This window comes from Nocardia halotolerans, from assembly GCF_042650145.1.
GTDB lineage: Bacteria > Actinomycetota > Actinomycetes > Mycobacteriales > Mycobacteriaceae > Nocardia > Nocardia halotolerans.
In genome coordinates this window covers 55,826-113,496 of sequence record NZ_JBHSDL010000009.1, presented here as the reverse complement: position 1 = coordinate 113,496, position 57,671 = coordinate 55,826, and the positions used below count along the sequence as shown (strand labels likewise).

Annotated in this window: 52 protein-coding genes (2 of these 52 running past the window's edge); 28 read left to right on the top strand and 24 right to left on the bottom strand. The window is 69.8% G+C overall.

Translation table 11 applies throughout. The features are described 5' to 3' along the window. The 12 genes from murG to ACFO5K_RS09710 form a co-directional block, all read right to left on the bottom strand. Positions 1-1,029, bottom strand: the 5' portion of a protein-coding gene (gene murG, locus ACFO5K_RS09765) for an undecaprenyldiphospho-muramoylpentapeptide beta-N-acetylglucosaminyltransferase (RefSeq protein ID WP_378559298.1). Its footprint begins 108 nt before the window's first position; 1,029 of the gene's 1,137 nt are visible here — the first part of the coding sequence; it begins with the start codon at positions 1,027-1,029; its stop codon lies off the left edge, out of view. Continuing rightward, positions 1,026-2,387 (bottom strand): putative lipid II flippase FtsW, encoded by a 1,362-nt coding sequence (gene ftsW, locus ACFO5K_RS09760; protein ID WP_378559360.1) that lies wholly within the window; start codon positions 2,385-2,387, stop codon positions 1,026-1,028. Before ftsW ends, murG begins: the two co-directional genes overlap by 4 nt. 153 nt (positions 2,388-2,540) lie before the next feature. Next, a complete protein-coding gene (gene murD / locus ACFO5K_RS09755; protein ID WP_378559357.1) occupies positions 2,541-3,977 on the bottom strand; it encodes a UDP-N-acetylmuramoyl-L-alanine--D-glutamate ligase in 1,437 nt (478 codons plus the stop codon). A gap of 50 nt (positions 3,978-4,027) precedes the next feature. Continuing rightward, the gene (gene mraY / locus ACFO5K_RS09750; RefSeq protein WP_378559295.1) at positions 4,028-5,104 is read right to left on the bottom strand and encodes a phospho-N-acetylmuramoyl-pentapeptide-transferase; all 1,077 of its coding nucleotides are present in this window, start codon (positions 5,102-5,104) and stop codon (positions 4,028-4,030) included. Next, a complete protein-coding gene (locus tag ACFO5K_RS09745) occupies positions 5,101-6,600 on the bottom strand; it encodes a UDP-N-acetylmuramoyl-tripeptide--D-alanyl-D-alanine ligase (protein WP_378559292.1) in 1,500 nt (499 codons plus the stop codon). Before ACFO5K_RS09745 ends, mraY begins: the two co-directional genes overlap by 4 nt. Beyond that, a complete protein-coding gene (locus ACFO5K_RS09740) occupies positions 6,597-8,192 on the bottom strand; it encodes a UDP-N-acetylmuramoyl-L-alanyl-D-glutamate--2,6-diaminopimelate ligase (protein ID WP_378559289.1) in 1,596 nt (531 codons plus the stop codon). Before ACFO5K_RS09740 ends, ACFO5K_RS09745 begins: the two co-directional genes overlap by 4 nt. Positions 8,193-8,296: 104 nt before the next feature. Next, positions 8,297-10,180: a peptidoglycan D,D-transpeptidase FtsI family protein gene (locus ACFO5K_RS09735; RefSeq protein WP_378559286.1), complete on the bottom strand. Its 1,884-nt coding sequence runs from the start codon at positions 10,178-10,180 to the stop codon at positions 8,297-8,299. Further along, positions 10,177-11,061 carry a hypothetical protein gene (locus ACFO5K_RS09730; protein ID WP_378559283.1) on the bottom strand — a complete coding sequence of 295 codons (885 nt, stop codon included), beginning with the start codon at positions 11,059-11,061 and terminating at the stop codon, positions 10,177-10,179. The genes ACFO5K_RS09735 and ACFO5K_RS09730 overlap by 4 nt, the downstream gene beginning before the upstream one ends. After that, entirely contained in the window at positions 11,058-12,056 is a 999-nt protein-coding gene (gene rsmH / locus ACFO5K_RS09725) for a 16S rRNA (cytosine(1402)-N(4))-methyltransferase RsmH (protein ID WP_378559280.1), read from the bottom strand. Before rsmH ends, ACFO5K_RS09730 begins: the two co-directional genes overlap by 4 nt. A 198-nt stretch (positions 12,057-12,254) precedes the next feature. After that, entirely contained in the window at positions 12,255-12,686 is a 432-nt protein-coding gene (gene mraZ / locus ACFO5K_RS09720; protein ID WP_378559277.1) for a division/cell wall cluster transcriptional repressor MraZ, read from the bottom strand. A 400-nt stretch (positions 12,687-13,086) separates the two neighbouring features. Next, positions 13,087-13,518, bottom strand: a complete 432-nt coding sequence (locus tag ACFO5K_RS09715; RefSeq protein ID WP_378559274.1) for a DUF3040 domain-containing protein — start codon at positions 13,516-13,518, stop codon at positions 13,087-13,089. Positions 13,519-13,643: 125 nt separating this feature from the next. Beyond that, entirely contained in the window at positions 13,644-14,093 is a 450-nt protein-coding gene (locus ACFO5K_RS09710) for an SAV_6107 family HEPN domain-containing protein (RefSeq protein ID WP_378559272.1), read from the bottom strand. A 125-nt stretch (positions 14,094-14,218) separates the two neighbouring features. On the opposite strand from ACFO5K_RS09710, the gene ACFO5K_RS09705 reads away from it, so the two are divergent. The 5 genes from ACFO5K_RS09705 (at position 14,219) to ACFO5K_RS09685 (ending at position 19,335) form a co-directional block, all read left to right on the top strand. Continuing rightward, positions 14,219-14,854 carry a GNAT family N-acetyltransferase gene (locus ACFO5K_RS09705; protein ID WP_378559269.1) on the top strand — a complete coding sequence of 212 codons (636 nt, stop codon included), beginning with the start codon at positions 14,219-14,221 and terminating at the stop codon, positions 14,852-14,854. Further along, complete coding sequence (locus ACFO5K_RS09700; protein ID WP_378559266.1) at positions 14,851-16,428, top strand: phytoene desaturase family protein; 1,578 nt, start codon at positions 14,851-14,853, stop codon at positions 16,426-16,428. Before ACFO5K_RS09705 ends, ACFO5K_RS09700 begins: the two co-directional genes overlap by 4 nt. Next, positions 16,425-17,315, top strand: a complete 891-nt coding sequence (locus ACFO5K_RS09695) for a carotenoid biosynthesis protein (RefSeq protein WP_378559263.1) — start codon at positions 16,425-16,427, stop codon at positions 17,313-17,315. The genes ACFO5K_RS09700 and ACFO5K_RS09695 overlap by 4 nt, the downstream gene beginning before the upstream one ends. 96 nt (positions 17,316-17,411) lie before the next feature. After that, positions 17,412-18,161 carry an LppM family (lipo)protein gene (locus ACFO5K_RS09690; RefSeq protein ID WP_378559354.1) on the top strand — a complete coding sequence of 250 codons (750 nt, stop codon included), beginning with the start codon at positions 17,412-17,414 and terminating at the stop codon, positions 18,159-18,161. A gap of 1 nt (position 18,162) precedes the next feature. Beyond that, positions 18,163-19,335 carry a glycosyltransferase gene (locus ACFO5K_RS09685; protein WP_378559260.1) on the top strand — a complete coding sequence of 391 codons (1,173 nt, stop codon included), beginning with the start codon at positions 18,163-18,165 and terminating at the stop codon, positions 19,333-19,335. A 15-nt stretch (positions 19,336-19,350) separates the two neighbouring features. Here the strand turns inward: ACFO5K_RS09685 and ACFO5K_RS09680 are convergent, their stop codons facing one another. Then, positions 19,351-20,064, bottom strand: a complete 714-nt coding sequence (locus ACFO5K_RS09680) for a hypothetical protein (protein ID WP_378559351.1) — start codon at positions 20,062-20,064, stop codon at positions 19,351-19,353. A 213-nt stretch (positions 20,065-20,277) separates the two neighbouring features. Beyond that, positions 20,278-20,757 carry a MarR family winged helix-turn-helix transcriptional regulator gene (locus tag ACFO5K_RS09675; RefSeq protein ID WP_378559257.1) on the bottom strand — a complete coding sequence of 160 codons (480 nt, stop codon included), beginning with the start codon at positions 20,755-20,757 and terminating at the stop codon, positions 20,278-20,280. An 87-nt stretch (positions 20,758-20,844) separates the two neighbouring features. On the opposite strand from ACFO5K_RS09675, the gene ACFO5K_RS09670 reads away from it, so the two are divergent. Together ACFO5K_RS09670 and ACFO5K_RS09665 are read left to right on the top strand one after the other, a co-directional pair. Further along, positions 20,845-22,431 carry a DHA2 family efflux MFS transporter permease subunit gene (locus ACFO5K_RS09670; protein ID WP_378559254.1) on the top strand — a complete coding sequence of 529 codons (1,587 nt, stop codon included), beginning with the start codon at positions 20,845-20,847 and terminating at the stop codon, positions 22,429-22,431. Positions 22,432-22,567: 136 nt separating this feature from the next. Beyond that, complete coding sequence (locus tag ACFO5K_RS09665; RefSeq protein ID WP_378559251.1) at positions 22,568-23,146, top strand: DUF2867 domain-containing protein; 579 nt, start codon at positions 22,568-22,570, stop codon at positions 23,144-23,146. 225 nt (positions 23,147-23,371) lie between these two features. Here ACFO5K_RS09665 and ACFO5K_RS09660 read toward each other — a convergent pair whose 3' ends face one another. After that, positions 23,372-24,373, bottom strand: coding sequence for a methylenetetrahydrofolate reductase (locus ACFO5K_RS09660; RefSeq protein ID WP_378559248.1), 1,002 nt, complete (start codon positions 24,371-24,373; stop codon positions 23,372-23,374). Positions 24,374-24,845: 472 nt separating this feature from the next. Between ACFO5K_RS09660 and ACFO5K_RS09655 the strand changes: the two genes are divergently transcribed. The 4 genes from ACFO5K_RS09655 (at position 24,846) to ACFO5K_RS09640 (ending at position 30,543) form a co-directional block, all read left to right on the top strand. Then, positions 24,846-26,000 carry a polyprenyl synthetase family protein gene (locus tag ACFO5K_RS09655; RefSeq protein ID WP_378559245.1) on the top strand — a complete coding sequence of 385 codons (1,155 nt, stop codon included), beginning with the start codon at positions 24,846-24,848 and terminating at the stop codon, positions 25,998-26,000. A gap of 7 nt (positions 26,001-26,007) precedes the next feature. Then, the gene (gene crtI, locus ACFO5K_RS09650) at positions 26,008-27,741 is read left to right on the top strand and encodes a phytoene desaturase family protein (protein ID WP_378559242.1); all 1,734 of its coding nucleotides are present in this window, start codon (positions 26,008-26,010) and stop codon (positions 27,739-27,741) included. A gap of 101 nt (positions 27,742-27,842) precedes the next feature. Beyond that, positions 27,843-29,504, top strand: a complete 1,662-nt coding sequence (locus ACFO5K_RS09645; RefSeq protein ID WP_378559239.1) for an alpha-(1->6)-mannopyranosyltransferase A — start codon at positions 27,843-27,845, stop codon at positions 29,502-29,504. A gap of 40 nt (positions 29,505-29,544) precedes the next feature. Next, a complete protein-coding gene (locus ACFO5K_RS09640) occupies positions 29,545-30,543 on the top strand; it encodes a phytoene/squalene synthase family protein (RefSeq protein WP_378559236.1) in 999 nt (332 codons plus the stop codon). A 182-nt stretch (positions 30,544-30,725) separates the two neighbouring features. Here ACFO5K_RS09640 and ACFO5K_RS09635 read toward each other — a convergent pair whose 3' ends face one another. Continuing rightward, on the bottom strand, positions 30,726-31,094 hold the full coding sequence (locus ACFO5K_RS09635; protein WP_378559233.1) for an Rv2175c family DNA-binding protein: 369 nt from the start codon (positions 31,092-31,094) through the stop codon (positions 30,726-30,728). 125 nt (positions 31,095-31,219) lie between these two features. Here ACFO5K_RS09635 and pknB point away from each other — a divergent pair, with 125 nt between their 5' ends. Further along, positions 31,220-33,151: a Stk1 family PASTA domain-containing Ser/Thr kinase gene (pknB, locus tag ACFO5K_RS09630; protein ID WP_378559348.1), complete on the top strand. Its 1,932-nt coding sequence runs from the start codon at positions 31,220-31,222 to the stop codon at positions 33,149-33,151. An 800-nt stretch (positions 33,152-33,951) separates the two neighbouring features. Here the strand turns inward: pknB and ACFO5K_RS09625 are convergent. Continuing rightward, positions 33,952-35,337: a class II 3-deoxy-7-phosphoheptulonate synthase gene (locus ACFO5K_RS09625; RefSeq protein WP_378559231.1), complete on the bottom strand. Its 1,386-nt coding sequence runs from the start codon at positions 35,335-35,337 to the stop codon at positions 33,952-33,954. 236 nt (positions 35,338-35,573) lie between these two features. On the opposite strand from ACFO5K_RS09625, the gene ACFO5K_RS09620 reads away from it, so the two are divergent. Then, a complete protein-coding gene (locus ACFO5K_RS09620) occupies positions 35,574-36,071 on the top strand; it encodes a polyadenylate-specific 3'-exoribonuclease AS (RefSeq protein ID WP_378559346.1) in 498 nt (165 codons plus the stop codon). Positions 36,072-36,134: 63 nt separating this feature from the next. On the opposite strand, the gene qcrB is transcribed toward ACFO5K_RS09620, so the two are convergent. The 4 genes from qcrB to ctaE all read right to left on the bottom strand — a co-directional run bounded on the left by qcrB (position 36,135) and on the right by ctaE (position 40,523). Further along, positions 36,135-37,766, bottom strand: coding sequence for a cytochrome bc1 complex cytochrome b subunit (gene qcrB, locus ACFO5K_RS09615; RefSeq protein WP_378559229.1), 1,632 nt, complete (start codon positions 37,764-37,766; stop codon positions 36,135-36,137). Next, positions 37,763-38,902: a cytochrome bc1 complex Rieske iron-sulfur subunit gene (gene qcrA, locus ACFO5K_RS09610; RefSeq protein WP_378559227.1), complete on the bottom strand. Its 1,140-nt coding sequence runs from the start codon at positions 38,900-38,902 to the stop codon at positions 37,763-37,765. Before qcrA ends, qcrB begins: the two co-directional genes overlap by 4 nt. Positions 38,903-38,975: 73 nt before the next feature. After that, positions 38,976-39,854, bottom strand: coding sequence for a cytochrome bc1 complex diheme cytochrome c subunit (qcrC, locus tag ACFO5K_RS09605; RefSeq protein WP_378559225.1), 879 nt, complete (start codon positions 39,852-39,854; stop codon positions 38,976-38,978). A 57-nt stretch (positions 39,855-39,911) separates the two neighbouring features. Continuing rightward, the gene (gene ctaE, locus ACFO5K_RS09600; protein WP_378559222.1) at positions 39,912-40,523 is read right to left on the bottom strand and encodes an aa3-type cytochrome oxidase subunit III; all 612 of its coding nucleotides are present in this window, start codon (positions 40,521-40,523) and stop codon (positions 39,912-39,914) included. Positions 40,524-40,702: 179 nt separating this feature from the next. Here ctaE and ACFO5K_RS09595 point away from each other — a divergent pair, with 179 nt between their 5' ends. Beyond that, entirely contained in the window at positions 40,703-41,125 is a 423-nt protein-coding gene (locus ACFO5K_RS09595) for a hypothetical protein (RefSeq protein WP_378559219.1), read from the top strand. Positions 41,126-41,236: 111 nt separating this feature from the next. Continuing rightward, positions 41,237-42,355 (top strand): anthranilate phosphoribosyltransferase, encoded by a 1,119-nt coding sequence (gene trpD / locus ACFO5K_RS09590; protein WP_378559217.1) that lies wholly within the window; start codon positions 41,237-41,239, stop codon positions 42,353-42,355. A gap of 25 nt (positions 42,356-42,380) precedes the next feature. Here the strand turns inward: trpD and ACFO5K_RS09585 are convergent, their stop codons facing one another. The 3 genes from ACFO5K_RS09585 to ACFO5K_RS09575 all read right to left on the bottom strand — a co-directional run bounded on the left by ACFO5K_RS09585 (position 42,381) and on the right by ACFO5K_RS09575 (position 45,076). Next, entirely contained in the window at positions 42,381-42,656 is a 276-nt protein-coding gene (locus tag ACFO5K_RS09585; protein WP_378559214.1) for an Lrp/AsnC family transcriptional regulator, read from the bottom strand. A gap of 4 nt (positions 42,657-42,660) precedes the next feature. Further along, positions 42,661-43,191 carry a phosphoribosylanthranilate isomerase gene (gene trpF, locus ACFO5K_RS09580; protein WP_378559212.1) on the bottom strand — a complete coding sequence of 177 codons (531 nt, stop codon included), beginning with the start codon at positions 43,189-43,191 and terminating at the stop codon, positions 42,661-42,663. A 118-nt stretch (positions 43,192-43,309) separates the two neighbouring features. Next, the gene (locus ACFO5K_RS09575) at positions 43,310-45,076 is read right to left on the bottom strand and encodes a DEDD exonuclease domain-containing protein (protein WP_378559209.1); all 1,767 of its coding nucleotides are present in this window, start codon (positions 45,074-45,076) and stop codon (positions 43,310-43,312) included. A 735-nt stretch (positions 45,077-45,811) separates the two neighbouring features. Here ACFO5K_RS09575 and ACFO5K_RS09570 point away from each other — a divergent pair. The 13 genes from ACFO5K_RS09570 to ACFO5K_RS09510 form a co-directional block, all read left to right on the top strand. After that, positions 45,812-46,384 carry a C40 family peptidase gene (locus ACFO5K_RS09570; protein ID WP_378559206.1) on the top strand — a complete coding sequence of 191 codons (573 nt, stop codon included), beginning with the start codon at positions 45,812-45,814 and terminating at the stop codon, positions 46,382-46,384. A gap of 182 nt (positions 46,385-46,566) precedes the next feature. Next, positions 46,567-47,631, top strand: a complete 1,065-nt coding sequence (locus ACFO5K_RS09565; RefSeq protein ID WP_378559203.1) for an NlpC/P60 family protein — start codon at positions 46,567-46,569, stop codon at positions 47,629-47,631. A 6-nt stretch (positions 47,632-47,637) separates the two neighbouring features. Beyond that, positions 47,638-48,654, top strand: a complete 1,017-nt coding sequence (locus tag ACFO5K_RS09560) for a hypothetical protein (protein WP_378559200.1) — start codon at positions 47,638-47,640, stop codon at positions 48,652-48,654. Between the two features lie 39 nt (positions 48,655-48,693). After that, entirely contained in the window at positions 48,694-49,821 is a 1,128-nt protein-coding gene (locus ACFO5K_RS09555) for a glycosyltransferase family 4 protein (RefSeq protein WP_378559197.1), read from the top strand. 43 nt (positions 49,822-49,864) lie between these two features. Then, the gene (locus tag ACFO5K_RS09550) at positions 49,865-50,248 is read left to right on the top strand and encodes a polyketide cyclase / dehydrase and lipid transport (RefSeq protein WP_378559195.1); all 384 of its coding nucleotides are present in this window, start codon (positions 49,865-49,867) and stop codon (positions 50,246-50,248) included. 69 nt (positions 50,249-50,317) lie between these two features. Continuing rightward, positions 50,318-50,758: an SRPBCC family protein gene (locus tag ACFO5K_RS09545; protein ID WP_378559192.1), complete on the top strand. Its 441-nt coding sequence runs from the start codon at positions 50,318-50,320 to the stop codon at positions 50,756-50,758. Continuing rightward, positions 50,755-52,035 (top strand): ArsA family ATPase, encoded by a 1,281-nt coding sequence (locus tag ACFO5K_RS09540; protein WP_378559343.1) that lies wholly within the window; start codon positions 50,755-50,757, stop codon positions 52,033-52,035. The genes ACFO5K_RS09545 and ACFO5K_RS09540 overlap by 4 nt, the downstream gene beginning before the upstream one ends. Further along, positions 52,025-52,912, top strand: a complete 888-nt coding sequence (locus tag ACFO5K_RS09535; RefSeq protein WP_378559189.1) for a hypothetical protein — start codon at positions 52,025-52,027, stop codon at positions 52,910-52,912. The genes ACFO5K_RS09540 and ACFO5K_RS09535 overlap by 11 nt, the downstream gene beginning before the upstream one ends. Beyond that, positions 52,909-53,904: an ROK family protein gene (locus ACFO5K_RS09530; RefSeq protein WP_378559186.1), complete on the top strand. Its 996-nt coding sequence runs from the start codon at positions 52,909-52,911 to the stop codon at positions 53,902-53,904. The genes ACFO5K_RS09535 and ACFO5K_RS09530 overlap by 4 nt, the downstream gene beginning before the upstream one ends. Positions 53,905-54,021: 117 nt before the next feature. Continuing rightward, positions 54,022-54,750, top strand: a complete 729-nt coding sequence (locus ACFO5K_RS09525) for a lysophospholipid acyltransferase family protein (protein ID WP_378559183.1) — start codon at positions 54,022-54,024, stop codon at positions 54,748-54,750. Between the two features lie 53 nt (positions 54,751-54,803). Then, positions 54,804-55,577 carry a sporulation protein gene (locus tag ACFO5K_RS09520; RefSeq protein ID WP_378559180.1) on the top strand — a complete coding sequence of 258 codons (774 nt, stop codon included), beginning with the start codon at positions 54,804-54,806 and terminating at the stop codon, positions 55,575-55,577. Positions 55,578-55,691: 114 nt separating this feature from the next. Further along, positions 55,692-57,071 carry an ABC1 kinase family protein gene (locus ACFO5K_RS09515; RefSeq protein ID WP_378559177.1) on the top strand — a complete coding sequence of 460 codons (1,380 nt, stop codon included), beginning with the start codon at positions 55,692-55,694 and terminating at the stop codon, positions 57,069-57,071. 122 nt (positions 57,072-57,193) lie between these two features. Next, on the top strand, positions 57,194-57,671 hold the 5' portion of the coding sequence (locus ACFO5K_RS09510; protein ID WP_378559174.1) for an alkaline phosphatase D family protein. It continues 1,073 nt past the right edge of the window; 478 of the gene's 1,551 nt are visible here — the first part of the coding sequence; the start codon lies at positions 57,194-57,196; the stop codon falls past the right edge of the window.

The following is a 57,671-nucleotide window of genomic DNA, read 5'->3' as shown; positions in this document are numbered from 1 at the left end:
CAGCGGAATCACCTCATCGATCACGTATTTCGGAGTCAGCTCGGCGTCGGGAACAATTCTGCCACCACCTTGGGCAACCACCGGGCGGGCGTTGAATTCCTGTTCACCGTTGCCGTGTGGCAGCGGTACATAGAACGCGGGCAGTCCGACGGCCGACACCTCGGCGACGGTCATCGCGCCCGAGCGGCAGACCACCGCGTCGGCGGCGGCATAGGCCAGATCCATCCGCGACAGATACGGCACCGCAACATATTCCGCGGCGGGCGCGCCGGCTTCGCGGTCCAGCGTCGCGGTGTCGAGGTCCAGGGTGTTCTTGGGGCCGTGCGCGTGCAGCACCGAGATCCCGGCGGCGCCGAGCTGGGCCGCGGCGCCGGCGACGGCCTCGTTGAGGCTGCGCGCGCCCTGGGAACCGCCGAAGACCAGCAGCACGGGCCCCTCGGCGGGCAGCCCGAAGTGCTCTCGGGCCTGGGCTCGCAAAGCGGGACGGTCGAGTTCGGTGATCGAGGCGCGCACCGGGATGCCGACCACCTCGGCCCCGGCCAGCCCCGAATCGGGCACCGCGGCAAGCACCTTCGCGGCCAGGCGCGCGCCGACCTTGTTCGCGATGCCTGCCTTGGCATTGGCCTCGTGCACGATCACCGGCACGGCGCGCCGGCGACCGAACAAGCCGCCACGTGCGGCCAGATAGGCGGGCAGCGCGACATAACCGCCGAAACCGATGATCACATCGGCGTGCACCTCGTCGATCACCGCTCTGGTGGCACGCACCGAGGAACGCACGCGACCGGGCAGGCGCAGCAGGTCGGTGGAAGGTTTGCGGGGCAACGGCACCGGAGGGATCAGCTCGAGCTGGTACCCACGGTCGGGCACCAGCTTCGTCTCGAGTCCACGCTCGGTACCCAGAGCGGTCACCCGGATCGAATCATCGAGTCTGCGCAACGCGTCGGCCACCGCCAGCGCGGGTTCGATGTGGCCTGCGGTACCCCCGCCTGCGACGATCACCGACAACCCGGATCGCGGGTAACTCACCTGGATCTACCTCGTTCTTTCGCGTGTGGCATCGGATAGGTCGGTTCCCATGCTCGGGTCGACCGTAGCGAACTGGTGCCGCGGCTCTCCGGCGCGCGTCGTCTACGCTCGGCCGGCGGCTGGCGGCGGGGGGCCTGACGTGGGCGTTCGCTCTTGGCGCGCGGCGCGGCCTTGCGCGGGGCGCTCGGCGGGGTGTACACCTCGGGCACCGGCAGCCGCAGCAACCGGCTGAGCCTGCCGTCCTGACCGGCTTTGAGCGCCGCCACCGCCTCGGGTTCGTGCCGGGCGGCGCTGGCGATGATGCCGAACATGAACAGCGTGATCGCCAGCGAGGAACCACCGGCCGAGACCAGCGGCAGCTGCAACCCGGTCACCGGCAGCAGGCCGACGACGTAGCCGATGTTGATCAGCGCCTGGGCGGTGATCCAGGTGGTGGCGGTGGCGGTGAGCAGGCGCAGGAACGGGTCCACCGAGCGCAGGGCGATCCGGATGCCGGTGTAGACGAACAGCGCCAGCAGCGCCAGCACCGCCATACAGCCGAAGAAGCCGAGTTCCTCACCGATGATGGCGAAGATGAAGTCGTTGTGCGAGTTGGGCAGATAACTCCACTTCGCCCGGCTCTGCCCGAGCCCGCGCCCCAGGATCCCGCCGTCGGCGAGCGAATACTTGGCCTGCAACGCCTGGTAATTGGCGCCGAGGGGATCGTCACCGGGGTTGAAGAAGGCACGCACGCGGTCGGATCGGTACCCGGCCGACAGGGCGAGTATCGCCGCGGCCACGAGACCGGTCACCGTGATCCCGACGAACAACCGCACCGGCAATCCGCCGAACCACAGCAGCGCCATCAGCACGATGCCGAGCGCGATCGTGGTCGACAGATTGGGTTCGAGCACCACCAGCAGGCACACCAGCAGCCCGGCGGGGACCAGCGGCACCAGGATGTCCTTGAGCTGGGCGCCGCGGCGCGAAGCCAGCAGGTGCGCACCCCACACGATCAGGGTCACCTTGACCACTTCGGACGGCTGGATCGACACCGGGCCGATGTCGAACCAGCGCCGCGCACCACCGTGCACCGCGCCGATACCGGGAATGAGCACCAGCACGAGCGCGAGCACCGAGAGACTGAAAACCGGGAACGACCACTGCCGCAACAACCGCAACGGCAACCGCAGGGCGATGTAGAACCCGAGGGCACCGAGCGCGGCGAACATGGCCTGCTGGATGAACAGCGAGTACGCCGAGCCACCGCCGGCGTAGGCCTCCACGCTCGACGCGGACAGCACCATCACCAGGCCCAGCACCGTGAGCAGGGTCGCGATGGTGACGATCAGGTGAAACGATGCGAGCGGCCGGGCCAGCCACGCGCCGAACCGTTCCCCCGCCCAGTTCGGCGGCCCCGGCCGCTTGCGGCGCGGGCGCGCGCTCGTACCGGCCCGGCGGTCGGCCACACTGCCCCGGCTACCCACGCTGCCCCCTGGTGGGCCATAACGGTTCGTCCGGGCGCGCGTTCGTCACAGTGCCCGCCCGATGTCACCGTCTTCCAGTGCCGTCACCGCGTCCACGAAGCAGCGTCCGCGATGGGTGTAGTCGTCGTACATGTCCAGGGAGGCGGCCGCCGGCGCGAGCAGGACGGTGTCTCCGGCGCGGGCCAGACCCGCCGCGGCGCGCACCGCGCGGCCCATGACCGCCTCGGCACGCTGGGATCTCGACGACTCCATGTCTGCATCGTCTCCCGCATCCAGCGCGATGACCGGGACTTCGGGCGCGTGTCGCGCCAATGCGGCGGCGATCACCGGCGCGTCGGCACCGAAGAGCACCGCGCCCACCAGCCGGTCGCCGATCTCTTCGACGAGGTCATCGATGCTGGCGCCCTTGAGCAGACCACCCGCCACCCACACCACCTGCGGGTGCGCCATGATCGACGCGCGCGCGGCATGCGGGTTGGTGGCCTTGGAGTCGTCGACGAACTCGACGCCGCCCAGTTCCCGCACGAACGCGGTGCGGTGCGGGCCCACCTTGTGTTCGGCCAGGCCCTCCTTCACGAACTGCGGTGCCACATCGATGGCCCTGGTCAGGGCGGCGGCGGCGAGGGCGTCGGCGATACCGGCCGGGCCCTGCGGGCTGATGTCGGAGGTCTCGGCCAGGATCGCGGCCTTGGTGAACGCGCGATCGAGCAGCTTGCCGTCGACCACGCCCAGTTCACCGTCGGCGGGCACCCCCACCCGGAATCCGACCGTGCGCCGCGCCTTGGCCTTGCGGGCCAGCGACCCGGCGACCGGGTCGTCGAGTCCCACCACGCCGACCCGGCCGGTGAGCGCGCGTGCCTTGGCGGCGGCATAGGCGTCGAGGCCGCCGTGCCAGTCCAGGTGGTCCTCGGCGACATTGAGCACCACACCCGCCTCGGGCCGCACCGAGGGCGCCCAGTGCAGCTGGAACGACGACAGCTCCACCGCGAGCACCTGCGGGCCCGGATTGCGGCGCAGCGCGTCCAGGATCGGCAGACCGATGTTGCCGCAGGCCACACTGGAGATGCCGGCGGCGCGCAGGATGGAGTGCGTCATCTGGGTGGTGGTGGTCTTACCGTTGGTGCCGGTGACCACCAGCCACTTGCGGACCGGACCGTAGATGCGGGCCTGGTCGACCCACCAGGCGAATTCGACGTCACCCCAGACCGGGACGCCCTCGGTGACCGCCGACACCAGCACCGGCGAATCCGGGCGCCAGCCCGGACTGGTGATCACCAGCGCGAACCGGCTCAGATCGGCGTTCTCGAGTTCCACGGCGGTGGCGACCTCGAGGCCCAGTTCGGCGGCCTCGGCCAGTGCCTTGGCGCCGTTGTCGGTGATCACGGGGTGGGCGCCGATATCGCGCAGCGGTTCGATCAGCGAGCGTCCGGAGACACCCCAGCCGGCGACGAGAACGTGCCGACCACGGAGGAATTCGAGCATGGGGCCCGGCGAGCGCAGGGCGCGGGGCGAGTGTTCGACCATGTGTGTACTCACCCGACCTGTGACAGATATTCGCTGTAGAACAACCCGAGACCCACGGCGGCGGCGATACCCGCCAATATCCAGAACCGGATGATCACCGTCGTCTCGGCCCATTTGCTCAGTTCGAAGTGGTGATGGAACGGTGCCATCTTGAACAACCGGTTGCGGGTGGTGCGGTAGACCGCCACCTGCAGCACCACCGAGGCCGCCTCGGCCACGAACAGCGCGCCGATGACGACCATCAGCAGTTCGGTGCGGGTGGTGATGGACAGACCGGCCAGCATGCCGCCCAGGGCCAGCGAGCCGGTGTCGCCCATGAAGATCTTGGCCGGCGCGGCGTTCCACCACAGGAAGCCGATGCACGCCGCGGCCGCGGCCGCGCAGACCAGCGCCAGATCCAGCGGGTCACGCACGTTGTAGCAGCCCGGTCCGGGACTGGTGGCGCAGGCATTGCGGTACTGCCAGAAGGTGATGATCACGTAGGCGCCGAGCACCAGGCTCATCGAACCGGCGGCCAGACCGTCCAGACCGTCGGTGAGGTTGACCGCGTTGGACCAGGCCACCACGAGCAGACAGACCATGATCACGAAGATGATCGCGCCCATCGAGACCGTTGACCAGTCCCGCACATAGGAAATGTGCTGGCTGCCAGGGGTGAGCCCGTGCTCACCGCGGAACTGCAGCACCAGCACCGCGAAGATCACCGCGGCACTGATCTGGCCGATGTACTTGCCCGCGGCCGAGAGTCCGAGATTGCGCTGCTTGCGCAGTTTGATGAAGTCGTCGAGGAATCCGACGACACCGAGCGCGGTGGTGAGCCCGAGCACGAGTAGGCCCGAGGCCGTCGGTCCCTCCGCGTCGTAGCCGATACCGATCAGGTGCGAACCGAGATACCCGGCCCACATGCCGATCAGGATCGCGACCCCGCCCATGGTGGGGGTACCGCGCTTGGCCTGATGACTGGCCGGGCCGTCGACCCGGATCTCCTGGCCGAAGCCCTGTTTGGCGAACACCCGGATCAGGAACGGCGTCAACAGGATCGACACCGCCAGTGCGATCCCTGCCGCGAAAAGAATCTGCCTCATCCAGCTGCCTCCGTGCTACCTTCCCCTGCCCTGGTCAGGTGCTCGGCGACGGCCCACAGACCGACCGCTTTCGATGCCTTGACCAGTACCACATCGCCGGCGGCGATTTCGTCGTCGAGCAGCGCGATGGCCGCGTCGATATCGGGTACGAGGATCGACTCCTCGCCCCAAGAGCCTTCCATTACCGCTCCCTGGTGCATGCCCCGGGAGGGTCGTCCGGTGCCGACCACGATCAATCGGTCGACATCGAGGCGCACGGCCAGTCGGCCGATCGCGTCGTGTTCGATCACCGAGGTGTCGCCGAGTTCGCCCATCTCACCGAGCACCGCCCAGCTGCGCCGGGGTTCGGTACCCGCCTTGGCGAGGGTGACCAGCGCTTTGAGCGCGGCCCGCACCGAATCGGGGTTGGCGTTGTAGGAATCGTTGATGACGGTGATCCCGTCGGCGGTGGTGCGCACGTCCATCCGGCGCACCGAGGCCGCGGTGGCCCCCGACAGCGCCTGGGCGACGGTGGCCAGGTCGGCACCACATTCCAGCGCCACAGCGGCGGCGGCGAGCGCGTTGCCCACCTGGTGTTCGCCGTGTACGGCCAGTCGCACCGGCACCGATTCGCCACCCGCGTGCAGGGTGAACCGGGCGCGCGCCTGTTCGTCGGTGGTGACGTCGGTGGCGCGGATATCGGCGTCACCGGACAGGCCGACCGTCAGCACGCGCGCCTCGGTGCGCGTGGCCATGGCGGCCACGTTGGGGTCGTCGGCGTTGAGCACCGCCAGCCCGTCGGCCGGCAGCGCCTCGACCAGTTCGCCCTTGGCGACGGCGATGGCCTCGCGGCTGCCGAATTCGCCCAGGTGCGCGGTCCCGACATTGAGCACCACGCCGATGCGCGGCGGCGCGATGCGGGCCAGCGCCGCGATGTGGCCGCGACCGCGCGCCGAGAGTTCGAGCGCGAGGAACTTGGTGTCGGCGCCGGCGCGCAACGCCGTCCACGGGTGCCCGAGCTCGTTGTTGAACGAACCCGGGGGCGCCACGACGGGACCCAGCGGCGCCAGCACGGCGGCCAGCAGGTCCTTGGTGGAGGTCTTGCCGGAGGACCCGGTGACGCCGACGACGGTGAGACCCGTGCGCTCGGCGAGCCGCTGGGTGCTCACCCGCGCCAGGTCGGCCAGCGCGGCCAGCACCGCCGCACCCGAACCGTCACCGTCGTGGCTGAGCGCGACCGAGCTCGCCGGCACGGAACCGGCGTCGGGGGCGACGACGATCGCGGGCACGCCGACCGGGCGGGCCGCCAGCACGGCGACCGCCCCGGCGGCCACCGCGGTCGCCGCGTAGTCGTGTCCATCGGAGTTCGCGCCCGGCAGCGCGAGGAACAGATCACCGGAGCCGACTCGGCGCGAATCGAATTCGACCGAACCGGTCACCAGTACCTGGGGGTCGGGCACGTCGTGCAGCTCGCCGCCGACGACCTCCGCGATCTCCCGCAGTGTCATCTCGATCATGAAACCGTCAAGTCCTCCGAGTCCGTCTGCGGACTGTGTTGTGCCTGCCGGGCATCCAGCGCCGCCGCGACCACCTCGCGGTCGTCGAAGGGATGCTTGACGCCCTGGATCTCCTGACCCGCCTCGTGGCCCTTGCCCGCGATGAGCACCACGTCGCCGGAACGCGCCCAGGCGAGGGCGGCGGCAATGGCCGCCGCACGGTCACCGATCTCGCGGATCTCGCCGCGATCGGTGGCCGGGAGTTCGTGCGCACCGGCCACCACGGCGGACCTGATGGCCGCCGGATCCTCGGTGCGGGGGTTGTCGTCGGTGACGATCACCAGGTCGGCGCCACGAGCCGCCGCGGCACCCATCAGCGGGCGCTTGGCCGCGTCGCGGTCGCCACCGGCGCCCAGCACCACGGCCAGCCTGCCGTGCCCGGCTTCGGTGAGGTGCCCGCGCAGGGTGGTGACCACCGATTCGATCGCGGCGGGCTTGTGCGCGTAGTCGACGACGGCCAGGAAGTCCTGACCGCGTTCGACCCGCTGCATCCGGCCCGGCACGTCGACCGTGGCCAGCGCGGGCGCGGCGACGCCGGGTTCGACACCGGCCGCGGCGCAGGTGGCGACCGCGAGCAGGGCGTTGGCCACGTTGTAACGACCGGGCAGCCGCAGGCGCACGGCCAGCTCGCCGTCGGGGCCCGCGGCGGTGAACGCCTGCTCGCCGCCGGTGGCCCGCACCGGACCCTCGACCTGCCAGGAGGCGTCGGCACCGGAAGTGGACACGGTGATCGGCGCGGTCAGGTCACCGGCCAGGCGGGTGCCCCATTCGTCATCGACGCAGACCACCGCGGTACGCGCGGCCACCGGCGAGTCCGCGTCGAACAACCGGCGTTTCGCGGCGAAATAGTCTTCGAAATCGGCGTGGAAGTCGAGATGGTCCTGCGACAGGTTGGTGAACGCGCCCACCGCGAACCGCACACCGTCGACGCGGCCCAGTGCCAGCGCGTGACTCGACACCTCCATCACGACCGCCTGCACGCCCTGCTCGACCATCGTGGCGAACATCGCGTGCAACTGCGGTGCCTCGGGGGTGGTGAGCGCGCTGGGCACCCGCTGACCGCCGATGCGGGTCTCGATGGTGCCGATCAGCCCGGTCGACAGGCCCGCCGCGGCGAGCCCGGCCTCCACCAGGTACGAGGTGGTGGTCTTGCCGGAGGTGCCGGTGATGCCGACGATGCGCAGCCGGTCGCTCGGATGGCCGTAGATCTCGGCCGAGAGTTCACCCAGCACGGCGCGCGGCTGTTCGCGCACCAGCACGGGCACCGCGACCCGGCCGATCGCGTCGGCACCCGCGGCGTCGGTGAACACGGCCACCGCGCCGCGTTCGATCGCGTCGGCGGCGAACCGGGCGCCGTGGGCGTGCGTGCCGGGCAGTGCGGCGAACAGGTCACCGGGGCGCACGGCGTTGGATCGTTGCTCGATGCCGGTGACCGGCATCTCGGGCGATACCGGTGTCACCGTCGTGGCACCGGTGAGGTCGAGCAGGGCCTGCAGCGGCGTCGACGGCGGCGTGGTGGGCCGGAGCGCGTGCGGGCTGGACTGCGCGGGCACAGGGCTCCTCTCTGAGAGTGATCGAGCGCGTGGGCAAGACGACGAGTCAGGTTACCGACGCGCGGTGTCGGACGGACAACGCGGGTTGCGCCAAAGCGCGCGAATCAGAGCCCGGCCTCCAGCACGAGCGTCGGCGGCTCCGGCGACGGTGGTACCCGGTCGCGCTGCAACGCCCAGGAGGCGATGCTGTGGAACAGCGGAGCCACCGAGCCACCGCCGCTGCCGTCGGAGCTGCGGACCGGGGCGTCGAGCATCATCCCGATCACGTAGCGAGGGTTGTCGGCGGGCGCCATCCCGGCGAAGGTGATGTAGTGCGAGGAGGTCGAATAGCACCCGCACGCGGGGTCGACCTTCTGCGCGGTGCCCGTTTTGCCCGCCACCTGGTAGCCCTCGATCGCGGCCGGTGTGCCGGTGCCCATCTGCACGCCCATCGGGTCGTCCTGCACGGTCGCCTGGAACACCGTGCGCAGCGTCTGAGCGGTCTGCGGGCTCACCACCCGCACGCCGTCGGGCTGCAGTTCCTCGGTGCGGGTGCCGTCGGGGTCGATCTTGGCCTTCACGATGCGCGGCGGGATGCGCAGGCCGTCGTTGGCGATGGCCTGGTACATGGCTGTCATCTGCAGCGTCGTCATCGAAAGGCCCTGGCCGATCGGCAGGTTGGCGAAGGTGCCGCCGGACCACTGATCGCGGGCCGGCACCTGGCCGGGGCTCTCGCCGGGCAGGCCGACACCGGTGCGTTCACCGAGGCCGAAACGGTCGAGCATGTCGGCGAAGCGGTCCTCGCCCACGCGTTGCGCGAGCATGAGAGTGCCGACGTTGGACGACTTCCCGAAGATGCCGGTGGTCGTGTAGGGCGCGAGACCGTGCTGCCAGGCATCGTTGACGGTGACACCCGACATCCGGATCGAGCCGGGCACCTGCAGCACCTCTTCGGGCGTGGTGAGCCCGTATTCGATGGCGGCGGCCGCGGTCACGATCTTGTTCACCGAACCGGGTTCGAAGGGTTCCGACACCGAGGGGTTGCTCATCTTCGCCGAGGCCCAGTGCTGGGGCCCCAGTGCGGGATTGAAGGTGTTGTCGTTGGCCATGGCCAGCACCTGGCCGGTCTTGGCGTCGAGCACCACCGCCGACGCCGAGGCCGCGCCGGAGCGCTGTTTGGCCTGCTGCACCTGCTGCTGCACGTAGTACTGCATGTCCTCGTCGAGGGTGAGTTCCACGCCGTAGCCGTTCACCGCGGGCTGCAGGTCGCGATAGCTGCCGGGGATCACCGCCCCGTCGGAACCGCGGTCATAGGTGCGTGAGCCGTCGGTGCCCGCGAGTACCGAGTCCAGCGCCGACTCCAGCCCGATCTGGCCGTGCCCGTCCCAGCCGGTGGCCCCGACCACGTTCGCCGCGAGCGCACCGCCGGGGTATTCACGCAGGTCCTGACGCTCGGAACCGACTTCCGGGAACTTGTCGACGATCTCCGCGGCCACCCGCGGATCCACATTGCGGGCCAGATAGTGGAAGGGCTTGTCGCTGCGCAACTTGTCGAGCAGCTCCTTCTCGGTGGGCGCGTCCGCCCCGAGCTTGTCGTGCACGAACTTCGCGATGTCGCGCAGCCGCTGCTCCGGGTCCGGAGCGCCGGGCTTGGTGTCCTTCGCGTCGGCGAGCTGCTTGCGCACCCGGACCGGTTGGAAGGTCAGCGCTTTCGCGGTGATGGTGAAGGCGAGCCGGTTGCCGTGCCGGTCGGTGATCGGGCCGCGCACGGCGGCCTCGGTCTCCTTGGTGGTGCGCTGGGAGGCGGCTTGGGCCGACAGCACGGGCGCGGCGATGCTCTGGATGTAGAGCAGCTGCAACGCCACCACGGCAAGAGTCGACAGCAGCACGACCCGGCCGACGCCCAGGCGCAGGCGGATCGGCCGGTCCGGTGCGAGCGAGCCCGATCGGCGGGCCCTCGACGAGACCGGCCCGCGTCGCTGCTGCGACGCGGGCCCGCGTTTGTTCATCGGCCGCCCTCGGGAGCGACGATCTGCGGTGTCTCACTCGGCGGACCCGCGGGGGCGGGCTCGACATCCGGGCCGGGTAGTGGCGTTTCGGCCGGGGCGAACGGATTGCCCTGCGGGCTCGCCGAGATGTCGATGCGGTCGGGAACCGTGACCGGCGCGGCCGGAACGGGTTCGGCCTGGGCGGGATCGGCCGGCGCGGGCTGCGGCGAACCCTGCGGCGGATTCGCTTCCGGGGTCCCCGGCCGGTCGTTCGGCGCGGCGAGCACATTCGGTTCGTCGCCGGCGGGCGCGGCCGGATCCGCGGCGGCGGCACCCGGCCGCACCGGCACCACCCGCTCGCCCTGTCCCTGCCCGGGCGCACCAGGTTCGGGGGTGGGGGTGGGTGAACCGTTCAGCGGCGGTGCGGGGGCGCCCTGTGCGGGCGTCGGGGTACCGATGACGGTGACCGCACCGTCGGGTCCGAGCACCAGGCGGGCGGGATCCGTCGCGGGGATCATGCCCAGTTCCCTGGCGCGCGCGGCCAGTTCGGGTGCGGAGTCGGCGGCGGCGACCTCACGTTGCAGTGCGGCCCGCTCGTCGGCGAGGGTGCGGTTGACCGCCCGGGCATCACCGAGCAGGTAGCTGTCCTCGGCGGCCCGGGTGGTGAGCAACAGGGTCAGCGCCAGACCGCAGCCGAGCAGTCCGATGATCGCGGCGACGAACGGGATGCGCCCGGCCATGGTCGAGGAGGGTTGCGGCAACTCGATGCCGTCGAGCAACTGCTCCCTGGTGCGCTTGCGCGCGTAGGCCCGCTGTGCGGCACCGGACTTCACTCGTTCGGCCGCCTGCACCCGCCGGGCGGTCCGCCCTGGTACGGCAACAGTGCTCGTGCGCACGCTCATCGTGTCCCCTCCTGTGTCCTCCCCGACCTCTCCGCGATGCGTTCGGCCGCACGCATCCGCACCGGAGCGGACCGTGGGTTGGCCTCGATCTCGGACTCGGTCGCTTTTTCCGCCCCTCGGGTCAGCATCTGGAATTCCGGTCCCATGCCGGGCAGTTCGACCGGCAGATCCATCGGTGACCGAGAAATGATCCGTGGTGCGAATTCCTGCTTCACCAGCCGATCTTCGAGCGACTGGTACGACATCACGCAGATCCGCCCACCCATGTGCAGAGCGTCGAGCGCCGCGGGCAACGCCGCGCGCAGCGAATCGAGCTCGCCGTTGACCTCCACCCGCAGCGCCTGGAAGGTGCGCTTGGCCGGATGCCCGCCGGTGCGCCGGGCCGCGGCGGGAATGCTCGCGTAGAGCACCTCCACCAGTTCGGCACTGGTCGCGAACGGCTTCACCGCACGCCTGCGCAGCACCTCCGAGGCGATCTTGCCCGCGAACCGTTCGTCGCCATAGGTTTTCAGCACCCGCGCCAGGTCTCCGTGGCTGTAGGTGTTGAGTACGTCGGCGGCGGTGGGCCCGGTCGTGGGGTCCATCCGCATGTCCAGCGGAGCGTCGACGGAGTAGGCGAAGCCGCGATCGGCCTCGTCCAGCTGCATCGAGGACACCCCGAGGTCCATGAGAATCGCGGCCACGGAGCCGATCTCGGCCAGTCCCGCCTCGGCCAGCGCGTCGGGGATCCCGTCGTAGCGGGTGTGCACCAACGTGATCCGGTCGGCGTAGGGCGCCAGGCGCTCACCGGCCAGCTTCAGCGCGGTGGTGTCGCGGTCGAGCCCGACCAGGTGCGCGTTCGGATAGGTGCGCAGGAAGTGTTCGGCATGCCCGCCCAGACCCAGGGTCGCGTCGAGATAGACCGCGCCCGGTTCGCTCAGCGCGGGGCCGAGCAGTTCGTCGGCTCGCTGGAGCAGGACCGGCACATGACGGGGGTTCTCGGCGTCATGGTTCACCTCGACCTCCCGGGATACTGCCTCGCGTCGCAGACGGGTCGTCTTGCCACAGAGTGCTTTTCGAATGGGTTGATGCTCGGATGAGCTCGCTGTGCGAATGCGTCGAGGTCTCTGACCGGGGCACGGCACCTGGCGTCGGGGAAGTACGTCAGGGTCCACGCCCGGGCAGAGGCCTCGCAGCACTCGCGTGCTGTGGGGTCAGAAGATCCCGCCCAGCGACTCGTCTCTGGCTTGCGCGTAATCCTCCTCGTGCTCGGCGAGGTAGGACTCCCACGCCTGCTTGTCCCATATCTCGAGGAAGTCGACCGAACCGATCACCACGCAGTCACGCGTGAGGTCGGCGTACCGTCGATGGTCCGGCGACAGCATGATCCGGCCCTGTGCGTCCGGACGTTGTTCATCGGTGCCCGCCGCGAGCGCGCGAACGAAAGCCCTTGCCTGCGGGTTGCTTCGAGACGCCGCCGCGGCCCGCCGGGCGAGCGCGGTGAACTCGTCTTTCGGATACACGGCCAGGCTGTGGTCTTGGCCCTTCGTGACCATCAACCCTCCCGCCAGATCGTCTCGAAATTTCGCAGGCAATGTCAGTCGCCCTTTGTCGTCCAGCCGGGGGGTGTAGGTACCGAGAAACATCCCGGCCACCTCCCTACTGGATCACCTCGCCGTGCGGCCTCTCCTGTAGTGCGCGACCCACATTACCCCACTTTCCCCCACTTTCAATCGAAACCCTGGGTGATCCTGCTCCCCGCCAACACAATTCCGCAGGTCATTCCAGCTATCACTGAGATTCGGGCCTATCGCGTGTTCGGAAGACTCGCGCGGGTCGTTCACCGGGTACCGGGTCAATGTTCAGCAAACTTCGCAGGTGCGGTGCGTGACGACGCCGATGACCGACCGCGGCGCGGGGCGCGGTGGGGAACCGTGGGGAAAGTGGGGGCAGCACCCTGGGCACGCGAAAAGCGGCGCCGCACCCGATTCGGGTGCGGCGCCGCTTGCACAGCTGTGACCGGCGGACCGGCCGGTTCGAGCCGGGCTACTCCTGCTCGAACCTGCGGCGGAACCGGTCTTCCATCCGCTCGGAGAACCCACCCGACTTACGTGAGCGACTACTCCGGCCCGGCGAACTACCCGACGGACCGGTCCCCGCGGGGGGAGTCTCGTCGGTCGAATCCGGCTCGGCGGCCCGACTCGAGGAACCGATCATCAACAGGACACCAGCGCCGAACATGGCGATGAAGCCCACCAGACTGATGATCGGGAAACCGCCCGGCTTGAACGGGGCGGCGATGCCGGCGACGAGCAAGAACAGGCCGATGGCGAACAACGCCGCGGCCTGGAGTCTGCGTCGACTCGACGTGGAGCGAAGTCGTCCGCCGCGGACGGACGAGGCGAACTTCGGGTCCTCAGCATAGAGAGCGCTCTCGATCTGTTCGAGCATGCGCTGCTCGTGCTCGGAGAGTGGCACGGTACCTCCCCCGGCACTAGGCGTGGCTGGTCGCCTCCGGGTAGGCGACGGGTAGCCGACCTTGGCGGCTATCTGCTCCCCATGATACGAGTTCGATCGTAGGCATACCACCTACTCCGTCATAACTAAGCGGTCATGTCCCGGTCGCGGCCCGGCTGCGGGCGTGTCTTCGCCGCGGCGACCAGCGCATCGTCGACGTCGTAGAGGAATGCGCCGACCCGCGAACAGAACTCGTCGGCCTGAATTTCGGTGATCGTTCGGTCCAATCCGGCCTCCAGCGCGGCCCGCAGCGGCGAGTGCGCCTCGAAGTAGTCGGCCCACATCGCGAACTCCGGGGTGGCCCGCCTCAGCAGCACCCAGGCGCTGCGCGAACGCGCCCGCGGCGCCCGGTCGGCGCCGGCGAGCGCGATCATCGCGCCCGCACCACGCAGCGCGGACAGGTAGGCGGTGCGGAACCGCTCCCCCGGCTCGTGTTCCCAGGCCGAATCGGTGAGCAGGGCGTCGGCCTGACGTAGCAGCCCGCCCGCGCGACCGTCGTGGCCCGCATGCTCTCGACCATCGTGGCGACCAGTCATCTGCTGCCCCTTTCGCCCCTCGCACCTCTCGAACAACCATTCGAACGTTTGAATTGAGATTGAATATAGGGACACCCACCGACAACTTCTGCCGACTTCCGCGCCCCGCGCGACCGACGAGAGCCATGACAGCCGTCAAGCCGAATCACCACACCCCAGCACCCGTCGTCGTCGACCTCAGCGTCGCCGCCCTGCGCGCGCGCCTGCACGACGTCCTGTCGGTGTATGTCGCCGCGATGGACTATCCGCGCGGCACCGAACATCACCGCGCCCCGATGTGGCACGAACACACCACCCGAGCGGGCTGGCGGGCGGTGGCCGCGGTGCTACCCGACGACAACGGCGCGGTCGACCTGCGCACCGCGCCCATCCTCGCGATCGCCTACGGCTACAGCGGCGCACCGCGGCAGTGGTGGCATCAGCAGGTACACACCGGGATGCGCCGCTGCGGCTGGCCCGATGCCGCCGCCCGCGACCTGCTCGCCGACTATTTCGAGCTCACCGAACTACACGTGCACCCGTGCGCGCAGGGTCGGGGTCTGGGCGCGACCCTGCTCGAGCGGTTGCTGGCCGACCGCCCCGAGGCCGCGGTACTGCTGTCCACGCCCGAGGTGCCCGGCGAGGACAATCGCGCGTGGCGGTTGTACCGGCGGGCCGGGTTCACCGATGTGATCCGCAGTTTCGTCTTCGCCGGCGACACCAGGCCCTTCGCGATCCTGGGCCGCCGGTTGCCGATGCCATCACAGAGCAGCGCGCGGTGAAGCCACCGCAGACGACGGTGGTCGTCGGTTCCGGCCACAACGCGCTGGTCGCCGCCTGCTATCTGGCTCGCGCCGGACAACGGGTGCAGGTGCTCGAGCGCGACACGGTGCCCGGTGGCGCGGTGTCGACGGTGGCGCGCTTCCCCGGCCACCTGGTGGATCGCGGTTCTTCGGCCCACATCATGATCCGGCACACCGGGATCATCGAGGACCTCGAACTCGAACGATTCGGTTTGCGCTATATCGATTGCGATCCGTGGGGATTCACGCCGGCCGACGGTGCCCGCCCGCCGATCGTGTTCCATCGTGATCTCGACGCCACCTGCACCTCGATCGCCGCGGCCTGTGGTGCGCGCGATGCCGGGGCCTACCGGCGGTTCGTCGCGGTCTGGGGTGAGCGCAGCGCGCGGGTGATGCGCTCGTTCGGCGGGCCGCCGACACCGGGCAGGCTCGTGCGCGCGTTCTGGGGGCTGGACGCGCGCGCCGGTGGGTCGGCGCTGTCACGGGAGTTCCTGCAATCCGGTGACGCGCTGCTCGACTCCTGGTTCGACGACGAACGCCTCAAGGCTTCACTGGCCTGGTTCGGTGCGCAGTCGGGTCCGCCCATGTCGGAACCGGGAACCGCGCCGATGGCCGGCTTCGCCGCCCTCATGCACTCGGTGCCGCCGGGCCGGGCCGTGGGGGGAAGTGGGGCGCTGAGCGCGGCCCTGATCGCCCGCTTGCGGTCCGACGGCGGCGAAGTACACACCGGTGATGCCGTCACGGCGCTGTGCCGCCGCGGTGACGGCTGGCAGGTGCGCACCGAATCGGGCCGCACCCTGGCCGCCGACACGGTGGTCGCCGGTGCGCACATCCTCTCAACGCTGGACCTGTTGCGTGCCGGCGGTTTCGACGCGGCCGTCCTCGACGACTGGCAACGCCGCATCCGCGTGGGCCCCGGCATCGGCATGGTGGTGCGCGTGGCCACCGACCGCCTCCCCCACTACCCGGGCGCCGACATCAGCGAATCGGCCAACGGCCTGCAGTTCCTGGTCGCCGACCGCGCCCAGCTGCGTCTGGCCCACGGCGCCGCCCTCGCCGGTGCGCTACCACCGCGCCCGGTGGTGCTGGCGATGAGTTTCAGCGCGCTCGACCCCACCATCGCCCCGCCGGGCGAACACCAGCTGTCGCTGTGGGCCCAGTGGCATCCCTACGAACTCGCCGACGGCAGCGACTGGGCCGCACACGCCGACCGCGAGGCGGACCGGATCATCGCCGAAGTCGACCGGTACGCCCCGGGTTTCGCGGATTCGGTCCGGCGTCGGTTCGTGCAGACGCCGGTCGACCTGGAATCCGAAATGGGTCTGCGTGGCGGCAATGTGATGCACGTGGAGATGTCGCTGGATCAGGTGATGTTGTGGCGGCCGCTGCCGGAGTTGTCCGATCAGCGGGTGCCGGGTGCGCCGGGGCTGTATCTCACCGGCGCCTCGACCCATCCCGGCGGTGGTGTGTCCGGAGCCAGCGGGCGTAGCGCGGCCCGGCTGGTCCTCGGTGCTCGCGGAGCTCGCCGGTTCCGCGCGCTGCGCAGGCGATGAGGTCGGGTCACCGGGTGGTCGGCACCCCGGGTATCGATCGGCGGGCCGAGGTGGCCGGGGAAGTACGGCGCTGGGTGAGTGCTCGTCCACACCGGGCGATCCCCGCTCTCAGCGCGCTGGTGCTGGTGCTGGTGCAGATCAGCTACCCGTTGAGCGCGGGTTCGGCGCGCGACCGGATCACGGTCGCCGTCGTGGTGCTGTCGGTGGCCACCGCGCTGCTGCACGCGGCGACCACCCGCGGCCCGCGGTGGGCCGTCGGCTTCTTCGTGATCGTTTCCGGGATCGGATTGAGCTCGGAGATCGTGGGCACCGACACCGGGATGCCGTTCGGCGCCTACGCCTACGCCACCGACCGGCTCGGACCGGCGCTCGCCGATGTCCCGCTGGTCGTTCCGCTGGCCTGGACCGGCGGCCTGTACCCGATCTGGATCGTGGCGAGCCTGCTCGCGGCGAACTCACGCACCACCCGCACCGTCGTGTTCGTCCTCGGCGCGGTGGGCTGGGACCTGTTCCTGGACCCGCAGATGGTCGCTGACGGTCAATGGAGCTGGGCCGTCACCGATGCCGGCCTGCCCGGCCTGCCGGAAATCCCGTACACCAATTACCTCGGCTGGGCCCTGGTGGCCGCGATCATGGCGTTGTCGCTCACCGTGCTCGACCGAGCACTACCCCCGGCTCACGACCCGTCGGTGGCCGTCCCGGTCGCGGTGTTCGGGTGGACTTGGCTCGGTTCGACTCTGGCGCACGCGGTGTTCCTCGGGTTGGGAGCCTCGGCCGCCTGGGGATTCGCCGCGCTGGCACTGCTCGGGATTCCGCTGCTGCTGCGCGCGCGAACCGATCTCGCGGAGGCGGGGGCCCGGCTGCCGGCCGGCGCGGGAAAAGCCTGATCGGCGCGGGTAGGCGGTGCCGAGTGGGCCCGTCGTGTGGGTTCTCGGGCCCGAGCCTGGCACGATGTCAACGTGCAGCCGAGTCTCGTCGCCGACATGACCACTCCCTCGCCGCGTCGTCGTGTGCCCGCGCGGCGCGTCGCGTCCGTTGTCGTTCTGCTGGCCCTGCTGGTGCCCGCCCTCGCCGGATGCCTGCGGGTACAGGCGTCGATGGGCGTGTCGTCCAACGACCGGGTGTCCGGGCGCATCGTGGCCGCGGTGGTGCCCAGCGCGGACGGCGACCAGGGCCCGCAGCTGGAAGCGCCGGATTCGCTGGCGGCGAAGATGCGCGTGGAGACCTACGACCAGGACGGCTACATCGGCTCGCAGGTGTTCTTCGACGACCTGACCTTCGGTGAGGTCGGCCAGCTCGGCAGCCTCTCCGATCAGACGCAGGGCATGTTCACCCTGGAGTTCAAGCGGCACGGCGATCTGGTGAGCCTCACCGGCCGGGTCGACCTGGAGTCGGTGCCGCCGCAAGGTTCCGACGTGCAGTTCTCCATCGCGTTCCCGGCGCGGGTGGCCAAGACCAACGGCACCCGCGAGCGCGCCGACAACACGGTGTCGTGGAAGCTGCCCGCCGGTGAGGTCTCGACGCTGCGCGCCGAGGTGAAGTACGCCGACCCGAACACCCGCTCGTTCGCGGGCTGGGCGGGCATCGTCGGCGGCGTCACCCTCGCGGTGGCCGCGCTGGTGGCCGGAATGGCGTTCCGCAACCGCAACCCGCGTCCGCCGAACGCGCCACGCCCCAGCTTCTCGCCCGCGGAGATCTGGCGCGATATCACCCACCGAAGGCTCGGCCGCTGACGTGGGCGCGCTGGGGCGCTATCTGACCTGGGCGGGCACCGGTGTGGCCGCGCTCGCCGCGAGCACCGCCGCCTACAACCTGGCCACCGTGCGCACGGTGACGCGGCAGGCGTCCGGGGTGATCGAACCCGTCACGGTCTGCGTCCCCGCGCGCGACGAAGCCCACCGCCTGCCCCACCTGATCGCCGACCTGCGCGCTCAGACCGGGGTTCCGCGACTGCGGGTGCTGATCCTCGACGACGCCTCCACCGACGGCACCTACGAGGCCGCGCGCACCGCGATCGGCGACGACGACCGTTTCACCGTGCTGCGCTCGGCCGCCCATCCCGCCCCCGGCTGGACCGGCAAAGCCGCCGCCTGCGCGCGCCTGGCCGCCCGCGCCGACGCCGCGGCTCTGGTCTTCGTCGACGCCGATGTGCGCTTGGCGCCGCACGCGATCGCGGCGGTGGTGACCGAACTACGCAGGCGCGGTGCGGGTCTGGTGTCGGCGTGGCCGGTGCAGGAGGCCGGATCGGGCAGGGAGCACCTGCTGCAACCGTTGCTCGCCTGGTCGTGGGCCTCGACGCTGCCGGTCGGCCCGGCCAATCACAGCCTGCGCCCTTCTACGGCGGTCGCCTGCGGGCAGTTCCTGGCCGTCGACGCCGAGGCTTATCGCGCCGGCGGCGGGCACGTGGGGGTCGCCGCCAGCGCCACCGAGGATCTCGACCTGGCCCGGGCGTTGCGCCGCGCGGGTCATCGCACCGCCCTCGTCATGGCGGGCCCGGCCGCCCGCACCCGGATGTACATCGGCGCAACCGGACTCGCCGACGGGTACACGCGCTGGTTGTGGTCGGCCTACGGCGGTCGCCTCGATACCGGTGCGGCCGTGGGAGTGCTCGCGGTCCTCGCCTATTGGGTGCCGCCGCTGGCCGCGGTGTTCGGCCGTGGGCGCACCCGCCGGGCCGGTCTACTCGGCTATCTCGCCGCCGTGGTGAGCCGAATCCTCGCTCGCGCCACCGAGACCCGGCAGGCGCCCGCCCGCACCGATCTCATCTCGGCCCTGGCTCATCCGGTGGCCGTCGGTGGCTACCTCACACTGTGGGCGCGTTCGCACCGCAGGCACCGGGCCGGGCGGCTGCGCTGGAAGCAGCGCCCGCTGGTCGCCCCCGACGACGCGGTCGTCCGGCACGCCTGATCTCCGAGGCGTCGGTCAGGGAACGTCGGTGATACCGACGGTCGGGAAGAAGAAGCAGGAGCGGCCCGCATTGTCGGTGGTGCCGAAGACGGCGGCCAGCACGGTGCCGCGACCGGTGTCGACGGGGACGGCCCGCACACCGCCGACGGGGACGGCGGTGAACAGGAACTCGCGCAAGGCGGTTTCGGCGAGCGGGCGCAGTTCGGCGGGGACCTCCGGGGGCACCATGGCGCGCACGATGTCGGCGATCGACCCCATCGAGGCCATGCCACCGCGGCCGGTGTCGAGATTGAGCCAGGCCACCTGCATGCCCGAGGTGTCGGTGGCGGCGGTGTCCGGCGCCAGACCGTAGGGCAGGAAGGTGAACAGGGCCTGCCCGGACTGCACGGCGGTGAGGTCGAGACCGGGGATGGGCAGGGTGTTCGTCGGCCACGGGCCCGGCACCGCACCCGCGACGGCCGGCACCAGGCCCAGACCGTCACCGGAGCAGTTCGCGGCGACCGTGGGGTAGAGGAAAGGCTGGATACCCATGGCTTTCAGCGTCTCGACGACGGTCTGATACGCGCCGAGGAGGTCGCTCGGGCCCGCGGCAGGCGTGGAGTTCGGCGCGTCCCGCGTGACGGCGGGCGTCGCCGGGGCGGTCGGCTCCGCGGCGGCCGGTGACGCGGCCAGCAAGAGCGCGGCAGCACAGGTCGTCAGCGAGGTCAGTGCGGTGGAACGGCGCGGCATGATCACGACGTACTCCTCATCGACGCAGAGAAGGCCGAGGCTACCGCGTGCGGAGCGGGAATCCGGCCAGGCGAAGTAACCAGCTGTTCGGCGCGTCGCAATTCTCCGGGGACCCCACCGCAGATCCCCGACCTCGCCGAATCGGCGCACAATCACCTGAGACTTGCGAACCGCCCGCGCCGACAGTCCGGGGATACCGCGACGTCGACCCGACTACGGGGCACCCTTCGGCTGTCCGGGGTTCATCGCCGTCCGCAATCGCCCGAGCAATCGCTCGAACTCCGCGAGCCGGGCGGGCTCGTACTCGGCCAGGATCGCATCCTGTTCGGCATTGATCGGGCGGAAGAACTCGTCGGCCAGGTGTCGGGCATCCTCGCTGCACCGCAACGTCACGACCCGCCGATCGGTGTGCTCGCGGCTGCGGGTGATGTACCCCGCCTGCTCCAGCCGGTTGAGCAGGGTCGTCATCGCCCCCGAGGTCAGGGTGATCCGCTTGCTCAACAGCGCGGGCGACAGCGGTTCGTCGGCCTGTTCGGCGGCCGCGATCTCCATCAGCGCGAACGCGTCGGTGGAGTGCACGCCGAGTGTGTCCGCGAAGCGGCGACCCAGTTCGGTGAAGCTCGCGCCGTAGTTGATGAGTTCCGCCGCGAGCCGCTGCCGCCGCATCATGACATCGCCGGATGTCTGCTCCACCTTCTCATCCTCTCGTCGACCGCCCGATTGACAACCTACCGCCCGCCATTTACCTCCATCATAAAGTAACTTGATGACGGAGGTAATGTGCGGACAGAAATCGAGACTCCACCACTGCGCCGATGGCTGGGGCTGATCGCCGTTTCACTGGGCGTCGCGTTGATCGTGGTCGACCTGACGATCGTGAACGTGATCCTCGCGCCGATCGTCGACGATCTGGGGATCACGTCGATTCAGGCGCAGTGGATCCAGGAGTCGTATGCGATCGTTTTCGCGGCACTGCTGCTGGTCGCCGGTCGGCTCAGTGACCTCTACGGCGCACGCAAACTGTTCCTGATCGGGTTGGTCGTCTTCGGCGTCACCAGCCTGCTGGCCGCACTCGCGCCGAGCGGCGGCCTGCTGATCGCCGCCCGCTTCCTGCAAGGTGTCGGCGGGGCGATGATTCTGCCGACCTCACTGGCGCTGGTGAACGCGGCCTTCACCGGCAAGGCGCGCGGGCAGGCGTTCGCGATCTGGGGATCCACGATCGGCGCGGCCGCGGCTGTCGGCCCCTTGCTCGGCGGGTGGCTCGCCGACGTCTCGTGGCGCTGGGCCTTCGGCATCAACATTCCCGCAGTCGCGCTGATCATGGTGGCCGTGCTGATCTACCTCCCCGCCGTACCGAAGAACACCGGTGGCGTCGATTGGCTCGGGGCGACCCAGTCCGCGCTCGGCCTCGGCCTGCTCGCGTTCGCCATGATCGAAGGGCGCCACTACGGATGGCTGATGGTGACCGAGCCGCTGAGTATCGGTGAATTCGCCTGGCGCAGTGGGCCTTCACCGGTTCTCCTCGCGTTCATCGGTGCCGCACTCGCACTCGGACTGTGCTGGCGCAGGCAGGCGATGCTCGGCAGCACCGGTGGCGAGCCACTGATCGATGTGCGGCTGTTCTCGATCCATTCGTTCCGCACGGGCAATGTGGTGACGCTGATCGTCGGCCTCGGCGAGTTCGGCATCATCGCGGTGCTGCCGCTGTGGATGCAATTCACCCTCGACTACACCGCATTTGCGGCCGGGCTCGCACTGGTGCCGCTGGCGATCGGCAGTTTCGTCGCCAGCGGTGCGAGTTTCTCACTGACGGCGTCGGTTTCAGCCCTCGGGCAGGTCAGGATCGGCCTGATCCTGGAAGCGCTGGGATTGGCGATGCTCGGCGTGTTCGCCGCGGCGGACAGCAGCTGGTGGTCGATCGCGCTCGCCCTGTTCGTCTACGGCATCGGCGTCGGCTTCGCCACCGCCCAGGTCACCAATGTGGTGCTCGCCGACGTTCCCGCCGAGAGCGCGGGACAGGGCTCGGGAATTCAAAGCGCCGCACGCGAACTCGGCTCAGCACTGGGCATCGCCGTCCTCACCACCCTGTACTTCAGCACCCTCGGCGCCGACCTGACCGACCGGCTGACCGACGCGGGCCTGCCCGAGTCCGAGGCGGACCAGCTGTCGTCCACCGTCACCGACAGCGCGGGCTCGGTGATCCCGGCCCTCGCCGAGAATCCGCACACGCTCCCCGTCGCGGAAGCGGCTCGTGCGGCCATGGCGGCCGGAATCGAAGTGGCGAGCTACCTGTGCGCCGGCCTACTCGTCCTCGCATTGGTGGCAACCGCCTTCGTGAAACCCGCGAAACAAGCAGCGACACAATAGTTCTCGCGAGACGTGGCGGCCACGGAAGCATCCGTGGCCGCCACACCGCATTCGTCACACCTTCCCCACCTATACGTAGGCGTATATCAGCGGTAATCTCCATTTATACGACGCCGTACAGATGGAGGTTCCAGCCATGCGACTGCCCGAATCCGCCCACGCCGACCAACCCTGGCGCATCCACGAGATCGCCCCCGACTTCCGTGTCGAGGACATCTGGCAATTCCGCACCCCCGGTGGCGGCCCCGACGACTTCCGCGCACTGCTCGCCGCCATCTGGGCCGAACGCGCCTCCGAGCCCACCGGCATCAGCGGCCTCCTGTTCAAAGTCCGCTGGAAGCTGGGCGAATGGTTCGGCTGGGACCGCGACGACACAGGCACCGGCACCCGCGTCACCTCCCTGCGCGACCGCCTCCCCGCCGACCTCCGCGACACCGACACCCCCCTCGACGACGGCCCCCTCACCAGCCTCTACGTCCTCGACAACGAATACGCCGGCGAAATAGCCAACGGCACGATGCACGGCATCATGCACCTGGGCTGGACCCCCGACGACACCGGTTACCACCTCCGCATGGCCGTCCTGGTGAAGCCCAACGGCTGGTTCGGCCGCTTCTACATGGCCCTGATCAAGCCATTCCGCTACGGCATCGTCTATCCCGCGATGACCCGCAGCTGGGAACGAACCTGGAACGACCTCTCCGTCGCTCGTTGAACGGCACCGATCGCGTGTCCCACACCAGCCAGGGGGCGGCTTCTACCTCGGGGCGACAACCGCCACCAGCACCGAGTCCTTGCGCCAGTTCGGGCGGCGCTGGGCGATTTCACCGGCCCGGGCGCGTCCATGGCGTTCGACAACCGGGATCACGCGATCACCTTCTCGGCCGAAAGGTATCACTGGCGAAGGGTAGTGCTACTCAGGTAGCAGCCGCCCTCCGCTCTACGCGCTGAGCGGCGCCGCGGTGACGCCGTAGCCGAGGTTGGTGAGGACCTCGCTGGTGGCTTTGGCGAAGTTGAGGGTGATGAAGTGCAGGCAGGGGGCGCCTTCCTCGGTGAGGCGCTGCGCCATTTCGGTGGCGATCTGGATGCCTTCGGCGCGGACGGCGGCGCGGTCTTCCTCGGGGCCGGTGCCCGCGGCACGGGTGAGACGCGCGATGACGTCGGGGGGCAGGGGGCGCCCGCACAGTTCTTCGGCGCGCTGGACCGTGCGCAGGGAAGTGATCGGCATCAGTTCGGGGATGATCGGCTTGGCGCCCTCGATGGGGTCCATGGCGATCACCCGATCGCGCAGACGCAGGTAGTGCTCGACGTCGAAGAACATCTGGGTGATCGAATACTCCGCGCCCGCACGCAGTTTCGCGGCCAGGAAGCGAGTGTCGTGCTCGAGGTCGGGCGAGCGGTGGTGGCCCTGTGGGAACGAGGCGACTCCGACGTGGAAGTCACCGAGGTCGCGCACGATGCGGACCAACTCCTCGGCGTACTCGACGCCACTGGGGTGCTTGCGCCACTCACCGAGCGGGTCACCCGGCGGGTCGCCGCGCAGGACCAGCAGGTTGCGGATGCCGGAATCGGCGTAGGAACCGACGAGGGCGCGCAGTTCACTGAGGCTGTGGCCGACGGCGGTCAGGTGGGCGACCGGCAGCAGGGTGGTCTCGGTGGCCAGTTCACCGGTGATGCGCACGGTCCGGTCCTTGGTGGAGCCACCCGCACCGTAGGTCATCGAGACGAACGCGGGATGCATGCATTCGAACTCACGCACCGCGCGCCACAGCCGAGCCTCGCCAGCCGCGTCGCGGGGCGGGTTGAACTCGACGGAGAACGGCACACCGCTGCCCGAGTGCGTGCGCAGGCTCTGCACCACCGAGGGGGTGTTCGAGACGACCGACGACCGCTGGGCGGGTCGATCTGGGGTCGAACGTCCCCGTCCATTGTCGAAATCCACCGGTTCAGTGTAGTGGGAGGCCCGGACGCCACGGAGCCGACCGGTCAACCCCACCACCGACGCGACCCCGGCGCAGCGCGGACGAGGGACATCGCACGTCAAGGAGGGTGGACGTGCGGGGGGCGCTCCTGGGGGGCGGGGCACAACGGGGCCGCGCGCCGGCGGGCACGGCGGTGCGGGGGCGGAGCAGGGCCGTGCGGCGGCGGGGCGGCGGTGCGGGTAGGTCGCAGCAGGGCCGTGCGCCGGCAGGCGCGACGGTGCGGGTAGGTCGCAGCAGGGCCGTGCGCCGGCAGGCGCGACGGTGCGGGTAGGTCGCAGCAGGGCCGTGCCGGCAGGCGCGACGGTGTGGGGTAGGTCGCAGCGGGGGGCGTGCGGGGGCGGGGGCGGCGCGTGGCCCGCGTATCGTTCGAACCAACGCTGGAGTCGTATCGTCGAGTGCGCAACCGGCTGATCTACTCGCCCACGCCCGTACATGGAGGCCGCCCTGACCGCCGGAATCGGTACCCCGCTCTCCCGGTCCGCCGCCGACGCGCTGAACTCGGTCGACCTCACCGCGCTGACACCGGGCACTCCGGCCTTTGTCGGCGCGGTCGAACGGGTGCTCACCAGCTTCTTCACCACCCGGCGTGAGATCGTCGACCCGCTGGGTCCGGTCTTCGTCGATGCCGCCGAGGCGCTGGCCCAGTTCGTGGTGCGCGGCGGCAAGCGGACCCGGCCGGGTTTCGCGTGGACGGGCTGGCTCGGCGCCGGTGGCGACCCGGCCGGTCCGGACGCGGCCGCCGTACTCACCGCGTGTTCGGCGCTGGAACTGGTGCAGGCGTGCGCGCTGGTGCACGACGACATCATCGATTCCTCCCGCACCCGCCGCGGCTTCCCCACCGTGCACATCGACTTCGAGGACCGGCATCGCGCGGCACACTGGCCCGGCGACGGCGCCGCCTACGGTTCGGCGGTCGCCATCCTCATCGGCGATCTCGCCCTCGCCTGGGCCGACGACCTGGTGCACGAGGCCGGACTCGACCCGGCCGCCCTGGCCAGGTTCGCGCCGGTCTGGGCGCGGATGCGCACCGAGGTGCTCGGCGGGCAGCTCCTCGACATCAACGGTGAGGCCGGTGGCGACGAATCGGTCGAGGCCGCGTTGCGGATCAACCGGTACAAGACCGCCGCGTACACGATCGAACGGCCCCTGCACCTGGGCGCGGCGCTGGCCGGCGCCGATGACGATCTCGTCGCGGCGCTGCGCGTCTACGGCACCGACGTGGGCATCGCCTTCCAGTTGCGCGACGATCTGCTCGGGGTGTTCGGCGACCCGGCCGTCACCGGCAAACCGTCCGGCGACGACCTGCGCGAGGGCAAGCGCACCGTGCTGATCGCCGAGGGGCTGCGCCGCGCCGACCCCGAGTCGGCCGCGCTGATCCGCACCGGGCTGGGCACCGACCTCTCCGACGCCGACGTCGACCGGTTGCGGACCGTACTCAAAGACCTGGGCGCGGTCGACGACGTGGAAGGCCGCATCCGCGACCTCACGCACTCGGGTCTGAACGCGATCGCCGTCAGCACCACCACCGGCCCCGCCAAGAAGCTGCTCTACGACATGGCGCTGGCCGCCACCCGCCGCACCGCTTGAGGTTGTTGTGAAAACTGTTGTCGGATCCAACGATCATGTCGTGGTGGTCGGTGCCGGGTTGGCCGGGTTGGCCGCCGCGCTGCATCTGCGTGGCGCCGGCCACGAGGTGACGGTGCTCGAACGAGCCGATCATCCGGGCGGGCGAGTCGGCCGTTACCGGTTCGCGGACTACGACATCGACAGCGGGGCAACGGTACTGACGCTGCCCGAAACCGTCGACGACGCCCTGGCCGCGGTCGGGCACACCAGAGACAGCGTCGGCCTGCGAATCCACCGCCTCACCCCGGCCTATCACGCCCGCTTCGCCGACGGCACCGATATCCGGGTGTTCGACGATGCCGAGCAGATGGCCGCCGAAGTCGAACGCACCTGTGGCCCGGCCGAATCCCGGAACTACCGCCGACTGCGTGCCTGGCTGGGCCGGATCTACGACGCCGAATTCGACGAGTTCATGAACGCCGACTTCGATTCGCCGCTGGACATGGTGCGCACCCCCGCGGCCCGCTCCGCCCTGACCGCGCTGGCCCGGCTCGGCGGCTTCGGCAAACTCGGCCCACGGGTGCGGTCATATCTGCGCGACGAGCGGCTCACCAGGCTGTTCACCTTCCAGGCACTGTATGCGGGGATGTCACCGGATCGGGCGCTGGCGGTCTACGGCGCCATCCCGAACATGGACACCTGCCTGGGCGTCTACTTCCCGGAAGGCGGGATGCGAGCCGTCACGACCGCGCTCGCCGACGCTTTCACCGCCGCGGGCGGTCGCCTCGTACTCGAAGCCGAAGTCGCGGGCCTCGACTACGCGACCGGGCCGAGCGCCTCCGATCCGACCGGCACACCGCCGAGCACAGACGGCGACCGACAGCACGGCCTCGCCGACACCACCACATCGGCAACATCCGGCTCCCTCGCCGACGGCCCGAGCACGGCGTCGGCAACACCGCGCGCCCCCGCCGGCTCCCCGAGCACCGGGCCGCGCGCCCGGCACGCCGAAGCCGTACGCACCACCGACGGCCGCCGATTCCCCTGCGACGCGGTGGTCCTCACCACCGACCTCGGTTCCCTGCACCGCTTCGGCCTGCGCAACCGGCGCGGTCTGCGGGCCTCGCCGTCGGCGGTCGTCGCCCACGGCACCGTGCCCGCCGAGGTCGCCGCGCAGTGGCCGGTTCAGGCACACCACACCATCGATTTCGGCGCCGCCTGGTCGCGGACGTTCCGCGAGATCGCCGCGCGCAGGGGCCGCGGGCAACTGATGAGCGACCCGTCGCTGCTGCTGACCCGGCCCGCCCTGACCGACCCCGGGCAGTTGGTCGACCGGGCCGACGGCCGCTGGGAACCGCTGTCGGTGCTGGCGCCGTGCCCCAACCTCACGGCCGCTCCCCTCGACTGGGAGCGCCTCGGCCCCGCCTATCTGCGCGAGCTGCTGACCGTGCTCGAACAGCGCGGTTACACCGGCATCGCCGATCACTTCCGCGTCGATCACCTCGACACCCCCGCCACCTGGGCCGCCCAGGGCATGATCGCGGGCACACCGTTCTCGGTGGCGCACCTGTTCCGGCAGACCGGCCCGTTCCGGCCACGCAACCTGCCAAGGGGCGTGGACAACGTTGTTCTCGCAGGTTGTGGCACCACACCGGGGGTGGGTGTGCCCACCACGCTGCTGTCGGGCAAGCTGGCGGCGGCACGAATCACCGGCAGCCGGACGCGCACCGGCACCGACCACCGGGTTAGTGTTCCAAGTTGAAGCCGTAAACTGACGGCCGACTTATCAGCTCGCGGTTACGACCGCCGACCATCCGGGGGGACCGACCGAACATGCCGCTCCCCGAGACGACCGTAGGCCCCATGGACACCACGCGCACCCTCGAACCGCAGCGCCACCTGCCCACCGGGACCGATCCCGGCGTCCGGTCGCGGCTGCGCACCGTAGGCGATTTCGCCCGCAGTCCCGAGGGCCACGCGGCCCTGATGGGTTTCTTCGGCGCGATCATGATCACCGTCGGCGGCTTCGGCGCGGGCGCTGTCCGCAAACGCGACCCGCTGCTCGAAGCGCTGCACCTGTCGTGGCTGCGGTTCGGCCACGGGTACGCGCTGTCGACGATCGTCATCTGGATCGGCGTGCTGATGATGATCACCGCGTGGGTGCGCCTGGGTCGCAACACCTTGAGCAAGGACGCCGAGCGGGTCACGCTCAACGAACTGCGCGCCATCGTCGGCATCTGGATCACCCCGCTGCTGTTCGCCGCGCCGATGTTCAGCCGCGACGCTTACTCCTACCTCGCCCAGGGCGCCCTGCTGCGCGACGGTTTCGACCCGTATCAGGTGGGTCCGGTCGCCAATCCCGGTGTGCTGCTGGACAACGTGAGCACGGTCTGGACCACCACCACCGCGCCGTACGGACCCGTGTTCCTGCTGATCGGCCGCGCGGTCACCACACTCACCGGCGACAATGTGATCGCCGGGACCATCGCGCTGCGCATCGTCATGCTGCCCGGTCTGGCGCTGATGATGTGGGCCGTGCCGTATCTGACCAAGCATCTCGGCGGGAAGCCGACGGTCGCGCTGTGGCTGGCGGTGCTCAATCCCCTGGTGCTGATCCACCTCATCGGCGGCGTGCACAACGAGATGCTGATGGTCGGGCTGATGTGCGCCGGCATCGCGCTGGTACTCGAACGCCATCATGTGGCCGGCATCGTGGTGGTCGCCATCGGCGTCGCGATCAAGGCGACCGCGGGCGTGGCCCTGCCGTTCCTGGTGTGGATCTGGATCCTGCACGAGAAGGAACGCCGAGCGGCCCAACGGCGGGATCGCGCGGATTCCGACGCGGCACTGTCGGAAGAACAGAAACATCCCGACGCGGCTCGCCCCTCCGCCGACATGCCACATCCGCTGTTGGTGTTCACCAAGATCGCCGGTATCGGGGTCTGTGTCTTCGCGGCGGTGTTCGGCGCCGCCTCGGTCATCGCGGGGGTCGGCTTCGGCTGGGTCACCGCGCTGCAGGGCTCGAACAAGATCATCAACTGGCTCTCGCTGCCGACCATCCTGGCGCACATCGTCACCTGGGTGACGCCGTGGACGCAGGACGAGGTGCTGTCGGTCACGCGTGACCTGGGCAAGGTCGCGCTGGTCGTGGTACTCGTCGCCACCTGGTGGCGGTTCCGGCACAGCGAACGCGAGGCCGTCATGGGCATCATCGTCGCGTTCGTCGCGATCGTGCTGCTCTCCCCCGCGGCCCTGCCCTGGTACTACTCGTGGCCGCTGGCGGTGGCTGCCGGGTTCGCGCTGTCCACCCGGACCCTGATGTGGCTGGTCGGTATCTGTACGTGGTTGATGCTGGTGTTCCAGCCCGACGGTTCGATCGGCCTCTACAACTTCTGGCACGTAGCGCTGGCCACCTTCGCCGCCGTCGTGGCCGCGGTGTCGCTGCGCCACGTCGACCCGCTGCACCTGCGCAAAGCCGGCTCCCACGCCGCCCAGCTCGAACCGGCGCCGTCGCTTCGGACATGAGCGATCAGCGCCCCCGGCACGGCCTGACCGGAGCCCGATCGTGAGCGCACCGGCCCGCACCTCGCGCGCCCTGACCGGCCGCCATGAACTCGAGGCCGCGTACGCGACCTGCCGCCGCATCGCCGCCGAACACGGGCGCACCTATTACCTGGCCACCGCGTTGCTGTCGCCGGACCGCCGCCGGGCGGTACACGCGCTGTACGCGTTCGCGCGGATGGTCGACGACATCGTCGACCACGCCGACAACACCGCACACGTCCTCGACCCCCGTGACCGCTCGGCGCAACGCAGCCCTGCCCACAACGATGCCTCCCCCGCCGACCATCTCGACCTGGTCGAAAGTCAACTGCGCTCGGTCCTCGCGCAAGGCGACATCGACAGCACCGATCTTCTGCGGCGCCAGATCATCACCGCCACCGCCGACACCATCGGCCGCTACGACATCGCGCACACCCACATCTGGACATTCCTCGACGCGATGCGCATGGACGTCCCCGGCACTCCCCTGCACCACACCCGCTACGCCACCATGGCCGAGCTGCGTGAGTACATGCGCGGGTCGGCAGCGGCCATCGGATTGCAACTGCTGCCGGTCCTGGGCACCGTGGTCCCGGTCGCCGAAGCCGAACCGGCCGCCGCCGCGCTGGGCGAGGCGTTCCAGCTCACCAATTTCCTGCGCGATGTCGCCGAGGACCTCGACCGCGGGCGCGTCTATCTGCCCGCCGACGAGCTGGCGCCGTTCGGCGTCGGTGAGGCGCGCCTGCGCGCCTGCCGGTCGACAGGCCGAACCGACCAGCCTGTCCGGCGCGCACTGGCGCACCTGATCGCCGTGAACCGCGACATGTACCGGCACGCCGTCCCCGGCATCGAGCTACTGAACCCCCGGGTACGCCCGGCGATCCACACCGCCGCCACCCTCTACGCCGAGATTCTCGACCGGATCGAGGCGATCGACTTCCAGGTGTTCACCACCCGCGCGACCGTCCCCGGCCATCGCCGGATCACCGTGGCCGCCAGAGCTTTCGCCACCCGGCACTGATCCACCGGTGTCGGTGGAGTTGTGTCGGCGCGCGGGCCTCATCGGGCTGGGATGTGCCTGCGGCGCCCTACTCGGCGTAAACGTGCGATCGGACTTCGATCAGTCGATTTTCTGATTCGGAAGCGCCCGCTCGCACGATTTCGCCAGTCGCTGACCGCACGAGCGGGCGGCAAGGACCCCGATCAGAGGGGTTCGGCGTGGGCGCGGCGGACCACCTCGCGGGCCAACTGACTGTGCAGGGCATCGACGGGGCGACCCGGGAGGCTGGGGTCGTCGGTGTAGAGCCAGCCGAGGATGTCCTCGTCGGTGTACTTGGCGTCACGCATCACCGTGATCACACCGGGGAGCATGCGGACGATCTCGTCCTCGTCGTCGAAGAAGCGGGAGGGGATGCCTGCGACACCGTTGCGGCGGACCGCGAGGACCTGGTGGTCGCGCAGGAGTTGGTGCACCGCGGTGATCGGGACGCCGAGTATATCGGCCGCCTCGGGGAGCGAGACGATGTTTTCGGCGTCGGGCAGCACGTCGTCGCTGCAGGGGAAGGCACTCACCTCGATAACGGTAGTACGTGTCGGGGCGCACGCATCGTCTGGCATGCCGACACCACCCGGTTACCATCGTGGTGGCCGCACCCGGCGGCCAGTTGAATGCCGGAGGACATCACTTGATCGGCCAGATGCTGGAAGGGCGCTATCGCATCGACGCGCCGATCGCTCGCGGCGGAATGTCGATGGTCTTCCGCGGGACCGACACCCGGCTGGATCGTCCGGTGGCGATCAAGGTGATGGACCCCAAGTTCGCCGGTGACCCCCAGTTCCTGAGCCGTTTCGAGTTCGAGGCGCGCGCGGTCGCCAAGCTCAAGCATCCGTCCCTGGTGGCCGTGTACGACCAGGGCATAGACGGCGAACACCCGTTCCTGATCATGGAATTGGTCGAGGGCGGCACATTGCGTGAACTGTTGCGCGAACGCGGCCCGATGCCCCCGCATGCCGTGCGCGCCGTGGCCGAGCCGGTGCTGCGCGCGATCGGCACCGCCCACGACGCGGGCCTGGTGCACCGTGACGTGAAACCCGAGAACGTGCTGATATCGGATGCGGGCGAGGTGAAGATCGCCGACTTCGGCCTGGTGCGCGCGGTCGCCGCGGCCAACACCACCTCCGCGAGCGTGATCCTGGGCACCGCCGCCTACCTCTCGCCCGAGCAGGTCACCACCGGCACCGCCGACGCGCGCTCGGATGTGTACTCGTTCGGTCTGCTGATCTTCGAACTGCTCACCGGCCGAGTGCCGTTCACCGGCGACAATTCGCTGTCGGTGGCCTACCAGCGCGTCGAGAACGACGTGCCCGCGCCGAGTGAGTTCATCGGCGGTGTGCCTCCGGAGTTCGACGAACTGGTCGCCCGGGCCACCTCCCGCGACCCCGCGCAACGGTACGCCGATGCCAACGAGATGGCCGCGACCCTGCAGTCGATCGCGATGACGCTGAGCCTGCCCCCGTACCGGGTCCCCGCTCCCCAGGATTCGGCCGAACACCTCAGCGAGACCTATCCGGTCCCGCCGACGCCCCCGCCGCCGAACCCGGTTGCCGCCCATCATGCTCCGGCACCCGATCACCCCGCGCCGATGGCCGGCCCCCAGCACACCCGGGTGGTGACCGCGCAACGCCCACGACCCGACGAATACGCCCCGCACCCGGTTCCCCAGCAGAACCGGCTCGCCGGGAGCGGTGAGCACGCTCGCCGCACCGGCCTGCTGTGGGTCAGCATCGTCACCGCGCTCACCCTGCTCGTCGGTATCGGCGGCTGGTGGCTCGGGGTGGGCCGCTACACCGCCGTGCCACCGATCGCGGGGATGGACTCCGAACGCGCCGTCGCCGTGCTCGAGGAGGCCGGTTTCGAGACGGTGCTGCGGCAGAAGGCCTCCGACACCATTCCCGTCGGCGGTGTGGTGGGTACCGAGCCGACCGCCGGTTCGCGGGTGACCAAGAGCTCCACCGTCGCCGTGCTCATCTCCAACGGCAAACCCCGGGTGCCCGAGAACATCAAACCCGGTGACTCGATCAGCGCCACCAACGAGGCGATCCGCGACATGGGTCTACAGCCGATCGACAGCGGCGAAACCCCCAGCACCGCCCCCAAGGGTTCGCTGGCCAGGGTCGATCCCGCGCCGGGCACCGTCCTGCCGATGGGCGCGCAGGTGAAGGTGTATCGCAGCAAGGGCTCGCAACCGGTGAACGTGCCCGACGTGCGCGGCAAAACCGCCGAAGAGGCCGCGGAGGCACTGACCACCGCCGGTCTCACCGTGCGCGACACCCGGGTGCAGTACGACAAGAGCGTCGAGGGCGACAAAGCGATCGGCACCGACCCCGCAGTGGGCGCCACATTGCAGTCCGGCGACAGCGTCACCCTCATCGTGTCGAGCGCGGTCACAGTACCCAACGTGATGGGCAAGTCCGTGGGCAGCGCCCGAGACAAACTCCAGCAACTCGGATTGCGAGTCGAAGTCAAGTCACTGACCGACTCCGACAGCTCACTGGTGATCGGCCAAGTGCCCGGAATCAACACGAATGTGGAGGCGGGCAGCGTAGTAACGCTAACCGCCCTACCTTGAAGAGACCGCGCCCCGAACAAGCCCGACAAGGAAAAAGAGAAGAAAAAGGAAAACCCAGGACACGGTAACCGCTGACCCCGAGGCCACCACCCCTACACGCCTCGCTCACCAAGACCCCACCACCCACAGCACACCCCGAACCCGCCACACTCCAAGTCCGCCACCTACCGCACTCCCTCAGCCACCCAGCATCACCTGAGTGCGCCAACTCCCGCACTCCCAGCCACCAGCACCACCCGACTACGCCGCACTCCCGCACTCCCCGGCCACCCACCACACACCAAGTCCGCCACCTCCCGCACTCCCAGCCCCGCACGACCCGACCTCGAGGAGGGTCCGCCGCGCAGCGGCGGTTCGCGGCCGGGCCGCCGGTCAGCGCTCGAAGCGCAGCGCGAAGCGCCAGTCTCGAGCGCTGACCGGCGGCCCGTGGGGGCCGCGAACTCGAGCGCGCCAGCGCTCAAAAAACACAGCCCGCACCTTCCCCGAACACCACACCCCAAACATCCCTGGCCACGCCCACCAGCGAACACCCCAGCGGCAGCCCACCGAACCCTCACCCCCAGCCCCACGCTCCCCGGCTCCGAGTAGCGACGCCCCCCAAACGCGCCTCGCCCCGCCACCAGCGAACACCCGGTGCCAGCCCACTGAAACCCATCCCGGCGGTGGCGCGCCTCGCTCTCCCGGCTTTCCTCGGCGCGTCGGTCCCGTTCTTCCATGGCCAGCCCACCGAACCCACCCCCGCGCCAGCCCACCGAAACCCACCCCACTCCCCGACCTTCGAGGACTGACGCCCCTCAGAACTACCTCAGCATCTCCGCAACCAGAAACGACAGCTCCAACGACTGCTGTGTGTTCAACCGAGGATCACACGCAGTCTCATACCGACCACTGAGATCAAGATCAGAAATATCCTGCGCCCCACCAAGGCATTCGGTGACATTCTCCCCGGTCAGCTCGATGTGCAACCCACCGGGATGAGTACCCAACGCATGGTGGATCTCGAAGAACCCCTGCACCTCGTCGACGATGCGGTCGAAGTGGCGCGTCTTGAACCCGGTGGACGACTCGTGCGTGTTGCCGTGCATCGGATCGCACTGCCAGATCACCTGGTGCCCCGTGGCCTGCACCTTCTCGATGATCGGCGGCAGCACGTCACGCACCTTGCCGTTGCCCATGCGCGCCACCAGGGTGAGCCGTCCGGGCTGGTTGTTCGGGTCCAGCCGTTCGACGTATTCCACCGCCTGCTCGGGTGTGGTGGTCGGCCCGATTTTCAGCCCGATCGGGTTGGCGAGCAGTTCGGCCAACGCGACGTGCGCGCCGTCGAGCTGACGGGTGCGTTCCCCGATCCACAGGAAGTGCGCCGAGAGGTCGTAGAGCAGCGGTTCCCCGGTTTCGCTTTCGCTGAGCCGAAGCATGGCGCGTTCGTAGTCCAGTACCAGCGCCTCGTGTGAGGCGTAGATGCGCGCGGTTTTGAGGCTCGGGTCGTTCACCTGGCAGGCGGCCATGAATCGCAGGCCGCGGTCGATTTCCTCGGCCAGGGTCTCGTAGCGCGCGCCGGCGGGCGACTGGGCCACGAAATCACGGTTCCAGTCGTGCAGGCGGTGCAGGTCGGCGGTGCCCGCACTGGTCAGGGCGCGCACCAGGTTCATCGCGGCGCTGGCGTTGGCGTAGGCACGGACCAGGCGCGACGGGTCGTGGCGGCGCAGCGCCTCGTCGGCGACCAGGGAGTTGACCATGTCGCCGCGGTAGGAGGTGAGTCCGAGGGCGTCGGTGTCGGAGGAGCGCGGTTTGGCGTACTGCCCGGCGATGCGGGCCATCTTCACCACCGGCATGCTCGCACCGTAGGTGAGCACCACCGCCATCTGCAGCAGGGTGCGGATGTTGCCGCGGATGTGCGGTTCGGTGTTGTCGGCGAAGGTTTCGGCGCAGTCACCGCCTTGCATCAGGAACGCTTCACCACGGGCCACCTGCGCCAGCTGTGTCTTGAGATCCTCGACTTCGGCGGGCAGGCAGATCGGCGGCACGCTCTCGAGCACGGTGCGCATCGTGGCGGCCTCGTCGGCGTCCCAGGACGGCTGCTGCAGGGCGGGGCGGGCCAGAGCCGCGTCGAGGCGCCTGCGCAGTTCGGCGGGCAACGGCGGCAGTTCCGGCAGGCGGTCAATGGGTACGTCGACGGTCCAGGTCACGAGATCAGAATACGACTCGCGCCACCGGGCGAATATCCGGCGTACCCGCTACCGCGCTTCGAGTACCCGCGATGCGCGTGCGAAGTAGCTGTGCGAAGTGCGCGCGAAGTAGGTGCGACCCGTGCGAAGTGCGCGCGTAGCGCCGACATAGGGTTTCGTCAACCCATCGTGGGTTCGCGCCTGTGTCGTCGCGTCGGACGGCACGGGCCACCCACCGGCACGAAGAGGCGATCTCCCTGCGATATTTCTACGACTCGGAATTCATCGAGGACGGAGTGACGATCGATCTGATCTCGATCGGCGTCGTCTGTGAGGACGGGCGCGAGTACTACGCCGTGTCCACCGAATTCGACGCGGGGCGAGCTGGGCCGTGGGTCCGCAAGCACGTGCTGCCCAAGTTGCCGCCCGCCGGGTCGTCGCTGTATCGCACCCGCCAGCAGATCCGCGACGATCTGTTCAAGTTCTTCCTGCCCCGCGCGAGCGTGCAGCCCGAGCTGTGGGCCTGGGTCGCCGCCTACGATCACGTGGCCCTGTGCCAGCTGTGGGGCGACATGACCGCGCTGCCCAAGGGCATGCCGCGCTACACCAACGAGCTACGCCAGCACTGGGTGGCCCACGGCAGCCCGGAACTGCCCCCGATCCCCGACGACGCCCACGACGCGCTCGCCGACGCTCGCCACAACCTGGCCAAGTTCGAGGCCATCGAGTCCTACCGGCGCACCCCGCGGCTCTGAGAACGCGACGAAGGCCCCGAGTCGAATGTGACTCGGGGCCTTCGTGGTTCGCGAGGTGCGCGGTCAGTGACCGTTGGGCTCGCGCTCGTTGGCGATGGCCTGCTGCTCGGCGAGAACGGCGAGCATCCGGTGCTCCTCGTTCTCCTCGATCTCGGCCCAGCTGTCGCCCTCGGCCTTCGGATCGGCCCGCAGGAAGCTGCCGGTACCCGGCTTGCCGGCCGAACCCAGCTTGTTCATCTTCTTGGGCACCGGGGCGCCCTGGTATTCCAGCGGGATGGCGTGGCCGTGTGCGTCGACCCCACCCAGCGGCTGGTGCACCTCGATGTACTCACCGTGGGGCAGCCGCTTGATCACACCGGTCTCGATGCCGTGCTCGAGCACCGCCCGGTCGCTGCGCTGCAGACCGATGCAGAACCGGTAGGCGATGAAGTACGCCAGCGGCGGCAGCAGCAGCACACCGATGCGACCGATCCAGGTGGTCGCGTTCAGCGAGATGTCGAACTTCAGCGCGATGATGTCGTTGACACACGACAGCGTCAGGATCACGTAGAACGTGATTGCCATGGCGCCGATCGCGGTACGGACGGGCACGTCGCGCGGACGCTGCAGCAGGTTGTGGTGGGCGGTGTGGTCGTTGGTGAGCCGCTTCTCGATCCACGGGTAGGCGATCAGCAGCGTGAACACCAGGCCCATCACCAACGCCACCCAGAAGGCCGCGGGAATGGTGTAGTTGCCGAGATAGATCTCCCAGGCAGGCATCAGACGTGCCATACCGTCGGTCCACATCATGTAGAAGTCGGGCTGTGAACCGGCCGAGACCTGCGATGGGTTGTACGGACCGATGTTCCACACCGGGTTGATCTGCAGGACACCACCCATGATGCCGACGATGCCCAGGGTGAAGGCGAAGAACGCGCCCTGATCGGCGGCGAACACCGGGATGATGCGCGCGCCGACCACGTTGTGCTCGGTGCGGGCGGGCCCGGGGAACTGGGTGTGCTTCTGGTACCAGACCAGCGCCACGTGCGCGCCGATCAGCGCCAGGATGATGCCGGGCAGCAGCAGCACGTGCGCGATGTAGAGGCGCGGGATGATGATGTCGCCGGGGAAGTCACCGTTGAAGATCAGCCAGTGCATCCAGGTACCGACCACCGGGATACCGATGGTGATACCGGAGAACGCGGCGCGCAGACCGGTTCCGGAGAGCAGGTCGTCGGGCAGCGAGTAGCCGAAGAAGCCTTCGAACATCGCCAGGATCAGCAGCAGCGAACCGATCACCCAGTTGCCTTCACGCGGCTTGCGGAAAGCGCCGGTGAAGAAGATGCGGAACAGGTGGATGATGATCGAGGCCGCGAACAGCAGCGCCGCCCAGTGGTGGATCTGGCGGACGAACAGACCACCGCGCACCTCGAAGGAGATGTTCAGTGTCGTCTCGTAGGCCCGCGACATGCTGACACCGCGCAGCGGCTGGTAGGCGCCGTCGTAGACCACGTGTGCCAGCGACGGATCGAAGTACAGCGTCAGGTAGATACCCGACAGCAGCAGGATGATGAACGCGTACAGCGCGATCTCACCGAGCAGGAACGACCAGTGGGTCGGGAAGACCTTGTTGATCGACCGTTTCACGAACGCCGCGGCGCGATACCGCTCGTCCATTTCGTTGACCTGGTTGGCGGCCATAGTTCCAGCACTCATGAACGACGCTCCCAGAAGGCCGGGCCGAGCGGCTCGATGAAGTCGCCCGCGGCGACCAGGAAGCCCCCGGAGTTGACGGTGATCGGCAGCTGAGGCAGCGCGCGGGCAGCCGGACCGAAGATCGGCTTACCCCACTCGGTCGCCAAGAACTGCGACTGGTGGCACGGGCACAGGATTCGGTTGGTCTGCTGCTCGAACAGCGAGGTGGGGCAGCCCAGGTGGGTGCAGATCTTCGAGTAGGCGAAGTAGTCGCCGTAGTTGAAGCTCTCCTGGCCCTTGCGCTTGATCGCCTTCTCGGCGTCCTCGGTGCGCAGGCGGATCAGCATGACGGCGTTGCGGATACCGCGCAGCGACTGCAGGGTCGCGTGCGAATCTCCGCGCCACTTCTCCTTCCACGGGAACACGGTTTCCATGGAGCCCGCGTCCAGATCCTCGGGGCGCACGAGCACGATGTCGTCGGGACGACCGGTGTCGCGGCGGATGTAGACGGTCTCGCCCGGGTAGTCCGGGGTCCAGCCCGACACCCACAGCGGCGACTTGTCGCCCTTGGCCCACGGGTTCTTCACCATGCCGCCGATGAACACCAGCGCGGCGCCGATACCGAGGACACCGACACCGGCGCCTGCGGTACCGAGCATCATCTTGCGGCGGCCCAGGGTGGAGGTGTCGAGCGCGTCCTGGAGCTCGGCGGCCAGCGTGCGGCGCTCGACCTCGTCGGACGGGCCGTCGTGGCGCTGCTGGATGGAGATCTCGGACGGGATGAACCGCTTGCGGATCAGCACCACCGCGATACCGATGACCAGCACCGAGATACCGAAGGTCAGACCGATCAGCGGGGTGTACAGCGAGTAGGCGCCGTGGCCTTCCTCGCCGTTGCCCTTCCACTCCCACGGCCAGAACAGGAAGACACCGATCAGCGCGGCGGCGGCCAGGCCGGAGACGGCGAACCAGAACGTGACGGCACGCTCGGCGCGCTTCTCGGCCTTGGTGCCGGGCACCGGCCAGCGTTCGCCGCGGTACACGACGTCGACGTCGTCGCGTGCGGTGCCGAGCGCTGCCAGCTCCTCACGCGACATCGCGTCCAGTTCGTCTTCGGTGGGTTCGCGACCCATGTCGCTGTGCTCCTGTCCACTCATGAGCTGTATCCAATCGGGCATGCCCCGGCGCCCTGCGTGGTTACGCGAGCTACCGCCTCCGGGCGCTGACGGGTCATGACCGAGACCCGATCCACATTGCGGCGCCGACAACGGCAGTGATGCCGATGACCCAGATCGCCAAGCCCTCTGTGGCCGGACCGAAACCGCCGAGGTCCCACAGGCCGCCGGGCGACCCTTCCTCCGCGACGTTCTTGACGTAGGCGACGATGTCGCGCTTCTCTTCCGGCGTCAGCTGCCGGTCGGAGAACTTCGGCATGTTCTGCGGGCCGGTGAGCATCGCGGTGTAGATCTGCGCCTCACTGGCCGGGTCCAACGGCGGGGCGAACTTGCCGCTCGACAGCGCGCCGCCACGACCGGTGAAGTTGTGGCAGGAGGCGCAGTTCATGCGGAACAGCTCGGAGCCGCGACCGATGTCGTCGCCGCGCAGCGATTCCTGGGCGATCTCACCGTTGGCGTCGCGGATCACGGTGGGGCCGCCACCGTTGTCGGCGATGTAGGCACCGAGCGCGTCGGTCTGATGCGCGTCGAACTTCTCCGGCTTGCGCATGGCCTGGGCTTCGTTGCGCACCATGGGCATACGGCCGGAGGAAACCTGGAAGTAGACGGCGGCCTCGCCGACACCGATCAGGCTGGGTCCACGGTCTTCCACACCCTGCAGGTTCGCACCGTGGCAGGTGATGCAGGAGGTGTCGTAGAGCTGCTTGCCCTCACGGATCAGCGCGGACTGGTCTTCGTTCGCGGTGGCGACCTGCGGCTCGGGGGTGAGCGCGGTGGCCAAGAAGCCGGCTCCGACCAAGCCGACCATCAGCGCGAGCGCACCCGCGATACGACGGCGGGCGCGACGCTGCTTACGCGTCTGCTTGGACGCCTCAGCGGCGGGACCGCTGCCGGGGCCTGCGGGCTCGGGGGCCGACGGGGGAGATGAACTCATCTGTAGTCCCTTTGGAGTAGACGGAACCGACTTGTGCAAATGCTGTGTGCCCGCGGGCTAACTGACGAAGTAGATCGTGGCGAACAGCCCGATCCAGACGATGTCGACAAAGTGCCAGTAGTAGGACACCACGATGGCGGCGGTGGCCTGGGCGGGGGTGAACTTGCTCAGCGTGGTGCGAACGAGCAGGTACACGAACGCGATCAGACCGCCGATCACGTGCAGACCGTGGAAGCCGGTGGTGATGTAGAAGACCGAGCCGTAGGAACTGCCCGCGATGGTGGTGCCCTCATGGGCCAGGTGGTAGTACTCGTACCCCTGTCCGAGCACGAAGAACGTGCCCATCAGCAGGGTGATCGTGTACCAGCGGCGCAGGCCGAACACATCGCCCCGCTCCGCGGCGAACACGCCCATCTGGCAGGTGAACGACGAAGCGATCAGCACCGCCGTCACCGGGACGGCCAGCGCGAGATTCAGCTCGGTCGGCTCCGGGGGCCAGTTGCCGTGCGCTTGCGCGCGCGCAACGAAGTACATCGCGAAGAGGCCGGCGAAGAACATCAGCTCGCTCGACAGCCAGATGATGGTTCCGACGCTGACCATGTTGGGCCGGTTCAGCGAATGCACACGCTGAGTAATGGCCGATCCTGGGGTGCCTACTGCGGTCGTCACGGGGTAAGTATGACTCTTCGTAGTACGACAGCTGTACCCGGGTACGAAAGTTTGTCGCGCGAATCGGAAAACCCACGTACAGAGGGGGTCCACCGCGTCTGTCGGCGTGTTGGCAACCGGCGCGCGCCAACCCATTGTGACAGCGTTGGATGTGGATAACCTGAGACGAGGAGGCGGCAATGGTCGTGGTGCGGATGTGGCGGCGCCTGTTCGGCGGGCAACCCGAGGCGCTGGATCCGGCGCGCACCGATCTGGTGGTGGTGGCGTCGAGCTTCGACGACGCCGAAGCCGGTTCGGCGGCGCTGGATCGGGCCACCGAACTCGATCGGGGCGCCGAGGCGGTGTTGCGCCACCATCTGCGCCTGCCCGCCGACCGGATCGAACAGGCGTGCGAGATCGCCGGTTACGACGGATACGAGCGGGCCGCGCCCGTGGCCGAAACGACCGGCGAGGACCTGGTCCCGATCATCTTGCAGCGGGTGCAACTACTCGATCCGCTCACCTGCTCGCAGGAACGCTCGCGCATGGCGGGGCTCGCCCAGCGCCACGATGGTGTCGCCGATGGTTGGGACGCGCTGCAGCCACCGCACCCCGCCCCTTAAACTTGCCACTCAGGCGCGACCCGCTCGTGCTGTTCGGGCCCGCGATCCGGTAGCGCGGCCCTTCGCGCAACCTGGTTGCGTCCGTCGTCGAAACGAAAGATGTGAGAGCAGATGAGCGTTCGCAGCTGGCCCCAGGTGCTCGGAACCCTCGCCGACGGTGGCGACCTGGCCGCGGACGACACCACCTGGGTGATCGACGAGATCTTCACCGACAACGCCACCGCCGCCCAGATCGCGGCCTTCGGCGTGGCCATGAAGATCAAGGGCCCCACGCCCACCGAACTGGCCGGGATGGTGTCCGGCATGCTCGGACACGCCCGGCTGGTCCGCATCGATGGCGACGCGGTCGACATCGTCGGTACCGGCGGCGACCGTTCCGGTTCGGTGAACATCTCCACCATGTCCTCGGTGGTGGTGGCCTCGGCCGGGGTGCCGGTGGTCAAGCACGGTAACCGCGCCGCCTCCTCGAAGGCCGGTGGCGCCGACGTGCTCGAGGCGCTCGGGGTGAAGCTCGCGCTCGGACCCGAGTCGGTGGCGCGGTCGGTGCGCGAGGCCGGGATCGGTTTCTGTTTCGCGCCGCTGTTCCACTCCGGCTTGCGTTTCGCCGGGGCGGCGCGCAAGGAGATCGGCATCCCGACGGTGTTCAATGTGCTCGGCCCGCTGACCAATCCGGCCCAGCCGCGCGCGGGACTGATCGGCTGCGCGTTCGCCGATCTGGCGCCGGTGATCGCGGGGGTGTTCGCGCAGCGCCGCTTCGCGCTGCCGGTACCCGGTGGCGCCGATGTGCCCGGCACGCCCGACGACTACCGCGCCAGTGCGCTGGTGGTGCGTGGACGTGACGGGCTCGACGAGATCACCACCTCGGATCTGACCGATGTGTGGGTGGTCAGCGGTGGCCGGGTCAGGCAGACGGTGCTCGATCCGACCGTGCTGGGGATCGAGCGCGTGGACCTGGACGCGTTGCGCGGTGGCGACGCCGCCGAGAACGCCCGGATCGCGCAGGCGGTGTTCGCCGGGGCGCCGGGCCCGGTGCGTGACGCGGTACTGCTGAACTCGGCCGCCGCGATCGTGGCCTACGACCTGTCGCGCGGCCAGGGCGATGTCGACCTGGATCTGGACGCGGCGCTGGCCGGCGGGCTCGAGCGTGCCGCTGCCGCGGTGGACAGCGGCGCGTCGGCGAAGTTGATGCAGAGCTGGGCCGAACTGACCCACGTGCTCGACGAGCACTGAGCTCGCCGGACGGGCGCGGAAAGTGCTACTCCCCCAGTGAGAAGCCGGCTTCCACGTCGGCGCTCGAATAGGATTTGAAGGCGATGTGGGTGGTGGTGCGGGCCACCCCCTCGACCTTGTCGATGCCCTCGGTCACCACTTCGGCGATGCGCTCGTGGTCACGGACGCGCACGATGGCGATCAAGTCGACGTCGCCGGCGCACGAGTACACCTCGGCGACTCCGTCGGTGTCGGCGAGCGCCTGCGCGGTCTCGGGGATGCGAGAGTTCTCGGCCTGGATCAGCACGATCGCGGTAATCATGGGATCAGCCTAGAACTTCCGGGCGCTCGGTGGCCGCTTTGAACGCCCGCATCAGCGCACGGCTCTTCACTCCGGGCGCCGATTCCACCGAACTCGACACGTCGACGCCGTAGGGGTGGTGCCGGTCGATGACGTCGGCGACGTTGCCGGCGTCGAGCCCACCGGCGAGCACCACCCGCCCCGGTTGCGCGCGCACCCAGTCGGGGAACTCCTCGAACACGCCGCTGCCCGCGCTGGCGTCGTAGAAGAAGTACTCGCTGGTCTGCTCGGGGGCCGGTGGGGTCGACGAGCAGAACGCCAGGTTCGGCAGGTCGGCCCACCGGTAGAGCTGCACGATGTCGAACGCGTCGGCCACCTCGGTGACCTCACGGTGTTCGAGCGCGACAGCGAAGGTGGTGATGCGCCCGCGCGCGTACCCGGCCAGTGCCCGGGCCTGCTCGGGCGTCCGGTACCGCTTGCTCTTCGGTGTGACCATGACCCCGATGGCGGAATAGCCCAGCTCGACCGCCCAGTCGATCTGCTCCTCGGTGGTCAACCCACACACCTTCACGAACATCGGTCACCACTTCCTGTCCCTGGGCCCCGCCATGATGCGGGGTCCACAGTCCATGATCCAGGACAGGGTCGCCGTCGTCGCACGAGGTGCCGGGTCCTCACCGCGCGGCCAGGTACTGCTCCTGCTCACTCGTGCTCGTCGCCGCCGAGCGCGCGAGTTGGGCCCAGCCCACCCAGCGGGCCGCACCGTGGAGCGGTTCGCAGTAGCCGTCGCTGGTCCGCACGATGCGGGCGCCGGGTCTGGTGAGCCAGCGGGCGATCACGCCGACTTCCTCCGGGGGCGCGCCACGCAACGGCGGGATCGAGTCGTCGAAGCCGGAGGCCGCGTCGGGGATGACGGTTTCGGCAGACGCGACGATCTGGTCCACGACGGTCATCGGGGGTGTACCGCGGGGCGCTACGCCCGCGGCGGCGAGACGGCCGTAGCGGATGACGGAGAATTCCCAGCCGCCCGCGCCGTCGGGGAGGGCGACGACGAGTTCCGTGAGGCGGGCCAGGGCGGCGAGGCGCTGGGTGCGGGCCAGTTTGGTGACCACGGCGGCACTGCGATCACGCAAGCGGGCCGCTGCCTCGAAATGCTCGGCGGCCGAGCATGTTTCGATGCGGTCGAGCATGGCGCGCAGCAGAGTGTCGGCGCGGCCGGTGAACAGGTCGCGAACCGATTGGGCGGCCGGGGCGTAGGCGTGCGCGTCGAGGTCACCGTCGGCGCGGGCCGCGGGGCAACCGCCGACGACCGCGGGCGGACAGGTGTGTTTCGCGGCGCGGGTGAGGCGGGTGGCGCAGGTTCGCAATCCGGCGAACTCGGCGATCGTCGAGCCGACATCGACGGCATCGATCCGAGAGGTGAACGGACCCATCGCGGTGCGGCTCGGCGTGCGCACCACGACCAGCCGGGGGAACGCTTCGTCACTCAGCGTCAACCACCATCCGCGCTTCGGGAATTTCGAGCGCCGGTTGTAGGGCGGGGCGTGGGCGGCGAGCAACCGCAGCTCGCGCACCCCGGCTTCGAGTCCGTGCGCGCACACCACATGGTCGACCCGTTGTGCCAGCGCCACCATCTCTTTCATCCGGCCACGGGTCTCCGAACCGGTGAAGTAGGTGCGCACGCGGCGGCGCAGATTCACCGCGGTCCCTATATAGAGGACTTCATCCGACGGGCCACGGAACAGGTACACGCCGGGTGCGGCAGGCAGATCGTGGGCGAAGCTTCGTTTGGCCCGCTGGGTTCCGGTGACACCGGGCAGGTAGTCGAGCAGTTCGGTGAGGCTGTGTACGCCCTGGTTGCCGACCCGGGCGATGAGGGCGTGCAGAACGTCGACGGTGGCGCGCGCGTCGTCGAGGGCGCGGTGTGTCGGGGTCGTGGACGCACCGAGCACCCGGGCCAGCACCCCGAGCCGGGCCGAGGGCGCCTCGTCGCGGGTGAGCACCCGCCGCGCCAGTTTCACCGTGCACAGCACCTGTGGGTTGGGCCACGCGATGTCCTGACGCGCGGCGGCCGCTTTCAGAAAGGCCGTGTCGAAGCGGGCGTTGTGCGCCACCAGTACCGCCCCGGCCGCGAACTCGAAGAACCCCGGCAGCACCGCCTCGATGCGCGGTGCCGCGTACACCATCGCCGTGGTGATGCCGGTGATCTGCACGATGGCGGGCGGAATCTCGTACCCCGGATTCACCAGTGTCGCGTACTCCCCCAGCACCTCTCCCCCACGCACCTTCACCGCCCCGATCTCGGTGATCGCGTCACCATCGGGGCTGGTCCCGGTCGTTTCCAGGTCGACGACGACGAAAGTGGTGGCGTACAGCGGAGTATCGAGTTCGTCGAAGGCCAGCTGTCGGGCTGCCACCGGCAGGGGTTCGGGGTCGGGCACGGCGAGCAGCGTAGGACGGTGGTCCGACAAGTCGGTCGAGTCGCCCGGTGGCCCGGCCGCACTCACCCGACGGCAACTTCGGCGCACACCCGCTCTCGGGCCCGAGCCCCGGTTGCTCCCAACCACTTTCACGGAACAGGCAAACCCGCAGCTCCGGCCACCCGGAGCGGTACACGGACGACACCGATACATTCGCCCGCCGGAATTCGGCGCGAGCATTTCGTTTCGATGCGAACAAAATGCTCGCGAACAAACCTCAATGAGACCGGGCTCACACTTGTAGTTTTCGTGCATCACCGCCGCTGATCCAGTCGGATAAGGCGCATTACCAGTCCTGGACGGCCGGACGGGGCGGCGCGCCGTCCGCGTTGACGGACGGCCGGGGAGCCACGCCGCGACGCACCGAACCCCCGCCACCTGGCACTTCACTGCCCTCACTCGGCGCGCCACATCTCCGACCAGCCCTGCGCGACGCGCCGAGACAGCGACCGGAGCTCCTAGAATTCGACCTGGCGTTATCGTTTTGTGATTGGTGTGACGCAGCTCGCAGGACGGCTGCGGCGTTATTGCCGGAAACGACTCCCGGACGCATGTCCGACTTTACAAACCACCGTGATGTCTTCGTAACCTTTTCGAGACCTCACGGAGTCCGCCGCAACCGGAAACGGTTCGGCGCGAGGAGTCCGCCCCGTCATACGGACGGGACGTCGTGGGGCAGATTGGAAGTACCGCATCATGGCGACCAACACCGTCAAGCGTCAGGCGCAGCGTGCCGTTGCCGCCGGAGCCGTCGGCGCTGCCACCATCGGCGCGTTCCTCCTGCCGGCCGCTCCGGCGTCGGCGACGCCGGTGACCGTGCCCGGCATCGGCACCTTCGAGGTGCCCAACGAGATCCCGCTGCCCCCGCAGGGCATTCCGGGTATCGAGTTCCCGACCGCGCCCGACACCTTCGTCGCGCCGCGTGCCTCGCTGGCCGACGTCGCGCTCGACGCCGCGTTGAGCAAGGTCGGCTCCCCCTACGTCTACGGTGCCGCGGGCCCGGACGCCTTCGACTGCTCGGGTCTGGTCCAGTGGGCCTACCGCCAGGCGGGCATGGAACTGCCCCGCACCAGTGGTGCCCAGCTCGGCGCGGGCACCCCGGTCTCGATCGACAACCTGCAGCCCGGCGACCTGGTGTCGTTCTACGGCGGCGGCCACTCGGGTCTCTACGCGGGCAACGGCAACGTGGTGCACGCCGCGACCGCCGGTTCCCCGGTGCACGTGGCCGCGATGGACACCATGCCGTTCGCGGGCGCTCGCCGCTTCTGATCGGAACAGCCACGGTGCGTCGTTCACGGGGAAGGGCGCACCGTGACCCTTTCGTGCCCCACTGGACACGGACACTCGCGGTTCCGTAACCTGATCGAGACCTTCGTGGCGGACGAGGAAGTCCGAACTCAGGTAAGGCGCTCGCATCAGCGAATATCGAGAGAAACGGGGCACGGGGCACAGTGACTGCACACCACCGGACATCGCACGTTGCGCGTGGTTTCGCCGGGGCCCTGGCCGCCGCGATCCTGGTGTGCGGAGCCGCTGCCGCGGGGCCCGCCCTGGCCGATCCGGCCGCCCTGCCGACCAGCGCCACCGACGCGATCGCCCAGATGGTCGACCTGTCCAGGCAGGCCGAGGCCCTCAATCAGGAATCGCTCACCGCCCAAACCGAACTCGACGCCGCACTGGGCGTGCAACACGAGGCCGACGGCAAGCTGGCCGCGGCGACCGCGGTGGCCGACGCCGCCCGCGCCGAAGTGCGCAAGTTCCAGCCGATGATCGATCGGGCCGCCGTGGCCGCCTACACCGGCGCGCGCACCGATCGCATGTTCGCCGTGCTGTCGAGCAACTCCCCCCAGCAACTGCTGGACAAGATGTCGACCTTGGACGTGCTCTCGCAGCAGACCGCCGCCTCGGTGCGAGAGTTCAAGAAGGCCGCCGATGTGGCCACCGCCGCCGAATCCGCCGCCCGCGCCGCCGCCGACACCGCGCGCGCCGCGACCACCGCCGCCGAGACCTTCCGCGCCGAGGTCGACCGCAAGCGCCAGGATCTCGGCGTCGCGACCACCCAGGTGGTCGAGGCGTGGGGTGCGCTGTCGGCCCATGACAAGTCCACCCTGGCCGGTTCGCCGTTCCCGCCCGGCTTCGACCGCGACAGCCTGCTGGCGGGGCTGGTCCCCGGCAGCGGCACCAGCGCCCTGGCCGCCGCGCTCACCCGCGTGGGCGACCCGTATGTGTGGGGTGCCACCGGTCCCGATCAGTTCGACTGCTCCGGCCTGGTGCAGTGGGCCTTCAAACAGGTCGGCAAGAACGTCCCGCGTACCAGTTCGGCACAGGCAGGCTTCGGCACACCGGTGGCCAAGAGTGACCTGCAACCCGGTGACGTGGTGCTGTTCTACCCCGAGATCTCCCACGTGGGGATCTACGCGGGCAACGGGATGATGGTGCACGCCTCCACTTTCGGTGTGCCGGTCGCCGTCGCGCCGATCGACACCACGCCGTACCACTCGGCCCGGCGATACTGAGCCACGGTGAACGCTCCGTCGCACCGCCGCGCCTCCGGTCTCCGTTCCTGGTTCTCGGCCCGCGGCCGCCTCGAGTTCTGCCTCACCCTCGCCTCGGTCACGCTGCTGACCGGCGCGTGCGTCGCCCTGATCCTGGTGCCACGCAACGCCGGGCCACTGCAACTGGCCACCGATGAGGCCGAGGTACTCGGCATCACCGCCGACATCGACGATCCCCGCCTCACACCGGTGCGCCGGCAGGTGCAGCCGTTCGGGCCGATCATGGTGCGCCGGGTCGCCGCCGGTGACCGCGACGACGCGCTGCTGGTGGCCCACCCCGGCCATTCCGCCGACCTGGACGTGCTGGAACGTGAGCTCGCCCCGGCGGTCGCGGACGTGAACGCGGTGTGGGGCACCGACTGGAATCGCGCCCCCGTGGTGATCGTGGCCGCGTCCCCGGCCGAGTTCACCGCGCTCACCCGGTCCGCGGGCACCGACACCGGCGCCGAGGTGGCCGCGGTCTCGCTCACCGGCTCCTACCCGCCGGGGACCAGGCCCACCGAGCAGCGGATCGTGTTCAACCCCGACGCGCGCCGCCGGGTCGGTGACGAAGGCATGGCGGTACTGCTGCGCCACGAACTGGCTCATATCGCCACCAGGGCGGCCACCACCGACGGGTCGCCGCTGTGGCTGCTCGAGGGGTTCGCCGAGTACATCGCTCAGCACAGCAGCGGTGCCACCTTCTCCCAGATCGCACCGACGCTCACGACCCGCCTGCGGGCGGGCGCCCTGCCCGCCGATCTGGTCGGTGACGCCGAGTTCGCCGGTCCCGATGCCGCCTTCGCCTACGAGTCCGCCTGGAGTGCCTGCGCGTTCCTCGCCGAACGGTACGGGCGCACCGGCCTCGTCGAGCTCTACGAGCGGCTCGCGACCGGACCGCAGTCCGCCGCCGCGCAGGAGGCGGCCTTCGACACCGTGCTGGGCACTTCGCGGGCCGACTTGCTCGACGGCTGGCGCTCCTGGTTGCGTGCTCGCGCCCTCTGATCCCCGCCCGCGCCCGTCGACGCATTAGGTTGTTCACTCATGGCCCGAACACTGCTGGTTACCAACGATTTCCCGCCACGGCCGGGCGGAATCCAGTCATATCTGCAGGCGCTGACCAATCGGTTGCCGCCCGAGGACCTGGTCGTCTACGCCCCGCGCTGGCGCGGTGACAGCCACGAGAAGTTCGACGCCGCACAGGAATACCGTGTGGAGCGCCACCCCACCACACTGATGCTGCCCACCCCGGCGGTACTCGACCGGGCCCGTGCCCTGCTGCGTGAACACGAGTGCGACACGGTGTGGTTCGGCGCCGCCGCCCCGCTGGCCGTGATGGCGCCGATGCTGCGCCGTGCGGGCGCCGAACGCATTCTGGCCAGCACGCACGGCCACGAGGTGGGCTGGTCGATGCTGCCCGGCTCGCGGCAGGTGCTGCGCTCGATCGGTGAGCACACCGATGTGGTCACCTACGTCAGCAAATACACCCGCGGCCGGTTCGCCTCGGCCTTCGGCCCGCGCGCCGCGCTCGAATATCTGCCGCCCGGCGTCGACCCCGGCGAATTCCGTCCCGATCCGGCCGCGCGCGCGGAACTGCGGGCCCGCTACGGGCTGGGCGACCGGCCCACCGTGCTGTGTCTGTCGCGACTGGTGCCGCGCAAGGGCCAGGACCTGCTGATCGCGGCGATGACCGAGATCCGGCAGCGCGTCGACGGCGCCGTCCTGGTGATCGCGGGCGGCGGACCCTACGAAGCCCGCCTGCGCGGCCTCGCCGAAGCCCTCGGTCTCGGCGACAGTGTGGTGTTCACCGGCCGGGTGCCATCCGGTGAGCTGGCCGCCCACCACACGATCGCCGACGTGTTCGCGATGCCGTGCCGCACCCGCGGGGCCGGCTTGGACGTGGAAGGCCTGGGCATCGTGTTCCTCGAGGCTTCGGCCAGCGGGGTGCCGGTGGTCGCCGGTGATTCCGGTGGTGCCCCCGAGACCGTCCGCGAGGGCGAGACCGGGCTGGTGGTGCCCGGGCGGTCGGTGCAGCGGCTCACCGAGGCCCTGGTCGAACTGCTCACCGACCGGGAGCGGGCCGCCGAGATGGGGGCGGCGGGGCGCGCGTGGGTGCAACGGAACTGGCATTGGGACCGTCAGGGCGCCCGGCTGCGGCATCTGCTCCGGTGACACCGGGGACTGTCGCGGTGTGGCGTCCACTACGCTCAGCGAGGTGAGCAGTATCCAGGTCGCCGATCAGACCTTTCTCGCCGCACCGCCGGCCGCGATCGCCGAGGTGATCGGCGCCGCGAACAACTGGCGCCGCTGGTGGCCCGACCTGCGCCTCGACGTGCGCGAGGACCGCGGCGACAAGGGCATTCGCTGGACCGTGGCAGGCCCGCTGAACGGCACGATGGAAGTGTGGCTCGAGCCCGCCGCCGACGGCGCGATCCTGCACTACTTCCTGCACGCCGAGCCCACCGCCGCCAAGCCGCTGTCACCGCGCGCGCTGACCGCGGCGAACCGGTCACGCCGGGTCGCGGGCAAGGACATGTCGTTCGAAGTGAAGGCTAGGCTCGAAGCCGGGCGCCCCGCAGGGGTAGCGCCCGCGCGCTGACGTGGCTGTCACACGTCTGCCGGCCGCTATCGATGCGGCTATCGACAAAGAGAGGAAGTCCTCGACGCCATGGCTCCCGACCGGACCCAGAGATCGATCGTCATCGAAGCGCCGTCGACGCGGGTGATGGCGGTCATCGCCGATCTCGAGTCCTACCCGGAGTGGGTGGCCGCCGCCCAGTCGGTGCAGGTGCTCGACACCGACGACCGGGGCCGGGCCGCCAGCGCCCGTTTCGTGCTCGATGCCGGTGTCGTCAAGGACACCTACGAACTGGCCTACACCTGGCGCGCCGACGGCAAGGCCGTGAGCTGGCGGCTGCTGCGCGGTGACCTGCAGAAAGCGCAGGACGGCAGCTACGAACTGCGCGATCTGCCCGACGGGAACACCGAAGTGGTCTACGAACTCACCGTCGACTTGACCATTCCGATGATCGGCATGTTCAAGCGCAAGGCCGAGAAGGTGATCACCGATACGGCGCTGAAGGAACTGAAGAAGCGGGTCGAGGGCTGAGCGCCGCGGGCGGTACCCGGGTCGAACTGTTCGTCGGCAAGGGCGGGGTCGGCAAGACGACACTGGCGTGCGCGACGGGCATGACCCATGCCAGGGCGGGTCAGCGCGTGCTGATCGCCTCGCTGGACCAGGCGCATTCCCTCGGCGACGCGCTCGGTTTCCGGTTCCCGCACGACCCGGGCACCGTGGCCGGGGTGGCCAGGGTCGCCCCCGGGCTCGAGGTGATCGAAATCGACTCCCTCGCCCTGCTCGAGGACCGGTTCCGCGATGTGGTGCGGATGCTCGGCAAGGGCGGCGGACACGACCACGGCATCGACCTGGCCGCGCTGGACCCGGCCGAGCTCACCGGGCTGCCCGGGGTGCAGGAACTGCTGATGCTGATCGAGATCACCCAGTACACCGAGGAGAACGACTGGGACGTCATCGTGGTGGACTGTCCGCCCTCGGCCGACATGCTGCGCATCCTCACCGCCCCCGACACTCTGCTCAACTATCTCGAACGGTTGTGGCCCAAGCACGCGCGCACGATGAGCGCGATCGGCGCCGACCTGCGTAAAGCGGTGCTCGCGGCCACGGTGGAGCGGATCGTCGCAGCGGTGACCCAGGTGCGTGACCTGCTCGCCGACCGCACCCGCACCAGCGCCCGGTTGATCACCGGGCCCGAGCAGGTCGCCGTCGCCGAGGCACGGCGGGTGCGCTCGGCCGCCGCGCTGCTGGGCCTGCGGCTGGAGGCCGTGGTGGTGAACAAGGTGCTGGCCCAGGTGCCCCCGCCGGGCGAGAACGCCCACCCCGCGGTGCACTGGTACCTGAACCGGCGTGCCGAGCAACTCGAGGTGGTGGCGCGGCTGCACGAGGAACTCACCGACGTACCGATCCTGCTCGCCCTGCACGCCGGCGCCGAACCGGTGGGTGTGCAAGCCCTCACGGCGTTCTCGTATTCGGTCGACACGCGGCCCTCCCCGCACGCTCGGTCAGCCGAATCGGGGGAACCGATGGTTCGATGGGAGTCGGGCTCCGGCGTCGACTCCGTGTACGCGATGCGGATGCGGCTGCCGGTGGTCGATCCCGGCACCTTGCGGCTGGGCCGAGTGGAGGACGATCTGATCGTGGGAGCCGACGGCGTACGCACCAGGGTGCGGTTGGCGCCGGTACTGCGCCGCTGCACGGTGGCCGGCGCCGAACTCGACGACGGTCAGCTCGTGGTCCGTTTCCGGCCCGATCCGCGGGTGTGGCCCGCCGATCCGAACTACACGAAGGCCACCGCAGATGAGCAGTGACAGGCAATCCGACCGCCGCGGCCACGAACCCGACGGCATCGCCGAGTTCACCGAGGAGCTACGCCTGCTCGCCGAGGTGTTACTGGCCCGTGTCGAACCGGTGCTGCGCCGCACCGCCGCCGACGGCGAGGCCGATCTCGGTGGCTGCGCCTGGTGTCCGGTCTGCGCGGCGGCCGCCCTGGTGCGCGGCGACCACCACGACGTGGTCGCGGTCCTGGCCGAACACGGCACCTCGATGGTGACGGTGCTGCGCGAGGCGCTGGCCGGTGTGCCCGTGGAACCGGTGCTGCCACCCGAATGGGCCGATCACGCGGCGGGCCACCCGAGTGCGGACCGGTCGTCGGCTCGCCCGGGCCGCACCCGCGCCGCCACCACCGACCCGAAGCATCACGCCGCCGCTGACCAAGCCCGATCCACCGCCGCTACCACTACTCCGACCGGCCCCCGGAGCGACGCTGCCACCGGCGGAACTCCGCACTCCGCGGGCGGATCGGTGCCCCCAGGTCAGCCGTCGAGCCGTACCGCCGCCGCGTCGGAAGACCGAGGCGAACCTCGTCCTACGACGGCACCTGCCGACCCCGCCCCTGATGTGCCGGGCGCCCGGCAGTCACGCTGGGGGGCCGGGCGCCGGGACCAGGGCGTCCCGCGCCCCCGCCGCGTCGACGAGCGCCCCACTGCTCGCGCGGCACAGCCGCCACACCTCACCCCCGATTCGGGCGAGGCTCCCGACGACTCCTCGGCCACCGGCGTTTTCGCGGGCGACGACGGCGCGCAGGTGGCCGGCAAGTCCGCCCGGCGCCGCACCGACGACCGCGCAGCCACCGACCGGGCGGCGAGCGCGCGCTATGTCGACATCCCGGTGACGATCCGGGGATGACCCAGGCGATCGACCTTCCGCATCAGCTCACCGTCGGCGTCGATGTGGGCGGTACCAACATTCGCGCCTCGGTCGTCGACATCGAGGGCGAGGTGCTCGACACCGTGCAGGCGCCGACGCCGCATTCGGCGCGCGCGCTCGAGGCCGCGATCGACCGCTCGGTGCGTGAACTGGCCCGCAGACATCCCATCGCCGCGGTGGGGCTGGCGGTGGCCGGGTTCATCTCCGAGGACCGCTCGACGGTCCGTTTCGCTCCGCACCTGCCGTGGCAGGACGCCCCGGTGGCCCAGCGGCTCACCGCGCGCCTGGGTCTGCCGGTGATTCTCGAACACGACGCGAACGCCGCGGGCTGGGCCGAATACCGCTTCGGCGCGGCGGCGGGCGGGCACACCGTGGTGATCGTCGCGATCGGCACCGGCATCGGCGCCGCCCTGCTCATCGACGGGCGGCTCTACCGTGGCAGCCACGGTGTCGCCCCCGAACTGGGCCACCTGCAGGTGGTGCCCGACGGGCGGGCCTGCGCGTGTGGCAAACAAGGCTGCTGGGAGCGCTACTGCAGCGGCACGGCCCTGGCCGACACCGCGATCGAGCAGCTGGCCACCGACCCGGTGCGTTCGGTGCTGGCCCGCGACGTCGCGCGCGACCCGGGCTCGCTGACCGGGCGCCGGGTGGCCGGTGCCGCCCAGGACGGCGATGAGCTGGCCGTGCGGGTGATGGCCGACTTCGCGCGCTGGCTGGGTTTGGGCCTGGCTTTCGTCAGCGACATCTTCGATCCCGACCTGGTGGTGATCGCCGGCGGCGTGAGCAGTTCGGCGCCGCTGTTCCTGGACGAGGCGCGCGAGCACTACGCGAACGCGGTGACCGGCTCGGGACACCGCCCACTGGCCCGGCTGCGCACCACCCAGCTCGGCGAGGCGGCGGGCATGATCGGCGCCGCCGAGTTGGCCAGGGCCGCGATCGGCGTATCCGCGGCGAGCGTGCCACAGAGATGAGGGTCACAGCCATGCCCCGCGGCTACCGTACCGGCTTGGTTGTGACCTGCGACCAGCGGTAAAGTCGTTTTCCGACGAGGCTGTACACAACCATCCCGGTCCCGGGGAAAGGATGCCATGTTCTACTGGCTACTCAAATTCGTACTCGTGGGACCGTTCATGCATGTGTACAACCGGCCGAAGGTCGAAGGGGTGGAGAACATCCCGACCGACGGGCCGGCCATCATGGCGGGTAATCACCTGTCCTTCGCCGACTGGTTGTTCGCGCCGCTGCTGAGCCCGCGCCGGATCAACTACCTGGCCAAGGCCGAATACTTCAACACCCCGGGCCTCAAGGGCCGCCTGCAGAAGTTCTTCTTCGCCGGCACCGGCCAGTACCCGATCGACCGCAGCGGCGCCAACGCGGCCGAGGACGCCCTCAACGCCGCACGCAAGCTGCTCGACGAGGGCCGCCTGGTCGGCCTGTACCCGGAGGGCACCCGCTCGCCCGACGGCCGCCTCTACAAGGGCAAGACGGGCATGGCCCGGCTCGCGCTCGAGACCGGCGTTCCGGTCATCCCGGTCGCGGTGATCGGCACCGACAAGGTGAGCCCGCCCGGACCGTTCAAGTGGCGCCGTCAGCGCGTCACCCTCAAATTCGGCGCACCGCTGGACTTCTCCCGTTACGAGGGGATGAGCGGCAACCGTTTCGTCGAGCGCGCCGTCACCGACGAGGTGATGTACGAACTGATGCGCCTCACCGGCCAGGAATACGTCGACGTGTACGCCCACAGCCTCAAGAAGGGCGTCACCGCCTCCGACCGGCAGCTCGACGCCACCCGCATTCCCGACACCGCCGCGAGCTGAAAACCTCTGTGGCCCTTAAGTAAACCGTAAGGTTTGTCGGCCAGACTGCTCGCATGTTCAAGCAAATGCCGGCCGCCGCCGGTGTCGGCGGCGCCGAGGTCGACACCGAATTGTTCACTCCCGGCGCCCGACCCGGCGGCGTGATCGACGGTGTGGTCCGGCTGCGTGGCGGCCGGATCGACCAAGCGGTCGGGCAGGTGGCGGTCGAGTTCGTCACCCGGGTGGAGCGCGAGTACGCCGACGGTGAGGAACGCGTCGCCGATCACGGTTTCGGCCGGATCCCCGTCACCGGACCGTTCACCCTGCTCGCCGGCACGGTGGCCGAATTCCGTTTCGGCGCCCCGGTGCCCCACGAAACCCCGATCACCTTCTTCGACGGCCACCACCTGCCCGGCGCCGCGGTGGCGCTGCGCACCACCGTCGACATCCACGGCGGCGTCGACGCCCGCGACACCGACCCGATCGGTATCGGTGCCCTCCCCGCCCAGCATGTGGTGCTCGACGCCGTGCGGCGCATGGGTTTCGCGCTGCTGCGCACCGATGTGGAGGCGGGTCGCATCGCCCGCACACCGCAGCAGCTGCCCTTCTATCAGGAGATCGAATTCGGCCGGTCCCCGCATTTCCCACGCGTGAACCAGCTCGAACTCACCTTCATCGCCACCCTGCACGGTATGAGCGTGGTACTCGAAGCCGATATCGAAGGCGGCTGGTTCCGCGACGACATCGACGGCATCGGAATGTTCTGGGTGGACTACACCCAGCTGGCTCACCGAGATTGGACCGCCGAAGTCCATCGCGTGCTCACCGAACTGGGCGCCGTGCGCTGACCTCGCACTGATGATCGGACACCTCCGTGTCCGATTGGTAACCTTTGCCGAGCACAGGTCGACGGGCGGGCGAGCCACCGCAGGTGGCGGGCGTCGGCGGAGGGCGAGGTTCACATGGCCGGCGGCGAATCCGACGAGGGCCGGGTCGTGCCGTTCACCCGGCGTGGCCTTCGACGGGACGGCAATCCGCCGACCGGCCGGGTGGTGCGCGGTGCCCGCCTGGCCGCGCTACCGGTCGCCTACGCCGGTCGCCGCATCGCCGGCCTCGGCAAGCGCGCCGCCGGTCGCGACCCCGCCGACGTGGAGCGCGACATCCGCCTGCGCACCGCCGAACATCTCTTCCAGGTCCTCGGCGAACTCAAGGGCTGCGTGGCGAAGCTGGGCCAGCTGCTCGGCCTGCTCGAACTCGGTCTGGCCCCCGCCCTGGCCGAGCCGTACCGTCAGGCCCTCGCACGCCTGCACGATTCGGCGCCGGCGATGCTGCCCGGCGCGGTCCACGCCGAGCTCGCTACCCATCTGGGTCCTCAGTGGCGTTCGCTGTTCCTGGAATTCGACGACCGCGCCTCGGCCGCCGCCTCGGTCGGCCAGGTGCACCGCGCCCGCTGGCACGACGGCACCCAGGTGGCGGTCAAAGTCATGTATCCCGGCGCCCGCCCCGCCGTACTGGCCGACCTGCAAGCCCTGCGCCGCACGACCCCGCTGTTCACCGCCCTGCTGCCCGGCGCCGACACCCGACCGGTGGTCGAGGCGCTGTGCGCCGAGATCCGCGACGAACTCGACTACGCCCGTGAGGCCGTCAACCAGCGCGCGTTCGCCGCCGCCTTCGCCGAGGATCCCGACGTCGTGGTGAGCCGGGTGATCGCCCAGCGCGGTGACGTGCTCGTCACCGAGTGGCTCGACGGAGTCCCGTTGTCGCGGTTGATCGTGCGCGGCGAGGCCGCCGAGCTCGACCGGCTCGGCGTGCTCATCCTGCGTTTCCTGTTCTCGGCGCCGGCCCGCACCGCCCTCGTCTACGGCGACGCGCACCCCGGCAACTTCCTGCGTATGCCCGACGGCCGCCTCGGCGTCGTCGACTTCGGCGCCTGCACCCCTTGGCCGTCCGCCTTCCTCGACGTCGCCGGTGACGTGGGCGCCGCCGTCATCGCCGAGTCCGCCACCGACCTCGAGGCCGCCATCCGCCGCCACGGCTTCGTGGCCCCCGGTGGCGATCTCGACATCACCACCGTCGCCGCCCGCCTGCAACCTGTCCGCGACGCCCTACTCGCCCCCACCTACCCCCTCTCGGCCGACTGGTTACGCGAACAGGTCCGCCTGGCCACCGACCTGCGCCTGACCAACGTCCTGCGCCAGCTCACCATGCCCCCGGGCCACACCCCCATCCTGCGCTCCTTCCTCGGCGGCCTGGCGGTGCTCTGCCAACTCCACACCGCGGTTCCGCTGCGCGCCGAATGCACCCGCTGGTACCCCGAAACCGCCGCCGCGGCGGGACTTTGACCCCGAATGTGGGCGCGTCGGTGCGCACTACCGGGTAGCACGCTGGATCCTTCCGGCATCGTTCATGCGTTGTTGCCGTGCGCACGACCACCCGTTCCCCTCGGCGGTGCACCGTGCGGTGCATGGCTGATTTCGCGATGTCCCGGCGCACGCTGTTGCGCGCCTCCGCCCTCGGTCTGGTGGCAGCTCCGGCCCTGGCTGCCTGCGCCGGTGGCGACGGCCCCGGCCTGGTCCGTGGCAGGCCGACGCTCACCCACGGCATCGCCGTCGGTGACCCACGCAGCGATGGGGCGTTGATCTGGGCGCGGTCGGACAAGCCGGCGACGCTGGTGGTCGAGACCTCGGCGACCGAGAAGTTCAGCGAGGTCAGGCGGTTCACCGGCCCGCTGCTCACCCCGGCTTCCGATGGCACGGGCCGGGTGCGGGTGAACGGCCTGCCCGCCGGGCAGCTCGTGCAATACCGGGTGCGCCTGGACGGCGAGGACGGGGCGAGTTCGGAGACACTGACCGGTGTGTTCCGTACCGCCCCGACCGCGCCGGCCGACATCTCCCTGCTGTGGTCAGGTGACGTCGCAGGCCAGGGTTTCGGCATCAATCCCG

Coding starts and splice junctions, on each gene's coding strand:
- murD (WP_378559357.1), bottom strand. CDS start 3,977: ATGCTCGAATTCCTCCGTGGTCGGCACGTTCTCGTCGCCGGCTGGGGT.
- mraY (WP_378559295.1), bottom strand. CDS start 5,104: ATGAGGCAGATTCTTTTCGCGGCAGGGATCGCACTGGCGGTGTCGATC.
- ACFO5K_RS09745 (WP_378559292.1), bottom strand. CDS start 6,600: ATGATCGAGATGACACTGCGGGAGATCGCGGAGGTCGTCGGCGGCGAG.
- ACFO5K_RS09735 (WP_378559286.1), bottom strand. CDS start 10,180: ATGAACAAACGCGGGCCCGCGTCGCAGCAGCGACGCGGGCCGGTCTCG.
- ACFO5K_RS09730 (WP_378559283.1), bottom strand. CDS start 11,061: ATGAGCGTGCGCACGAGCACTGTTGCCGTACCAGGGCGGACCGCCCGG.
- mraZ (WP_378559277.1), bottom strand. CDS start 12,686: ATGTTTCTCGGTACCTACACCCCCCGGCTGGACGACAAAGGGCGACTG.
- ACFO5K_RS09710 (WP_378559272.1), bottom strand. CDS start 14,093: ATGACTGGTCGCCACGATGGTCGAGAGCATGCGGGCCACGACGGTCGC.
- ACFO5K_RS09705 (WP_378559269.1), top strand. CDS start 14,219: ATGACAGCCGTCAAGCCGAATCACCACACCCCAGCACCCGTCGTCGTC.
- ACFO5K_RS09695 (WP_378559263.1), top strand. CDS start 16,425: ATGAGGTCGGGTCACCGGGTGGTCGGCACCCCGGGTATCGATCGGCGG.
- ACFO5K_RS09690 (WP_378559354.1), top strand. CDS start 17,412: ATGACCACTCCCTCGCCGCGTCGTCGTGTGCCCGCGCGGCGCGTCGCG.
- ACFO5K_RS09680 (WP_378559351.1), bottom strand. CDS start 20,064: ATGCCGCGCCGTTCCACCGCACTGACCTCGCTGACGACCTGTGCTGCC.
- ACFO5K_RS09665 (WP_378559251.1), top strand. CDS start 22,568: ATGCGACTGCCCGAATCCGCCCACGCCGACCAACCCTGGCGCATCCAC.
- ACFO5K_RS09655 (WP_378559245.1), top strand. CDS start 24,846: ATGGAGGCCGCCCTGACCGCCGGAATCGGTACCCCGCTCTCCCGGTCC.
- ACFO5K_RS09645 (WP_378559239.1), top strand. CDS start 27,843: ATGGACACCACGCGCACCCTCGAACCGCAGCGCCACCTGCCCACCGGG.
- pknB (WP_378559348.1), top strand. CDS start 31,220: ATGCTGGAAGGGCGCTATCGCATCGACGCGCCGATCGCTCGCGGCGGA.
- qcrB (WP_378559229.1), bottom strand. CDS start 37,766: ATGAGTGCTGGAACTATGGCCGCCAACCAGGTCAACGAAATGGACGAG.
- qcrA (WP_378559227.1), bottom strand. CDS start 38,902: ATGAGTGGACAGGAGCACAGCGACATGGGTCGCGAACCCACCGAAGAC.
- qcrC (WP_378559225.1), bottom strand. CDS start 39,854: ATGAGTTCATCTCCCCCGTCGGCCCCCGAGCCCGCAGGCCCCGGCAGC.
- ACFO5K_RS09595 (WP_378559219.1), top strand. CDS start 40,703: ATGGTCGTGGTGCGGATGTGGCGGCGCCTGTTCGGCGGGCAACCCGAG.
- trpD (WP_378559217.1), top strand. CDS start 41,237: ATGAGCGTTCGCAGCTGGCCCCAGGTGCTCGGAACCCTCGCCGACGGT.
- ACFO5K_RS09585 (WP_378559214.1), bottom strand. CDS start 42,656: ATGATTACCGCGATCGTGCTGATCCAGGCCGAGAACTCTCGCATCCCC.
- ACFO5K_RS09570 (WP_378559206.1), top strand. CDS start 45,812: ATGGCGACCAACACCGTCAAGCGTCAGGCGCAGCGTGCCGTTGCCGCC.
- ACFO5K_RS09555 (WP_378559197.1), top strand. CDS start 48,694: ATGGCCCGAACACTGCTGGTTACCAACGATTTCCCGCCACGGCCGGGC.
- ACFO5K_RS09545 (WP_378559192.1), top strand. CDS start 50,318: ATGGCTCCCGACCGGACCCAGAGATCGATCGTCATCGAAGCGCCGTCG.
- ACFO5K_RS09535 (WP_378559189.1), top strand. CDS start 52,025: ATGAGCAGTGACAGGCAATCCGACCGCCGCGGCCACGAACCCGACGGC.
- ACFO5K_RS09530 (WP_378559186.1), top strand. CDS start 52,909: ATGACCCAGGCGATCGACCTTCCGCATCAGCTCACCGTCGGCGTCGAT.
- ACFO5K_RS09525 (WP_378559183.1), top strand. CDS start 54,022: ATGTTCTACTGGCTACTCAAATTCGTACTCGTGGGACCGTTCATGCAT.
- ACFO5K_RS09520 (WP_378559180.1), top strand. CDS start 54,804: ATGTTCAAGCAAATGCCGGCCGCCGCCGGTGTCGGCGGCGCCGAGGTC.
- ACFO5K_RS09515 (WP_378559177.1), top strand. CDS start 55,692: ATGGCCGGCGGCGAATCCGACGAGGGCCGGGTCGTGCCGTTCACCCGG.